Raw genomic sequence first — 55,428 nt, forward strand, 5'->3', positions numbered from 1 at the left:
TAAACACCCTTTTCATCTCGCCAATCCCCTCTTCGCCGAGCACGATGGCCCCACAGCCGACGGCCCGGTGCTGCCCATCGCGGATAATGAGCGCGATGACCGACGCCGCCGGTAACGCGCTCAGGTCGATAAGATGATTGCTTTCCGCCGGGTAGAGCGTCTGCTGGTATGCGTCCAGCTCGGCAATTAAGGCGGTCAGATCCGGGTGGTTTAGCGGGGTCGCGGCGATAGTGTACATAAAGAAGCTCCTTTTTTGAGCGTACTGTAGCGCGGGGCGTCCGCGGAGCCGCCATAGCATTAACTTATAGCTTCTGACCCGACTTGCGCTCCCCCGGTGAGAGGCAGTAATTTTGCGACATAACCTCTTTTATCAGGAAAATACGATGAATACCAAAGCGCGCAAGGTGATGATTATCGGGGCCGGAAACGTCGGCGCATCAGCGGCCTACGCCCTGTTAAACCAGAATATTTGCGAGGAGCTGATCCTTGTCGATCTCAATACCTCTCGCGCCGAAGCGCACGCTCAGGACCTGAGCGACGCGGCCGCCTACATGCCGGGCATGATGACCATTTCCACCCGGGAAGCCAGCGACTGCGCCGATGTCGATATCGCGGTCATCACCGTTTCCGGCGGCGCGCTCAAGCCGGGTCAAACCCGGCTGGACGAACTGACCAACACGGCAAAAATCGTCAAAAGCATCGTCCCGCAGATGATGCGCGGCGGCTTCAACGGCATCTTTTTGGTTGCCACCAACCCCTGCGACATCATCACCTGGCAGGTGTGGCAGCTTTCGGGCCTGCCGCGCGGCCAGGTGCTGGGTACCGGCGTCTGGCTGGACACGACGCGCTTACGCCGGGTACTGGCCCAGGCGCTGGATATCGGCGCGCAAAGCATCGACGCCTTTATTCTTGGCGAGCATGGCGATACCCAGTTTCCGGTGTGGTCACACTCGGCGGTTTACGGCTCCGCCATCGCCGATGTTTACCAAAAACATACCGGCCAGGCTCTCGACCGGGAGCTGATTGCCGAAAAGGTGCGCAAGCTGGGGTTTGAGATTTACGCCGGCAAAGGCTGCACGGAGTACGGCGTCGCCGGAACCATCGCCGAAATCTGCCGCAATATTTTCACCGGCAGCCATCGCGCGCTGGCGGTGTCGTGCATTCTTGACGGGGAATATGGCGTAACCGGCGCGGCGGCTGGCGTTCCCGCGGTGCTGACGCAAAGCGGCGTGCAGCAGATTATTGAGCTGCAGCTGGCCGATGATGAAGCGGAGAAATTCCGCCACTCTATCGAAGTGATTAAAGCCAATATCGCCCGTCTACCGTGATGGCCTATTTTTCCTGCAGGTTACGCAGGAATAGCGCGCAGGATAAGTTTGCCGGGTAACCCACTCGGATTCGGGATCGGCGGGTCTGTTGCCGATCCCGTTTTATGATGAAGGGCGAGCTAGCGTAGCGTGATGACGCCATTTAAATAGGTCACCGCCTGGCCGCTCATCAATACGCGTTTTCCTTTCAGTTCGCAGCGCATATCGCCGCCGCGCGCGGAAACCTGACGCGCCAGCAGCTGAGTTTTACCCCGCTTTGCGCTCCAGTAGGGGATCAGCATAGTATGCGCCGAACCGGTTACCGGATCTTCCCACACCGCTTCACCGGGTGAGAAAAAGCGGCTAACGAAGTCATATTCCCCGCTGCCCGCGGCGGTCACGGTCACTTTATGTTCGCCGGGCGTCATCGCAGCAATATTCGGCCGCAGGGCTTCGACCTGCTCACGGGAGGCCAGTTCGATAAGCCATGCGCGCCCCTTGCGGGCATGCAGGTAGCGCTCAATCCCCAGCGCGGAGAGCATCTCCGCGGGCGGCTCGCGCTCTTCCGTTTCTCCCGCCGGGAAGTCCAGGGTCAGCCAGTCGCCCTCGCGGCTCACGGTCAGCCGACCGGAAGCGGTCGCGAAGTGAATGACCGCGTCAGGATAATCCAGGTGATGAAATATCACGTGCGCGCTGGCAAGCGTGGCGTGGCCGCAGAGATTGACCTCATTGCGGGTGGTAAACCAGCGCAGCGCAAAACCATCGCTCTCAGGTACCACAAACGCGGTTTCCGACTGGTTGTGCTGCTGCGCCATTTTGAGCAGCAGCTCATCCGGCAGCCACTTTTTAAGCAGGCATACCGCAGCCGGGTTGCCGGCGAAAGGCTGGTCGCTGAACGCCGCCACCAGATAAAAAGGAATTTCCGTCACCGTCCCTCCTTAACGAAGCGTAATCGTGCCGATTAAGTAGGTGGTCGCCTGACCGCCGATCAGAACCCGGTCGCCCCGCCACTGGCAGCGCAGGTCGCCGCCGCGGGCCGACACCTGCCGCGCCTGCATGTCCGTTTTGCCGAGCTTCTCGCCCCAGTAGGGAATCAGCATACTGTGCGCCGAGCCGGTGACCGGGTCTTCCGCCACCGCCTCGCCCGGACAGAAGAAACGGCTGACAAAGTCATACTCTTCGTCCGGGGCGCTGATACAGATCATTTTGCCGAGGCGCTCAAGCAGCTGCATATCCGGACGCACCGCCTCCACCTGCTGGCGGTCGGCTAAAACCACCAGGTAATCACGCGCCACGCGGACTTCCACCGCGTCGCTCAGCCCCAGCCCGGCCAGCAGCTCCGCAGGCGGCTGCTCAACGGCGGTCGTCGCCCAGGCCGGGAAATCCAGGGTCAGCCAGTCGCCGCTGCGCGTGACGCGAAGCTCGCCGACAAAGCGGGTACTAAATACGATTGTCGATGAGGGGTGGTCAAAATATTCAAAAATGACGTGCGAGGCCGCCAGGGTCGCGTGGCCGCAGAGGTTGATCTCATCCAGCGTGGTAAACCAACGCAGCTCAAACCCCTCATCCGTACGCACAAAAAACGCGGTCTCCGACTGATTGTGCTGCTGCGCCATTTTCAACAGCGTTTCGTCCGGCAGCCATTCGGTCAGCGGGCAAACGGCCGCCGCGTTGCCGCCAAAGCTCCGATCGCTGAAGGCATCCACCAGATAAAAGCTAATTTCCTGCATTGTTCTGTCCCTCTATTTTTTTTACTTATCGATAACATGACATAAACGTGAGAAATCCACACGTTTAATAGAAAAATTAATCCGTTAGTGCCGAAAATCTGGCTGAAGCGAAAATGAGATGTAGATCACAAAATGATTGTATTTTCAGCAGCAATCGTTTTAAGATCGTCCCACTTCTTTCCTCTTTGTAACCAGCCCTGAACTTATGATGACAAATACGGTTTCACGCAAGGTCGCGTGGCTGCGCGTAGTCACGCTTGCGATTGCGGCATTTATCTTTAATACCACCGAATTTGCGCCCGTGGGCCTGCTGTCGGATATCGCCGACAGCTTTGGCATGGAAACGGCGCAGGTTGGGATTATGCTGACGATCTACGCCTGGGTTGTCGCCCTGATGTCGCTGCCCTTTATGCTGCTGACCAGCAAGATGGAGCGCCGTCGCCTGCTGGTTGGCCTGTTTATCCTGTTTATCGCCAGCCACGTGCTGTCGTTCCTGGCCTGGAACTTCAACGTGCTGGTGATCAGCCGTATCGGTATCGCCTTTGCCCACGCGGTGTTCTGGTCAATCACCTCGGCGCTGGCTATACGAATGGCGCCTGCGGGTAAACGCGCCCAGGCGCTGAGCCTGATTGCCACCGGTACCGCGCTGGCAATGGTCTTCGGTATCCCGATTGGCCGTATCGTCGGGCAATACTTTGGCTGGCGCACCACGTTCCTGGTCATCGGCCTCGGGGCGCTGGTTACCATGGTTTGCCTGATCAAGCTGCTGCCTAAGCTGCCGAGCGAGCACTCAGGGTCGCTGAAAAGCCTGCCGGTGCTGTTCCGTCGCCCTGCGCTGCTGAGCATCTATTTGCTGACGGTGATTGTGGTGACCGCGCACTATACCGCCTACAGCTACATTGAACCGTTTGTTCAGACGGTCGCCGGCCTGAGCGGCAACTTCGCTACCGTGCTGCTGTTGACCCTGGGCGGCGCGGGCATCGTCGGCAGCATCCTCTTTGGTAAGCTCGGCAACCTGCATGCGTCCGGGTTAATTAACGCGGCGATTGGCCTGCTGCTGGCGTGCCTGCTGCTGCTGCTGCCCGCCTCGCACAACGCCAACCACCTGATGCTGCTGAGCGTCTTCTGGGGCGTGGCGATCATGATTATCGGTCTCGGTATGCAGGTCAAAGTGCTGGCGCTGGCGCCGGACGCGACCGACGTGGCGATGTCGTTATTTTCGGGGATCTTTAATATCGGCATCGGCGCGGGCGCGCTGGTGGGCAGCCAGGTCAGTACCCATCTGTCAATGGCGTCCATTGGCTATGTCGGGGCGATCCCTGCGGTCGTCGCGTTAGTGTGGGCGGTGATGATTTTCCGCCGCTGGCCGGTGTCGCTGGAAGATCAGCAGCCGCATCACTCCTGATCGTGCTGCTAAAAAAACTGCCGGTCGTGAGATCGGCAGGTTTTTTTACGTCTGGTATCAGGACGGCGATGACCGTCAGGCGTGATAAGTGGAAATAATCTCCAGCACGCCGTTAATAATAAACTGCACGCCCATACAGACCAGCAGGAAGCCCATCAGGCGGGAAATCGCCTCAATGCCGCCCTTCCCGACCAGACGCATGATTGCCCCGGAGCTGCGGAGACAGCCCCACAGGATAATCCCGACCAGGGCAAAAATAATCGGCGGCGCGACCAGAACAACCCAGTCCGGGAAGCTCGCCCCGTGCTTTACCGTAGACGCTGAGCTGATAATCATCGCGATTGTCCCCGGCCCTGCGGTGCTTGGCATCGCCAGCGGAACGAAGGCGATATTCGCCGTCGGTTCATCCTCGAGCTCTTCCGATTTCAGCTTAGCTTCCATCGAGTCATGGGCTTTTTGCTGGGGAAAGAGCATGCGGAAGCCGATAAAGGCGACGATCAGGCCGCCGGCAATACGCAGACCGGGAATCGATATTCCGAAGGTGTTCATCACCACCTGGCCGGCATACCAGGCGACCATCAGGATGGCGAACACATAAACCGAGGCCATCAGCGACTGACGGTTACGCTCGGCGTTATTCATATTCCCGGCCAGGCCAAGGAACAGCGCCACGGTAGTCAGCGGGTTCGCCAGCGGTAGAATCACTACCAGTCCCAGGCCTATCGCTTTAAAAAGATCCATCATAGTGAATTAAGGTCCTGTCAATATTGGATTATCAAAAAAATGACGCGTGCTGAGTATATCGTCTGTTGCCAGATTGTACCCGTTCTCCTCAGGACGCATTCACCCTTCCTTCAAATCATAAGATAACAACGTGAAATAGAGTGACCTGCCTCACAACAATTCGTTTTAGCAAATCGTGGCATCGGGTAATTCATCAGGTTGACTTATATTTGCCTAGGCAATAATATCTCCCGCAACTAAGTCATTGCCTGGGCAACCATTGTGAAAAGTACAAGCGACCTGTTTAACGAAATGATCCCTCTTGGCCGCTTGATCCAGATGGTTAACCAGAAAAAAGATCGCCTGCTCAACGACTATCTCTCGCCGATGGATATTACTTCCACCCAGTTCCGGGTGCTCTGTTCCATTCGTTGCGAAGTGTGTATTACCCCCGTTGAGCTGAAAACCGTGCTTTCGGTCGACCCAGGCGCAATGACGCGCATGCTCGACCGCCTGGTCTGTAAAGGCTGGATTGAACGGTTACCCAACCCGACTGACAAGCGTGGCGTGCTGGTACAGTTAACGCCAGACGGCGCAGCCCTTTGTGAGCAATGTCATCAGGTTGTGGGTCAGAAATTGCACCAGGAACTAACAAAAAATCTGTCGACGGATGAAGTGGCCACTCTTGAGTGTTTACTCAAAAAAGTTCTGTCGTAATAAGAAGAGGTAAGATGATGTCCAGACGCAATAACGACGCCATCACTATCCATAGTATTTTGTCGTGGATCGAGGATAACCTGGAATCGCCCCTGTCGCTGGAGAAGGTTTCAGAGCGCTCAGGTTACTCCAAGTGGCACCTGCAAAGAATGTTCAAGAAAGAGACCGGTCACTCGCTGGGACAGTATATCCGCAGCCGTAAGCTGACCGAGATCGCGCAGAAGCTGAAGCAGAGCAACGAGCCTATCTTATACCTGGCCGAACGCTATGGTTTTGAATCGCAGCAAACGCTGACGCGAACTTTTAAGAACTATTTCGATGTTCCGCCGCACCAGTATCGTATTACCAACGTGCCGGGCGAGTCGCGCTACCTGCTCCCATTAAATAACTGTTGTTAACCGCCTGCAAAAAGACGTATTGAGGAAATCATGAAACTATTCGCTTCCGCCGCCATCGTGCTATTGGCGCTGGTCTCGAGCCAAAGTTATGCGGAGCAAACCAGCACCCCGGTTCGCCACAACAACCGGGATGCGATGATTATTCCTTCCGAACATAATGATTCGCCTTTTGATTTCAATCACATGGCCTCTGGCAGTGATAAATCAGATGAACTTGGCGTGCCCTATTACAACCAGCAAAGCCTGTAAAATCCCTTTAGCCCCGTGACCGGGGCTTTTTTTTACCCTCGCGCCATGCCCGGACGCACGATCCGCAGGCCAAATACGTTGATATACAGCCCGGCCATAATCAGTACCGCGCCCAGCAGCTGCAGGCTATTCAGCGTCTCGCCGAGCAATAAGGCCGCGCTGGCCATCCCGACCACCGGCACCAGCAGCGACAGCGGCGCCACGCGCCAGGTTTCATAGCGGCCGAGCAGCGCCCCCCAAATACCATAGCCGACGATGGTGGCAATAAACGCCAGATAGAGCAGCGACAGGATCGTCAGCAGGTCGATATGCAGCAGGCTTTCCGCCATGACCTGCGGGCCGTCGAGGATCCACGACGCCAGCATAAACGGCAGCACCGGGATCAGCGCGCTCCATACCACCAAAGACATAATCGGCGGCCGGCTCGCATGCGACATAATTTTCTTGTTGAAGATATTGCCGCAGGCCCAGCTCAGCGCCGCGGCCAGCGTCAGCATAAAGCCCACCAGCGGGACATGCTGGCCGCCGAGGCTGGCTTCGACCAGCACCAGTACGCCGAAAATCGCCAGCGCGATCCCCGCCAGCTGTTTCCCCTGTAAACGTTCGCCGAAAATAAACGCCCCGAGAATGATGGTGAAAAAGGCCTGCGCCTGCAGCACCAGCGATGCCAGTCCGGCAGGCATGCCGAGGCTAATCGCGCAGAACAAAAACGCAAACTGACCGAAGCTAATCGTCAGGCCGTAGCCCAGCAGCAGGCTCAGCGGAATTTTTGGCCGCGCGACGAAGAGCAGCGCCGGGAAAGCCACCAGCAAAAAGCGCAGTCCGGCGAGCATCAGCGGCGGCATATTATGCAGCCCCACCTTGATCACCACGAAATTCAGCCCCCATACCACCACCACCAGCAATGCCAGCAGCCCGTCTTTACGCGTCATACCCGCCTCGGTTGTTATTGGAATTTTTGCGAACAAAATCAAACTACCGAATAATTCGTCCGCCGCATAGATCATTATTTTCGGTAGGGCGCTGGCGTGCTTTTCATCACCCCCGGGAACTATACAAGCCCCGGTTAGCGTGCTATTTGTGATCGTGACAACAAAAATAACATCACATCAGGCAAGGAAAAAATGATACCGACTCTCAGGCGCTCAACCGCAGCGCTGCTGGCTTCGTCGTTGCTGTTAACCATTGGCCGCGGCGCAACGTTACCTTTTATGACGATCTACCTCACCCGCCAGTACCAGCTGGAGGTGGATAAAATCGGCTATGCGCTGTCGAGCGCGCTGATCGTCGGGGTGCTGTTCAGCATGGGTTTTGGCATTCTCGCCGATAAGTTCGAAAAAAAGCGCTATATGACGCTCGCCGTGCTGGCGTTTATTGGCGGCTTTATCGCTATTCCTCTGGTCAATAGCGTCGCGCTGGTGGTGTTTTTCTTCGCGCTGATTAACTGCGCCTACTCCGTCTTCTCAACCGTGCTGAAAGCGTGGTTTGCCGACGTGCTGTCGCCGGAAAAGAAGGCGCAGATTTTTTCCCTTAACTATACCTTTCTCAATATTGGCTGGACCGTTGGGCCGCCTATCGGCACTCTGCTGGTCATGCACAGTATTAACCTGCCGTTCTGGCTGGCAGCCGGCTGCGCCGCCCTTCCGCTGGTATTTATTCAGCTGTTCGTGCAGCGCACCAGCGCCGCGATTGCTCAGGATAACGCGGTCCAGTGGTCGCCGTCGGTGCTGCTGCGCGATCGCGCTCTGCTGTGGTTTACCCTTTCCGGCCTGCTGGCCTCCTTTGTCGGCGGCTCTTTCGCTTCCTGCATTTCCCAGTATGTGCTGGTGGTAGCGGACAGCGATTTTGCCGAAAAAGTGGTTGCGGTGGTACTGCCGGTTAACGCGGCCGTGGTGGTGGCGCTGCAGTATGCGGTTGGTCGTCGCCTTACCGCCCGCAATATTCGCCCGCTGATGACCTTTGGAACGGTCTGTTTTGTGCTCGGGCTGGGCGGTTTTGTTATTTCCGATAACAGCCTGCTGCTGTGGGGCGTCTCCGCCGCCATTTTTACGCTCGGAGAGGTTATCTACGCGCCGGGGGAATATATGCTGATCGATAACATTGCGCCGCCGGGCATGAAAGCCAGCTACTTTTCCGCCCAGTCGCTGGGCTGGCTGGGGGCGGCGTTTAACCCGATGCTGACCGGAACGATTCTGACCCATCTGCCGCACTGGTCGCTGTTTGTGATATTGATGCTGGCGATTATCGCCGCATGGCTGATGATTTTCCGCGGCATGAACGTTCGTCCGTGGAACGGTAGCGCGGTCGCCCGCGCCTGATGCCGGGCGCCGTGCGGCTGTCAGGTTGCTGTCGCGTCCCTGTCGGGTTTCGATCGTGGTGCCCGACAGCCCGCTCGATGATACTCCATCTCAGGTTTTCACCCGGAGATAGAAACAATGAACAGTAGTCATCAGGTTAAACAATTACGTTTGCAGCGCGCCTGGTCGCAGGAGCAGCTTGCCGAACTGGCCGGCGTCAGCGTGCGCACCATTCAGCGCATCGAGAACGGCGACCGTCCCGGCCTCGAGACGCTCAGCGCGCTTGCGGCGGTATTTGAAGTTAACGTCGCCGAGATTAGCGGCGAATCGCCGGCGGGCCACGAAGCGTCGCTGGATTTACGTATTGAGGAAGCCAAAGCGCGCGTCGAACGCGAGAGCCGTTTTTACCGTTCATTGACGGTGGCCGTCGTCGTTTGCGTTCTGCTGGCGCTGCTGAACTGGCTGAGCGGCGCAGAGAGCTACTGGTCCGCATGGGTGGCGATCGTCTGGGGAGCGCTGCTGGTGGTTAAAGGGTTGCGCCTGTTTGTTTTTGGCGAATGGATTAATCGCTGGCGTCAGGCGCGCCTGCAGCGGCTGCTGCGCAAATAGCCCTCTGCGCGCTTTTCCCGAGGGCGGCGCAAGCGCCTTGCCCGGGCTACGGGTTCATCGCCGTCTGCGAGCGGTAGCCCGGACAGATGCGCAGCATCGCCTCCGGGAAATCATATCCAATGCGCCCTGTGGCGAGCTCCCCGGGGGCGGCGCAAAGCGCCTTGCCCGGGCTACGGGTTCATCGCCGTCTGCGAGCGGTAGCCCGGACAGATGCGCAGCATCGCCTCCGGGAGCCATATCCAATGCGGCCTGTTGCGATCTCCCCGGGGGCGGCGCAAAGCGCCTTGCCCGGGCTACGGGTTCATCGCCGTCTGCGAGCGGTAGCCCGGACAGATGCGCAGCATCGCCTCCGGGAAATCATATCCAATGCGCCCTGTGGTGAGCTCCCCGGGGGCGGCGCAAAGCGCCTTGCCCGGGCTACGGGTCCATCGCCGTCTGCGAGCGGTAGCCCGGACAGACGCGCAGCATCGCCTCCGGGAAATCATATCCAATGCGCCCTGTGGCGAGCTCCCCGGGGGCGGCGCAAGCGCCTTGCCCGGGCTACGGGTCCATCGCCGTCTGCGAGCGGTAGCCCGGACAGATGCGCAGCATCGCCTCCGGGAAATCATATCCAATGCGCCCTGTGGCGAACTCCCCGGGGGCGGCGCAAAGCGCCTTGCCCGGGCTACGGGTTCATCGCCGTCTGCGAGCGGTAGCCCGGATAAGGCGTCAGCCGCCATCCGGGAGCCATATCCAATGCGGCCTGTGGTGAGCTCCCCGGGGCGGCGCAAGCGCCTTGCCCGGGCTACGGGCCAGCAGACTGCTGTATACCTGTAGCCCGGCTAAGCGCAGCGCGAGCCGGGGGGAGGCCGCCATCCGGGGCGAGTTAAATGGTGACCATCCCGCGGACGCCTTCGGCTTCCATATCGCCGCCGTTGCCCTGCTGGATAATCGCGCCGCGCGACATCACCAGATAGCGATCCGCCAGACCGGCGGCAAAATCATAGAACTGCTCGACCAGCAGAATCGCCATATCCCCGCGGTTCGCCAGCTGACGAATCACCTCGCCAATCTCCTTAATCACCGACGGCTGAATGCCCTCCGTCGGTTCATCAAGAATCAACAGCTGCGGACGGCTGGCCAACGCGCGGCCAATGGCCAACTGCTGCTGTTGCCCGCCGGAAAGATCGCCCCCGCGCCGCTGCTTCATGGTTTTCAGCACCGGAAACAGCTGATAAATCTCTTCCGGCACCGCGCGCGCGTCGCGGGCGGGAAAGCGGGACAGCCCCATCAGCAGATTCTCCTCCACCGTCAGGCGCGGAAAAATCTCCCGCCCCTGGGGCACGTAGGCGATCCCCGACTGCACCCGCTGGTGCGGTTTACGGTGGGTGATATTCTTCTCCTGCCACAGCACCTCGCCGCTGCGCGCCGGGATCAGCCCCATCAGGCACTTCAGCAAGGTGGTTTTTCCCACCCCGTTGCGCCCGAGCAGGCAGGTGATCTCGCCCTGGCGAGCGGCAAAATCCACTCCACGCAGGATATGGCTGCCGCCATAATATTGATGTAGTTGATTAACCTGTAACATCCGCGCTCCTTAGCGTCCGAGATAAACTTCAATCACCTGTTCGTTGGCCTGCACCTCGCGCAGCGACCCTTCCGCCAGCACCTGTCCCTGATGCAGCACCGTCACCCTGTCGGCGATGGTCTCGACAAAGCCCATATCATGCTCGACCACCATCAGCGAATGCTGCCCGGCAAGGGTGCGGAACAGCTCGGCGGTATATTCTGTCTCCGCATCGGTCATCCCGGCGGCGGGTTCGTCCAGCAGCAGCAGATGCGGCTCCTGTACCAGCAGCATGCCGATTTCCAGAAACTGCTTTTGCCCGTGCGACAGCAGCCCCGCCGGCCGATAGCGTTCGCCCTCCAGCCGCAGCAGGCGGAGGGTTTCGCTGATTCGGTCGGCCTGCTCGCTGTTCAGGCGCGCCCGCAGGCTGGCCCACACCGATTTATCACCTTTCATTGCCAGTTCGAGATTCTCTGCCACCGTCAGCGCCTCAAAGACCGTCGGTTTCTGAAACTTGCGCCCGATGCCCTGGCGGGCGATGGCGATGGGATCGAGGATTGTTAAGTCCACCGACTGATCGTAAAGCGCCCTGCCGCTCTGCGGCCGGGTTTTGCCGGTGATGACGTCCATCAGGGTGGTTTTACCGGCGCCGTTCGGCCCAATCACGCAGCGTAGCTCGCCCACGCCAATCTGCAGCGACAGGTTGGTCAACGCCTGAAAACCGTCAAAGTTGACGTTAATCTCTTCCAGCTGCAGTACCGGATCGGTCTGCTCGCGAAAGCGGTCCGTCGGCAGCTGGCGGGTAAATAGCTCTTCATCCAATGGCATCAGCGATCTCCTTTACGCAGCAGGCCGATAACGCCACGCGGTAAAAACAGCGTCACGATAATAAAAATCAGCCCCAGAAAGAGCTGCCAGTACTCCGGCATCGCCACGGTAAAGTAGCTTTTCGCGCCGTTGACCAGCCCCGCGCCGAGCACCGGGCCGATTAAGGTTCCGCGACCGCCGAGCGCCACCCAGATGGCCGCTTCGATAGAGTTGGTCGGCGACATTTCGCTGGGGTTGATGATCCCGACCTGCGGCACGTACAGCGCCCCCGCCAGGCCGCACAGTACGGCTGAAAGGGTCCATACCAGCAGCTTAAAGCCGCGCGGGTCGTAGCCGCAGAACATCAGGCGGTTTTCAGCATCGCGCACCGCCGTCAGCACGCGGCCAAATTTGCTTTGCGCCAGCAAATAGCCAATCCACAGGGTGAGCAACAGCAGCAGTACCGTGGCCATAAACAGCGCCGCCCGCGTGCTGATGGCGGTGACGGAGAAACCGAGCAGCGTGGTAAAGCCGGTAAAACCGTTGTTACCGCCAAAGCCGGTTTCGTTACGGAAAAACAGCAGCATCCCGGCGTAGGTGAGCGCCTGGGTCATAATCGAAAAATAGACGCCTTTGATTTTCGAGCGGAAGGCAAACCAGCCGAAAACCAGCGCCAGCAGGCCGGGCACCAGCACCACCAGTAGCATAGCCCAGGCGAAATGCTGGGTGCCCCACCAGAACCACGGCAGCTCGCTCCACGACAAAAACGACATAAAGGCCGGCAATCCGTCGCCCGCCGCCTGGCGCATCAGGTACATGCCCATGGCGTAGCCGCCGAGGGCAAAAAAGATCCCATGGCCAAGCGAGAGCATCCCGGCAGAGCCCCAGACCAAATCCAGCGCCACGGCGACAATGGCGTAGCAGAGGATCTTGCCGGTCAGCGTCAGCAGCCAGGTGGAGACCGCCAGCGGATGCGTGGCGGGCAGCAGCGCCAGAAACGGCATACTCAGCAGGCCCAGCAGTAGCAGCACGCCGAACCAGCGCAGCGGGCGCGGCGCTTTGCGCGCCAGCGTTAAGGTAATAGGTTGGCTCATCAGTCAATAACCCTCCCTTTGAGGGCGAACAGTCCCTGGGGACGTTTCTGGATAAACAGGATAATCAAGACCAGAATCAGGATCTTACCCAGCACGGCTCCCATCTGCGGTTCAAGGATTTTGTTAAAGATGCCAAGACCAAACGCCGCCGCCACGCTGCCCGCCAGCTGACCAACGCCGCCGAGCACCACCACGAGGAAGGAGTCGATAATGTAGCCCTGGCCCAGCTCGGGCCCGACGTTACCGAGCTGCGACAGCGCGACGCCGCCCAGCCCCGCGATCCCCGAACCGAGGCCAAACGCCAGCATATCGACCCGTCCGGTCGGCACGCCGCAGCAGGCCGCCATCGCGCGGTTTTGCGTTACCGCCCGCACGTTCATCCCTAGCCGGGTCTTGTTCAGCGTCAGCCAGGTAAACAGCAGCACCAGCAGCACGAAAACCAGTACCGCCAGACGGTTCCACGGCAGGATGAGATTCGGCAGAACCTGCACGCCGCCGGAGAGCCATGCCGGATTGGCGACCTCAACGTTCTGCGCGCCAAATAGCATCCGTACCAGCTGGATCAGCATCAGGCTGATCCCCCATGTGGCGAGCAGCGTCTCAAGCGGGCGCCCGTACAGATGACGGATCACGGTGCGTTCCAGCGCCATACCGATACCGCCGGTGATCAGGAACGCCACCGGCAGCGCAATCAGCGGATAGAAGGCCAGCCACTGCGGCGCCAGCTGCGCCAGCGCCTGCTGAACCAGCCAGCAGCTGTAGGCGCCAATCATCAGCATCTCGCCGTGGGCCATATTGATCACCCCGAGCAGACCGTAGGTGATGGCCAGACCGAGCGCGGCGAGCAGCAGGACAGAACCGAGGGAGAGGCCCATAAAAGCCTGGCCGAGAAGATCGCCCAGCAGCAGGCGGTGCTGGATTTTACTCAGGCTCTCCTGGGCCGCCGCGCGAATCGCCGGGTCCGGCTCATGCCGGGCATCGGTATACGGCGTCAGCAGCGCCTGAGTTTCCGGGTCACCGGAGTGGCCGAGCAGCTCGATGGCCGCCAGCCGCTGTGCGGGCTGAGGACTGACAAGCTGTAAACGGGCCAGCGCAATTTCCAGCTGCGACTTCACCGCGCCGTCGGTTTCCGCCGTCAGACGCTGCTGTAGCAGCCCCGCCATCTCAGGCGTCGCTTCGCGCTGCAGGGTTTTCGCCGCCGCGGCCCTTTCCGTGACGTTGTCACTAACCAGGAGATGCGTCGCCAGCGCGCCTGCCGCCAGGTTACGCAGGCGATTGGTCAGGCGCACCGGTTTTGTTGGGCCGACGGGCGCCGGAACCGCGCCCAGCGCCAGCAGGCTGTCGCCCTGTTTGCTGAACGCATGACCGCCGCTATCGGATTGCAATGTTTCACTTTTCAGCGCCCGCAGCAGCGGTAAACGCGGCGCTTCGGGCGCGGCGGCCCACTGTTCCAGCAGCTGAGCCTGCTGGCTGCGATTGGCCGCCACAAAATCGTCGGCGTCCGCTGCCTGCGCCCGCCACGGTATCAAGACCATCAGCAGCGCGAAGTAACACATGAGGCGTAATGCGTTCATGGTCGTTCTCCTTTTCGGGGAAATCCGGGCTTCGGGCCCGGAAGACTGAATCATTCACCCCGGCGCGGCGCCGGGGTCTAACGCTTAGTTGCTGACGGTTTTAACCGGGTGATCCGGCTTTTTATCATTCCCGGCAATCCACGGGCTCCACGGCTGGGCGCGTACCGGCTCTTCGGTCTGCCAGACCACGTTAAACTGGCCGTTGCTTTCGATTTCGCCAATCATTACCGGCTTGTGCAGGTGATGGTTGGTGGCATCCATGGTCAGGGTAAAGCCTGACGGCGCCTTGAAGGTTTGGCCGGCCATGGCATCACGCACCTTGTCGACATCGGTCGATCCTGCTTTCGTCACCGCCTGCGCCCACATGTGCAGGCCAACCCAGGTCGCTTCCATCGGGTCATTGGTTACCACGGTATCGGCGTTTGGCAGCTTGTGGGCTTTGGCGTAAGCGCGATAGTCGGCAACAAACTGTTTGTTGGTTGGGTTATCGACGGACTCGAAGTAGTTCCACGCCGCGAGGTTGCCCACCAGCGGTTTAGTATCAATCCCGCGCAGCTCCTCCTCGCCCACGGAAAAGGCTACCACCGGCACGTCCGTCGCCTTCAGCCCCTGATTAGCCAGCTCTTTATAGAACGGAACGTTGGAATCACCGTTGATGGTAGAGACCACCGCGGTTTTACCGCCGGCGGAGAACTTCTTGATATTGGCGACGATAGTCTGATAGTCGCTATAGCCGAACGGGGTATAGACCTCTTCGATGTCTTTATCCTGAATGCCTTTGGCGTGCAGGAAAGCGCGGAGAATTTTGTTGGTGGTGCGCGGGTAGACGTAGTCGGTACCGAGCAGGAAGAAGCGTTTCGCCCCGCCGCCGTCTTCGCTCAGCAGGTATTCCACCGCCGGAATCGCCTGCTGGTTTGGTGCCGCCCCGGTGTAGAAGACGTTCGGCGACATCTCTTCGCCTTCATACTGTACCGGGTAGAAGAGCAAACCGTTCAGCTCTTCAAATACCGGCAGAACCGATTTGCGCGATACGGAGGTCCAGCAGCCGAACACCGCCGCCACCTTATCCTGCGTCAGCAGTTGACGCGCTTTTTCGGCGAACAGCGGCCAGTTTGATGCCGGATCCACCACTACCGGTTCCAGTTTTTTACCCAGTACGCCGCCTTTGGCGTTGATGTCATCGATAGCCATCAGGGCGACATCTTTCAGCGGGGTTTCAGAAATCGCCATCGTCCCGGAAAGCGAGTGCATAATGCCGACTTTAATGGTGTCGGCGGCATAAACCTGTAAGGAGAAGCCCATGCTAATAACAGAGGCGGAGAGAGCAAAAGCTTTTAATAGTGTTCGACGCTGCATGTGTGTCACTCCTGAATAGCGCAAAAACAAAAAAATGAATTAACGACTCACCGGAAGTGATAAGGCAAAAACGATGCCAGGTTGTGAAAGCGTCTGAAAGCGCGGCAGAATACGGGGAAAATAAAGGTGGGTGCACAGCGTTGCCTTAAAATAGTGCAACGCTGCGCTATGGAGAGATTACCAGACCTGCGCGGCGATGCCGGTGACCAGGCGGACTTTATCCCACTGCTGGGCTTCGGTCAGAGAGTTACCCTCTTCGGTGGAAGCAAAACCGCACTGCGGGCTGAGGCAAATTTGCGCCAGCGGGACGTACTGCGCCGCCTCCTGCAGACGAGCCTTCACCCCTTCCGGGTTTTCCAGCTCCCCGTTTTTAGTGGTGATCAGGCCCAGTACCACCTGCTGATGGCCGGGGCGAATGTAGCGCAGCGGCGCGAAGTCGCCGGAACGGTCATTGTCATATTCGAGGAAGAACGCGTCGATGTTAACGCCGCCGAACAGCACTTCCGCAACCGGCTCGTAGCCGCCTTCGGAGATCCAGGTCGAGCGGAAGTTACCGCGACACACGTGCAGGCCAACGGTCAGATCCTCCGGCTTCCCTTCCAGGGCCTTATTCAGAACGCGGGCATAAATGCGCGCCAGCTCATCCGGGTCTTCGCCGCGCTCGCGCACCTGCTGTCGCTGCTCATCGGAGCAGAGGTAGGCCCAGACGGTGTCATCAAGCTGTAAATATCGGCAGCCCGCATCGTAGAAGGCGCGAATGGCATCGCGCCAGGTGGTTGCCAGGTCATCGAAATAGTCGGCGAGATCCGGATACACCGTCGCGTCGATATCTTTCCGGCCGCCGCGGAAGTGCAGCACGCTCGGGCTGGGAATGGTCATCTTCGGCTGAGCGCTGCCGCTGATGCTCTTCAGATAGCGAAAATCTTCCAGCATCGGGTGATCGCCAAAGGCCAGTTTACCGGTGACGCGAACGCCGTGCGCTTTGGTCTGTACCCCGTTGAACTGAATGCCCTTTTCTGAATCGTAGCGCTCAACGCCCTGTAGTCCGTCAAAGAAATCAAAGTGCCACCACGCGCGGCGGAACTCACCGTCGGTGACCACATGCAGCCCGCACTCGCACTGCTGCTGCACCAGAACGCGAATCGCCTCATTTTCTATCTGCCGCAGCTGCTGCGCGTCGATGGTGCCTGCGGCCAGCTGCTGACGGGCCTGTTTGATGGCGTCCGGACGTAAAAAGCTGCCGACAATATCTGCGCGGAACGGGGCCTGATGACGTTGCATGGTGTCTCCTTAGCGGCGGGCAAAGTTAATTACCCACCGTGATAGTTCATTATTTGAATTTATAGACTTCTGGATGGCTATATGTCCAGATACTGGCATGCAGAGGTTTCATCGGCAAACGACAATATTTCATGGCACATGAAATAAATTCACTTTGCGAAAGGCAACCCTTCATCTTCCCAGCCGGTCAGGCCGCCGAGCATCATTTTTACCGGGCGCCCCAGCAGAGCCAGCTTCATGGCGGCGACGTCCGCCCCGTTGCAGTGCGGCCCGGCGCAGTAGACCACAAACAGCGTGTCATCAGGCCACTGCGCCATTCTGGTTTCATCAATTTGTCGGTGCGGTAAATGCAGGGCGCCCGGGAGATGACGACGGGCAAAGGTTTCCTCACTGCCGACGACGTGCAGCAGAACAAAATCCACTTCTCCTTCGCGCATCGCGCTGTAGACATCGGCGCAGTCGGTCTCGAGGCTTAGCTTATGACGAAACCAGGCGGCGGCGTCGGTAGAACTGGCGGGGGCAATAGCGGTTACAACACTCATGGCATCTTCTCCTTGTCTGTGATACCACTACTTTAATTAACCGCCTGCGCGACATCTGCCGAGAACCATGACTGAAAACGCTGAAATCCTGACAATCCCATCCGTGACGTTGTCATGCCACCGGGTTGTTGCCCTCGCCTACGATGGCCTGTGTACCTTTGAATTTGGCGTCGCCGTAGAGATCTTCGGCCTGCCGCGCCCGGAGATGGGCGAACGATGGTATCGCTTTGCCGTAGCCGCCGTCGACGACGGTGAGCTGCGGGCAACCGGCGGAATTCGGCTCATGACCGACGGCGGTATGGCGCTGTTAGGCGAAGCGGACACCATCGTGGTGCCCGGCTGGCGCGGTATTAACTCCCCCGTGCCGCCAGCGCTGTGCGAGGCGCTGGTCGCCGCCCATGCGCGAGGCTGCCGGATAATTTCTATCTGCTCCGGGGTTTTCGTTCTGGCCGCGGCCGGGCTGCTGAACGGCCGCCAGGCGACCACCCACTGGCGCTATACCGACCAGCTGCGGGCGCGGTTTCCGCGCATTGAGGTGATCGATGACGTGCTGTACGTCGGCGCCGAAGGCGTCATGACCTCCGCAGGCAGCGCCGCGGGTATCGATTTATGTTTGCACCTGGTGCGCGAGGACTTTGGCGTCGAAGCGGCGAATCTTGTCGCCCGACGGTTAGTGGTTTCCCCCCATCGCGACGGCGGGCAGGCGCAGCAGATTGTTCGCCCGGTGGCCAAAGCGCGGGAGAGCCAGCGGCTGGGGCAATTATTTGATTTCCTGCACCAGAATCTCGCCGCTGGCCACACCGTGGCCTCGCTGGCGGAAAGAACCGGCATGGGGCAGCGCACGTTTTTACGCCGTTTCGAAGACGCTACCGGCAAAACCCCCGCCCGCTGGCTGCTTGACGAGCGCCTTCAGCGCGCCACGCAGCACTTAGCCCACAGCCGGCTGAGCGTTGAGCAGATTGCCGAGCTTTGCGGTTTCTCAAACGCCAGCACCCTGCGCCATCACTTCCGCCAGCAGTTTGCCCTTAGCCCGTTGCAGTACAGGAAAAGCGCGCTGGCGGGTAAAAAGGGGGAGTGATTCACATGGATAATAGTCACGCCGGGCAATTTGTTAAGCGTTTGTTTAGATTAGTCGGGTTAAGATGTATCCAACAACCGTAAACCCGTTCAATGAGGACAACATAGCGCATAGCAAAACTAATGGAGGTTAATCATGCTGGGAAATATGCATGTATTTATGGCAGTTCTGGGAACCATTCTGTTCTTTGGATTTCTTGCCGCATACCTGAGCCACAAATGGGATGACTGATGAACGACGATAATCCCCACCCGTAAACGCCCCCTGCTGCCAATGCACCAGGGGGCGTTCTGCTTTTGGCTTGCCGATCGATGAACCACCTTATACACGATAATTTATCGTATCAGTCACCAGGAGAAACTCCGTCCGAACATCCCTCAACAGCCCACTCGATGCCGATCGTTGATAGGCTATGTTATGCTTTGTCATCACGGGCAAGGAGGCAGAATATGCACATCAATACCAAAATGAGGATTGCGGCGCTTTTATACCTTATGGCGGCGTACGCGGTTGCTCTGCCGGGGCTTGCGCTGTTTACAGACCTGGTGATAAACGGTGGCATTATTGATATGTGGAAAGGCGCGTATTCATTTATGGACCTGCTTGCCCGACGTAAAATACTTTATCTGCAGTTTGCCGGGCTGGGCGCTACTCTGGGTTGTGTCTACTGGCTGTTTTTCTTCCGAAAATACCGCCACCACGATCCCCTCGATAAATATTTTAAGTAGCGCCCGGCACGACGTACTGATTATGCCCGGTCAGCGAATGATGAAATCAGAGCCAGAAGCATCGCGCATACCTTCATACCGTTCGCTGGACATCCGTCAGCTGCGGCGAGGCTTCCAGCCCTTTGCCAGGGTTCTATTTAGCCTGCAGCTCCCGGCGGATAATTTCCGCCCCGGCGCTTAGGGCATTGAGCTTGCCGCTCGCCACTGGACGCGATAGCGGCGCCATGCCGCAGTTGGTTGAAGGATAAAGCTTATCGGCATCCACAAACTGCAGCGCTTTACGTAAGGTCGCGGCGACTTCCTCCGGCGTTTCGATCGCATTGGTCGCCACGTCGATGGCTCCAACCATCACTTTTTTACCGCGAATCAGTTCAAGCAGATCCATGGGAACACGTGAGTTATGGCATTCCAGCGAGATGATATCGATGCTGGAGGTTTGCAGCTTAGGAAACGCTTCTTCATATTGTCGCCACTCTGTTCCCAGAGTCTTTTTCCAGTCGGTATTCGCTTTGATGCCGTATCCATAGCAGATATGTACCGCAGTTTCGCATCTTAGCCCTTCAACGGCTCTTTCTAAGGCCGCGATGCCCCAATCATTAACCTCATCAAAAAACACATTAAAGGCTGGCTCATCAAACTGAATAATGTCGACGCCGGCGGCCTCCAGCTCCCTGGCTTCCTGATTAAGTATCTTCGCAAATTCCCAGGCCAGTTTTTCGCGGCTCTTATAGTGATTGTCATAGAGCGTATCAATCATGGTCATGGGCCCCGGCAGCGCCCACTTAATCGGCTGGCTGGTGAGCTGACGTAAAAAACGCGCATCTTCGACAAAAACGGGTTTTTGACGCTCGACGGCGCCCACGACGGTCGGAACGCTCGCATCGTAGCGATTACGGATTTTAACGACTTCGCGTTTTTCAAAATCGACGCCGCTGAGGTGCTCAATAAACGTAGTAACAAAGTGCTGACGGGTTTGCTCGCCATCGCTGACGATGTCGATGCCGGCGCGCAGTTGGTCAAATAAGGACAGGCTCAGCGCGTCTTTTTTCCCGGCAATTAACTCTTCATTCTGCAGTTTCCATGGGGACCACAGTTTCTCAGGCTCTGCAAGCCAGGACGGTTTCGGTAAGCTGCCGGCTGTTGAAGTGGGTAATAATTTTGTCATTATCGATAGCCTTATATATGCGATGTCTTAAAGAGCGTAATGAGCAGACCATTGCTGCAGAATATTTTTATACGGTTTAATAAAGTGCTCTTCGGTAAACTTCCCCTGCTCTACCGCCAGCTGGCTGCGCTCTTCACGATCGTAAACAATTTTGGTTAATGAATGGTCCTGATGGTGCAGATCGGGCTGATAGCAGAGTCCTGCGGCAGAGTTGGCGTTGTAGATCTCCGGGCGGTATATCTTCTGGAACGTCTCCATCGTGCTGATGGTGCTAATCAGCTCAAGGCTCGTGTAATCGCTCAGCAAATCCCCTGAGAAATAAAAGGCCAAAGGCGCAACGCTGTTTTTCGGCATAAAGTAGCGAACCTTCAGGCCCATTTTGCCAAAATATTGCTCAGTCAACGATGAACCCTCTGGGCGGTATTCGAGCCCCAGGACAGGATGTTGATTTCCGGTCTGGTGATAGGTGTCTTTGCTGGAGACGCTAAGGCAAATAACCGGTGATTTTTTGAAATTGGCCTTGTACTCCGCTGAATTGACGAAATGTTTAAATATGTTGCCGTGCAAATCGCCGAATCCTTCCGGAAGGCTAAAACCTGCGCGTCCTTTATTATGGTCTAACAGCAATACGCTAAAGTCGTAGTCGCGAACGTACGAAGAGAAATTATTGCCAACGATACCCGCAATACGTTCATCGGTCTTTTTATCAATAATGCTGGTTTGCAATATTTCAATCACCGGAAAGGTATCGCCGGTGGCGCTGATATTCATTTCGGCTGAAATAATTTCCAGCACAACGGCATAGCGATCGCCTTTGGGGTTATCCCAGTGCGCCAGCGTATTGAAACGATTGTCAATCATGACTAAGGTATTGCGCAGATTCTCCTGGCGATTTTCCCCTCTTGCTAAATTAGCAAAGTTGGTTGTAATACGCGTATTTTCTGAGGGGTTATAGTTTTCATCAAAGAGAGTGCGTTTAATAGTAAAGGTAAATTGTTGATTCATTGCAGATGTGCATCCTAAGTTCTGAGATAAAAACTGCAGTCCTTTCTGATGGTTGCAGGCTGGCGCAGGCTTCCATAAGCAGTCTTCATCTTCATATTATCTATATCGAATACAGCATGTTATGCCAGAGCCATTAGATGAGTGAAAGCGAGTTAATTTCATTACAACATGAGCCATATTCATGGTCTGGCGTCAGCCCATGCTGTATCTCGTTGAACAGAGCCAGCCGCTCTTGCCAACGAGCTTGTCCTGCCGGTTAAACATCCGCACATTTTCCTGTTCGCCTGTATGAGTTGATGCTGAAGCAAGAAACATCAGAGGTCGGCCAGGGTAAACACGACCTCAAGCCTGGCGTCTTTCTTTTCAACAACCACACTCTTCATGCTCCTTTGCGCTCTGTCGGGCGCGATCGTTGGAGGAATATGGAAGTGGGACCGGCGCGTTTTCATGCTTTACTTTGGTGATGTCCAAAACCTGACTAACGCTACCGATATTTTTTCTGGCATATTTATGTTCTATGGTTAATTCGGATTATCAACAGCGAATATAGCCATCAACAACCCGCTCTAACTTATTGATTTGAGGGATACAATGAATAATGTCATTCTCAGCATAATTGCTAAAATTTCCGCCATGGATGCCGAAAGTAAGCAGCTTGCTGCCCAGGTCGAGGCGCAGTCTTTGCTCATTAGCGCGCTGATGCTCGCTATCGGCAAGGAAGGCGGCGTCGCGGAATTAGTTAGCAGCGTAACGAAAGCGATAAATTCGGTACTGGAATCATCTGAAGACGTTCTGAAGACGGACGCAGAACTGCTTCTGACCAAGTTTCAGGAACAAATAGCGCTCACGCAGTTGATAAGCACCCACGAAGATGAAATCAGTCATGACAGGCTTGATGATTAACAAGGGTCAGTCTGTTATAGATTGGGAATATGCAGGGCTTGCGGTTAGTCATGAGCTTACCGGCCATCAGCAACTATTGGCCGGTTCAGCTTCAAAAAATAGGGATACTCCAGGCGGAATACGCAATGTCTCCTCGCCTGCGCTGCTGTTGGAGGCAAACCGCTCGGTACATTAAGGCAAATCAGGCTTCACTTTTCCCCAGGCCAGCGTATGTCACCGACGCCGTTGACTTTCGGCATGGCAAATAAAAATCCCTGGAAGCGTTTAATACCCGCAGATTCGAGCCAGCACCACTCCTCTATCCGCTCTATGCCTTCAGCAACCACCGCAATCTCAAGTTCACGGCAGCAGTTGATAATCGATCTTACCACCGCTTGTTTAGGGCCGCTCTGATGGATATCGGTAATAATCTCGCGGTCGATTTTAACTTTATCAGGCTGAATTTTTGTCAACAACGAGAGTCCAGCATAACCGGCGCCAAAGTCATCAATTGCCAGCCCCATACCAGAGACGCGCAGTTTTTTTATCGCGCTGCTGAACTGGCTAAAACCGGAGATCATTTCATCTTCCGTCACCTCCACGATCACCTGTTCGGGTTCAAGACCCTGTTTTTTTATTTCCTGCAACAGGTATTCAATGGCATCAGGAATAACAACCAGAGACATCGGAAGGATATTAATGGATATTTTATGGTCGCCAATATTGATTTCTTTCGCCAGGGCAAAGGCAACTGATTTCGCTTTGAGATCAACTTTATAACGTTGCTCTGGCGGAATCGAGGCAAAGAAATTGGCGGGACTACCGCCGTCTTTATCACGAATAAGCGCTTCAAGCGAAGTGATATTCCCGGCCAACGGTTCGATAATGGGCTGGAAAGCAAACTGACAGCATTGACCGGCAAAAAACGATTCTTGCGGCGCATGAAATGCATGTTTACGCGAATGAAGCGACCATTTGTCAGGCCGTAAAAAGGGTGACGGCGCGGCAGCGCTTTTTTGACTGATAAAAGTATGGATAAATTTATAGACGCGCTCTTCGGTGGAAAGATAACCTTTCAGTTGGCTAAGCTGGCGAACCTTTGTCAGGACGTCGGCGGTTTGCAGTTTATTCAGGTCAAAAAACATCATCCCTACGTTTTCGAAGCGCCGGCGCGGCGCGTAATCACGCATCAGCTCGACAACCTGATGGTGGCGATCGTCTTGCTTGATCGTGCTGAATAGCTGCTCAAGCACGCACTCATCCCCCTCAAGTATCTGAAGGTAAACATTATCTTTTAAAAGAAGTATGCCCGTAATCCCGCGTGCTGCGTTCTCAGCATTCGCTTTTTCAACCAGCAGTATGAGATCGGTTTCTTGTGTTAAATGCATCTGACTTCTGTAAATCAGAGTTGTCAGCATAATCCCATCCAGATGTTTGCCAGGAGAATGGGACTGTGTAACACAGTTTACCCTTTTAACCCAGGCTATCTGTCATAATTAACTGGACCGGCTGTAGCCGACTAAGTTTATCCGATTATTTACGGCAGCAACCGGCAAGGGCCAGCGAAATAATCTTCAGCGGCGCGGGTAATGGCAGTGATTCATTCAGCAGCCATTTAAACCGTTTGGTAAATGCGTTTTTTTAAGCGGTATTTACTAGCCAACAAATCCCTGCTCGCGCATACGCGCTATCGCCTCTTCGCTGGCGCAGACCATGCCCGTGGTCAGCGTTTCAAAACCAAAGCGGCGATAAAAGCCGACTTTATCCACCACCGAGTAGATGAAGGTTTTGCCGAACGGCCGCAGCCGATCGCTAACCGATTGCATCAGCTGCTGCCCGTACCCCTTTCCCTGACAGCGCGGGTGCACCGCGACATCTGCCAGATAGCTGCACCAGGTCAGGTCGCTAATCGCCCGGGCAACGGCAATAAGCTGCCCGTTTTCATAGCCAAACCAGCAAAAGGTACTATGGCGAAACGCGCGCTCCACCAGCGCGACGTCCCGCTGATTGAGACCTGCGGCGGCGATAATCTCCGCCACCGTCCGCCAGTCAACCGAGTCCACGTGCTCTTTATCTTTTAATATCATCATGACGTTGCCTTTCACTCGCCTGCTTTGGCTTTCAGCATAGCCGAATGGCGCTAAAAAAAGCGCGCCCTGCCGCCCCCGGTCAACAGCATTTTATGCTGGATAAAAAAGTATAAGCCGGGGAAATTTTCTGACACCGCGGCGTGAAAACAGCGCATTTATGCTTAACAGCGGCGAGTAATCGACCAGGAGGCAGAATTAAATAAAATAACGCCATATTCTAACGACCGAAAACGGGCAAAAAAAAACCGCCATGTGACTGGCGGTGAATGAATGCTTGCATGGATAGATTGTGTTTTGCATTTTTACGTTCAGGGCATAACCCCCTGAGTACGCTTGTCCGATAAGCTATCACGCGCAACATCAATGAAAGCTAAACGGACCGTTGCTTACAGCTTTTCCACCAGCGCTTTGATCTGCGCGACAAGACCCTCTTGCTCCTCCTGCCTGGCGCCCGCGCAGGGCCAGGTGGATTGGCGGATAATCAGGCGCGTCGGCAGCAGCTCGCGGATCTTCATCTGCGGGGCAGCCATTAGCTGGATGAGCAGCTCAACCGCCCTTTTTCCCAGAACGTTAAAATCCTGGGCGACGGTGGTCAGCGGCGGCTGGAAGTAGAGGCTGTCAGCGGTATCGTCATAACCGGTGACCGAGATCGCCTGGCTGCCGGTGCGATTCAACTGCGCCAGCGCGCTCAGTACCCCGAGCGCCATCTGATCGTTAGCCACCACGATGGCGCTAATGCGCGGATGGTGATGAAGGAGCTCAAACGTTTTGTTCCAGCCGCTGGCGGCGCTCCAGTCGCCAAACACCGTCACCGCATTACTGACGCCCAGCCGATGCAGCGCCTCGCGCCAGCTGCTCAATCGCATGCGCGCGGAGACCGAGCTCTCCGGCCCGGCCAGCAGGCCGAACTCCCGGTGCCCGGCGTCCCAGAGATGCCGCACGCACGCGCCGCAGCCGTCGCGATGATCGAAACGCACGCAGCACACGTCGGTCTCCGGCGAAACATCAAGAAACATGCAGGCGATATCGGGGTTTTCCACCACCAGCCGCTCCGCGAGGCTGCTTTCGAGCGGCAGGCTGATAATCGCGCCGCGAATATGCTGGGCGCGAAACTCATTAAGCCGCGCCTGCAGCGACGGATAGTCGACCTGCACCGGCATCGCAATCGAGACCTCAAGCTGATGCAGACCGGCGTAGCTTTTCACCGCCGCGGCGATTTGTGAAGGCGCGTGCAGCGTCAGCGAAGCGGTTATCAGCCCAATCGACGGCGCGGATTTCCCCGCCAGCAGCTGAGCGGAACGGTTCGGTACGTAGCGCAGCGCCTGCATCGCGCGAATGACCTTATCGCGGGTTCGTTCAGACACCACGTCCGGATTATTCAGCACCCGGGAGACCGTCTGCTGAGACACGCCGGCCTCGCGGGCCACATCGTCAAGCGTTGCCAGGCGACGCTGCATAGTGCACTCCTTCTGAATTAAAACCTCAATGTCGTCCGCTAACATTTTATGTTTAAAAGACGACAAAAATCAGCTGTTTTTCCAGCTTTTCGTGATCGCCAGTGGGTTTCATTTTCGCCAATATTGCGGCTATAGCGAAAATAACTGATAACAAAATTATATTGTCTAGCGAATGACATTTTTATCACTTATCCGTCAGGAATACGTATGCAACAACACGACTCTCATTCCGCCGCAGCAGCAACGTTCCATCAGATTCTCGCCCGCGAAGACTGGCAGAACCAGACCATTACCCATCTCAACCGTTTACCGGCCCACCCGACTTTCGCCAGCTGGCGCGATACCGACGCGGCGCGGAAAAACCAGCCCTCGGCGTTCCGCCGCCGGCTTGATGGCCAGTGGCAGTTCTCCTGGGCCCGCAGCCCGTTTGACGTGGATGCCCGCTGGCTGGAAGACGATCTGCCGGACAGCCGCAGTACGCCGGTGCCGTCAAACTGGCAAATGGAAGGCTACGACGCTCCGATCTACACCAACGTCCGCTACCCGATCGACACTACGCCGCCGCGCGTACCTGAGGAGAATCCGACCGGCTGCTACTCGCTGACGTTCAGCGTCGATGAGAGCTGGCGAACCGACGGCCAGACGCAGATTATCTTCGACGGCGTTAATTCGGCTTTCCATCTGTGGTGCAACGGCGAATGGGTCGGTTATTCGCAGGACAGTCGCCTGCCCGCGGCTTTCGATCTCTCGCCCTACCTTCAGCCGGGCGATAACCGCATCTGCGTGATGGTGATGCGCTGGAGCGCGGGTACCTGGCTTGAAGACCAGGATATGTGGCGCATGAGCGGCATCTTCCGTTCGGTCTGGCTGCTGAACAAACCGACCCTCCACCTCTGCGACGTTCAGCTTACGCCGCAGCTTGATGCGCTCTACCGGGATGCCGAGCTGCTGGTGAATTTAAGCGTCGCCGCGCCGGTCGCGCTGCTGGAGGCGCTGACGGTGAAGATCGAACTGTGGGATGACGATCGTCTGGTCGCCAGCCACCAGCAGTTGCCGGGTTCGCCGATTATCGATGAGCGCGGAAGCTATGCCGAACGCGCGGCGATTCGTCTGCCGGTAGAGCGACCGGCGCTGTGGAGCGCGGAAACGCCAAACTGCTATCGGGCGGTGGTGTCCCTGTGCCGCGGCGATGAAACGATCGAGGCTGAAGCCTGGGATATCGGCTTTCGCCGGGTTGAAATCAAAAACGGCCTGCTGCTGTTAAACGGCAAACCGCTGCTGATCCGCGGCGTCAACCGTCACGAGCACCATCACCAGCGCGGCCAGGTGGTGACCGAAGAGGATATGGTGCAGGACATCCTGCTGATGAAGCAGAACAACTTTAACGCCGTGCGCTGCTCGCATTATCCAAACACCCCGCGCTGGTACGAGCTGTGCAATCGCTATGGCCTGTACGTCGTTGACGAAGCCAATATTGAAACCCACGGCATGGTGCCGATGAATCGTCTTTCCGACGATCCGGCCTGGCTGCCGGCCTTCAGCGCCCGCGTCAGCCGGATGTTGCAAAGCAATCGCAACCACCCGTCGATTATTATCTGGTCGCTGGGGAACGAATCCGGCGGCGGCGGCAACCATGAAGCGATGTATCACTGGCTGAAGCGCAACGATCCCTCCCGCCCGGTGCAGTACGAGGGCGGAGGCGCCGACAGCACCACCACCGATATTATCTGTCCGATGTACGCCCGCGTTGAGCGCGATCAGCGGATTCCGACGGTGCCGAAATGGGGGATCAAAAAGTGGATCAGTCTGCCGGGCGAGCAGCGCCCGCTGATCCTCTGCGAATACGCCCACGCGATGGGCAACAGCCTCGGCAACTTTGCTGATTACTGGCAGGCCTTCCGCGACTATCCGCGCCTGCAGGGCGGGTTTATCTGGGACTGGGCGGATCAGGCCATCAGCAAAACCTTCGACGACGGCAGCGTCGGCTGGGCCTACGGCGGTGATTTTGGCGATACGCCGAACGATCGCCAGTTCTGTATGAACGGCCTGGTCTTCCCCGACCGCCGCCCGCACCCTTCATTAATTGAAGCGAAACACGCGCAGCAGTACTTCCAGTTTACCCTGCTTGCGCAATCCCCGCTGCGTATCAGCATCAGCAGCGAATATCTGTTCCGCGCCACCGATAACGAAGCGCTGCGCTGGCAGGTCCAGGCCGCCGGAGAAACCTTTGCCGAGGGTCAAGTGAAGCTTGAGCTGAGCCCTGAAGGCCAGGGCGAGCTGACGCTGTGCGATGCGCTGACGCTGCCCGTGGGCGCCGAAGCGGTGTGGCTGACGCTGGAGGTTGTCCAGCCGCAGGCCACCGCCTGGTCCGACGCCGGGCATCGCGTCGCCTGGCAGCAGTTCCCGCTCGCCGCCCCGCTGGCGCTGCGCCGGCCTTCCCCCGTCGGCACGGCGCCAGCGCTGGAGAGCAGCGACGCGGCCTGGACCGTACGCAGCGGCTCGCAGCAATGGACTATCGACCGGGAGAGCGGCCTGCTGACCCACTGGCAGGTAGAGGGTGTGGAACAGCTGCTGACGCCGCTGCGCGACCAGTTTGTGCGCGCCCCGCTGGATAACGATATCGGCGTCAGCGAAGTGGAGCGCATCGACCCCAACGCCTGGGTTGAACGCTGGAAGAGCGCCGGGCTCTACGGCCTCAGCGCCCGCTGCGTACAGTGCGACGCCCAGCGCCTGGCCCATGAAGTGGTTATCGATAGCCGCTGGCACTATCTGCGCGGCGACGAAGTGGTGATTGTCAGCCACTGGCGGATGACGTTTGATGGCGAAGGCAAGCTGCATCTGGCGGTCAATGGCGAACGCGCCGGCACCCTGCCGCCTCTGCCGCGCATCGGGCTGAATTTCCAGGTTCCGGACCAGCATCAACCGGTTTCCTGGCTCGGCTACGGCCCGCATGAAAACTATCCGGACCGCCGCACCAGCGCCTGTTTCTCCCGCTGGCAGCTGCCGCTGGAAGAGATGACCACACCGTACATTTTCCCGACGGAAAACGGCCTGCGCTGCGATAACAAAGCGCTGGACTGGGGGCGCTGGCACGTCGCGGGCGATTTCCACTTCTCCGTACAGCCCTACAGCACCGAGCAGTTAATGGAGACCGATCACTGGCACAGGATGAAGCCGGAAAACGGCGTCTGGATCGCGCTCGATGCTCAACACATGGGCATCGGCGGCGATGACTCCTGGACACCCAGCGTACTACAGCAATGGCTGCTGCTTGAGACACAATGGCAATATCAGTTAACGATTCATTTCCAATAATAATCGGGGGCGCCAGCCCCCAACCTTACAGGCATAATAATATGGAATATTCACAATGAAACTCTCTGAACTCGCGCCACGAGAACGGCATAATTTTATATATTTCATGCTGTTCTTTTTCTTCTACTATTTCATTATGTCAGCCTACTTCCCCTTCTTCCCGGTGTGGCTGGCGGAAGTAAACCATTTAACCAAAACCGAAACGGGGATCGTCTTCTCCTCCATTTCGCTATTCGCGATAATTTTCCAGCCGGTGTTTGGCCTGATTTCCGATAAGCTCGGCCTGCGCAAACATCTGCTGTGGACGATTACGATTTTATTAATCCTGTTTGCCCCGTTCTTTATTTTTGTTTTCTCTCCGCTGCTGCAGATGAATATCATCGCGGGCGCGCTGGTGGGCGGGATCTATCTGGGGATCGTCTTCTCCAGCGGCTCCGGGGCGGTAGAAGCCTATATTGAACGCGTCAGCCGCGCCAACCGTTTTGAATACGGTAAAGTGCGCGTCTCCGGCTGCGTCGGCTGGGCGCTGTGCGCCTCGATCACCGGCATTCTGTTTAGTATCGACCCCAATATTACCTTCTGGATCGCCTCCGGCTTCGCGCTGATCCTCGGCGTGCTGCTGTGGGTCTCGAAGCCGGAAAGCAGCAATAGCGCCGAGGTTATCGACGCCCTGGGCGCCAACCGTCAGGCTTTCTCCATGCGCACCGCCGCCGAGCTCTTGCGGATGCCGCGCTTCTGGGGCTTTATTATTTATGTCGTTGGCGTCGCCAGCGTCTATGACGTTTTCGACCAGCAGTTCGCCAACTTTTTTAAAGGCTTCTTCGCCAGCCCGCAGCGCGGCACCGAAGTGTTTGGCTTCGTGACCACCGGTGGGGAATTACTCAATGCGCTGATCATGTTCTGCGCGCCGGCAATTATTAACCGAATTGGCGCCAAGAATGCCCTGTTAATAGCTGGGGTAATTATGTCAGTCCGAATTTTAGGCTCCTCTTTCGCGACCTCGGCGGTGGAAGTGATTATATTAAAAATGCTGCATATGTTTGAGATCCCTTTCCTGCTGGTTGGCACCTTTAAATATATCTCGTCGGCATTTAACCCAAAACTTTCGGCGACGCTGTTCCTGATCGGCTTTAATTTATCGAAACAGCTGTCGGGCGTTGTGCTCTCGGCGTGGGTAGGACGGATGTATGATACCGTCGGCTTCCATCAGGCTTATCTGATCCTGGGCTGTATTACCCTGAGCTTTACCGTCATTTCGCTGTTTACCCTGAAAGGCAGCAAAACCCTGCTCCCGGCCGCAGCATAACGCCAGGCCGCCGGAAACCCTCCGGCGGCGCGTCGGCAATACACCGTTAAGACGCCGGGTAAGGCTGTTGCCGCTAGCCGGCGATCCGCGTTTCCCCGTCGCTATTTTCCAGCCCGTAAAGGCGCGCTTCCGCCATCGATGAAATCAGCTCAGCCAGCTCGGTGGAGTGGCTGGTTAACCAGATTTGGCTATAGCGGGACGCTTCGACAATCAGCCGGGCCAGCGCCGGGAACATCTGGCGATGCAGGCTGTTTTCCGGCTCGTTAATGGCCAGAAATGCCGGAGGGCGCGGGCTTAATAGCGCCACCGCCAGGCACAGGAAGCGCAGCGTGCCGTCGGACATTTCCGCCGCCAGTAAAGGCCGCCAGACGCCGTTACGGCGCATCTTCATCGAGAAACGCGAGTTTTCGTTTTCACAATAAAAGGTACACGCCGGGAACGCTTCGCCGAGGATCTCATGCAGCAGCTCTTCGGCGCCGATTTCCACGATGGTCTGAAAGGCGGCGGCGAGGTTGTGCCCATCGCTGTCGAGCACCGGCGAGCGGTAGCCTACCGTCGGGTGTCGCAGCGGTGAGAGTCTGCCAATATTGAATTCGTGATAAAAGCGCCAGTGGCGCATGGTTTCCCTGACCCGCGAGACCTCCGGAAAACGGTGCGGCTCGCCCAGTTGGCCAAAAATCGATTCATTCTCGTAAATGGCGTCGGTAAAAGTACTCTTTTCGCCATTCACATCCACCAGGAACGCCGCCTGGTTTTTACGTTCCAGCACGCGCGATGAAGGACGTCGGGAAAATCCCGCCAGCCAGATCGACTCCTCTTTAACGATTGGATCCAGCTGAAACTGGGTAGGATAAGGCAGCTTTTCCGGAAAACCCACCTGCAGCTGGTAGTCAAACTCGTCGGTCAGACAGCCAATCTGCAGCCGCCGCGGAAAGCGGTCGGTCGGCGCGCCTGGCCCGGACCACATAATGTTTTCCAGCCCGCCCTCATCGCTGATATAGCCGGAAAACTTCCCGTCGGCGCAGGCGGTTAACAGGTGGATGGCTTTATAGATATTGGATTTACCGCAGCCGTTGGGGCCAAAGACGATATTCAGCGCACCGAGTTCCAGCTCAATATCCCTGACCGATCTGAAATTTTTTATCCGGATATGGTTAATCATAGATTCCCGAAACTGATAAAAGCGTTTGGCGCTACTGTATCGGATGCGAAAGGAAAACAAAACAGGCGCGGACCGGACGACTGCTTGCCGCCCGGCTCCGGCTTAGCTGAAGAGTTTTTTCATGCCGCGGGTCAGCGCGACTCTTTTGAGTTTGTCCGTATCCTCATGGCTCTCGTTGAAAACGCCGAAAAAATAGCGTTCATCGTCGATAGTCTGCGATACGATTCTGTAGCTCAGCGGCTGGCCGGATTTCGCGCCGTACTGCGCAGGCGTCACGGAAATCTCCGTCGCGTTATCGGCAACGCTAACCATCAGGCCGTCGCCCTTCCCTCCAACCAGCATCACCTTAATTAACGGGTGCACCATGTCCCTCCCGGGTTGAGGTCAATGATTAATTTTCGATGGCCGCAGGCTGACAGTTGGCCGTTGCGCCGCCGTGGCCGGACTTGTCTTTAGCGGAGGCCGGCTGAGCGCCCTCTTTACCAACAACGGGCGGTAACGGCACGCCTTCTTTGTCCACCGCAGGCGACGCCTTCTGGCAGGTCGCCGTTTTCGTGGCCTCTGCGCTCCAGACTGGGGTTTGCAGACTCAGGATCGCCACGGGAGCAAGCAGCAACGTGTTCTTCAGTACTTTCTTATAGTTCATACCGGCCTTGAGTAAAAAAATTTCTTTCTTATGCTGAGCTAAGCGCTGATTATTAGGAGTAAAAGCTGACAAATGATGAAGGAAAAAAGAGGAATTGTGAACATCAATAGTTCTTATTTATGAATTGCTGCCTTTCCTGCCCCCGCGCCCGACGGATCTTATATCTAAGAATTACCTTAATCAATTGAAATGACGGCAATCCCCCCATTCTGGTGACGTTTTTTTTTCGCCAGAGTGTAGCACTTTTGTGGCAGAAACTGCAGCCTGGTTTATATCCCGGACGTTGTGGAAAATTCCTGGAGTGAGGCTCGCCGACGGCTGAGCATTTGTACTTCGCTTGTTAGCCACTAGACTTAAATAAGTCAAACGAAAGGAGACTCCCATGTCATCACAAGAGTATGAAAACGACGCGCAGAATCTGGCGGACAAAGTGAGCAACAAAGTCAATGAATTCGCCGGGGAAGCCCAGCAGCAATTTGGTGATGCGGTTGATTCGCCTAAACATCAGCTAAAAGGCGCGGCCCGTAAGTACGCCGCTCAGGCGTCGGATGCCGTTTCAGAGGTCTCCGAGCGCGTAAGGGAAAATCCGCTGACCGGGCTGCTGGCGGCCGGCGCTATCGGGCTGGTGATTGGTTTACTGGCGGGACGGAAATAACCCATTCTAAGGCCCTTCGGGCCTTAATTTTTTGCCTCCGGCGCGCTTATGCTAACGCTGACTCAAATCGCCACGACTTCAGCTACGTCAAACTGAAAAACGTAAGGGTCGGACAACAGGTGGAATTGCTCATCATCCGCATAGGTCACTGCGACATGATACGCTTCACCGGCAAAGGCGATGACCGCATCCAGATTGTGCCAGTACGTTGCCAGGAAGAAGTGTTCCCACTCCCCCTGCGTTTCCCGTCTGACAAATGCCCCCGCGTTGCCGCTGATGCCCTGGGAATGCTGTACGCCTGTCGCCTGCAAATGAACCGCAAACGCATCGCCAAACTCAACGGGAACACAACCATGCCAGGTTCTGACAATCATCTCTACACCTCATAAAAAATCAATAAAGATGCATTTATAGCAAACAAATGGCGATAATAGTGATTTTTTATGCAATTGCTTTATGCGCATCATACCGCCTGGTACATCCCGGACATTTGCAGGTATAATCTCACTCATTATTCAGCGGATTCAGACACGAAGATGACAAAACTCACCTTACAAGAACAAATGCTTAAAGCCGGGTTAGTGACCAGCAAAAAAATGGCCAAAGTTCAGAGAACGGCGAAAAAGTCCCGCGTTCAGGCTCGCGAAGCCAGAGAAGCAGTGGAAGAGAATAAAAAAGCGCAGCTTGAGCGAGATAAGCAGCTTAGCGAGCAGCAAAAGCAGGCGGCGCTCTCGAAAGAGTATAAAGCGCAGGTTAAGCAGCTTATTGAAATGAATAAAATCGATATTTCAAAAGGCAATATTGATTTTAACTTCACGGATAACAACTTCATTAAAAAAATCGCCGTGGATAAACCCACCCAGGCACAGCTGATTAGCGGCCGTCTCGCCATTGCGCGTCTGGCCGGCGATAACGACGGCGAGAGCAAATACGCGATTATCCCGGCAAGCGTCGCCGATAAAATCGCCCAGCGCGACGCCAGCAGCATTGTCTTAAACAGCGCGCTAAGTGCGGAAGAGCAGGACGAAGACGATCCGTATGCTGATTTTAAAGTTCCCGATGATTTAATGTGGTAAGCAATGCGGGCCTGCGCAGACCGGCGATTCAGGCCTGGTCTGCGCAGGCGTTGTGCTTTACACTGCGCGCGGCAAAAATTGAGTAGATAAACGATTAACCAGGCGGTAACGGCGATGAACGGAACGATCACAACGTGGTTTAAAGATAAAGGTTTTGGATTTATCAAAGATGAAAACGGCGATAATCGCTATTTTCATGTGATTAAGGTTGCCAACCCTGAACTCATTAAAAAAGATGCAGCAGTCACTTTCGAACCCACCACCAATAACAAGGGTTTGTCAGCCTATGCGGTAAAAGTCCTGCCGGAAAGCAAATATATCTATATTGCAGGCGAGCGGATTAAGCTTACATCGATCAAATCTTTCCTGGTGTACAGCGAGGAAGAGCCCGCCGATGCCCGCATCGACAAAGAGAATGCGGTCCTTTCCGTAGGCCTGTTGATGGGAAACATCAGGCCAAAATCCACCGCTAAGCCTGGCGAAATGCGCTCGGTGAAAAAGCTGGCCATTACCACCTTCCAGGGAACCACCCTCATCTTTTCGGAAGATGAGATAGACATTGAGGCCACGGTAAAACTGCTTAAGGTGTGAAAGCGTATGGCTCAACAAACCGGGCTCTGCGCCCGGTTTGGGAGTGATGACAAACCTGTTTAAACATCTTCCCCGGATCTTCACCGGGTGGCGGCTGACGCCTTACCCGGCCTGCCAATACCAGAGTCACAACCTGCCGCGCAATTTCTTTGGACTCGTGCAAGCGAAGCACCGTTGGGTAATTCCAGCCGTTCTGTTCTTATCCGCAATGGGACGCCGGGATCTGCGTCCTTTATTAACCAGATAATTTTCCCTCCCTCAGCCAATATCCACCTGCCTCTCGGTTTATTCCAGTCGCGCTCGCGTTATGCCCGTAAAACATGACGCAAAATACGCTAATCCGCGTTAGCTGTTAAAAAGGTTATTATTACCCTAAATAATTCGAGTTGCAGGACAAGGTACTCGTGCCTTGAACAGCGCTTACGCTGGCCCCAAGGGGCGAAGCCGCAGGCCGAGTAACAAAGCCAACGCACAGGCAACTTGAAGTATAACGGGTATATACCGCACAAAGTGAACAGCATTTACATCATCGTCATTTATCCTGTTAGCCGTAAACAAAATGGGTGATATTAATGACTGTATTTAAAAGCTTGCTCTTCTTTCTTGGCGCGGCTTCTGCCTGCGCATTCGTGGTATTGTGCCTTTGGGTCGATATCCACTTTTGGGATTATAATATTTCTGAATTATCACTCACCGAAATTGTACAGGAGCTGGTTTTAACGGCCATCGTTTTTATTCATTTTCGGCTTGCGAAGCAGTATAACGCCATGCGCTACTGTCATATTCTTGTTGGCGGCTTTTTCCTTGCCATGCTCATTCGTGAGCTGGACGCCCTTTTTGATCTTATTTCTCACGGCAGTTGGCTGTGGTTTGCGCTGACTGCAGCCCTGTTAGCCTTAATTTATCCACTTATCCATTATCGTCAAACCCTGGCACAGCTGGCGCAATATACCCGTACACCCTGGTACGGCGTATTAATCAGCGGCCTGTTGGCTATTCTGGTCTTCTCTCGGCTCTTCGGCATGCAGGGCTTATGGCATGCAATTCTCAATGATGGATATGTCAGAGTGGTAAAAAATGTCGTCGAAGAAGGCTGCGAATCATTTGGCTATATGCTTTGTCTCACCGCCTCTTTTGGCCATTATCGTAATTTTCGCGGAACCTGGGGCAGACATCATATTGAGCCCCGTTGATACCCTGTTTTCATTTGCCTTGCGCACGGTGATGAGTGAGGTAAGTCCTAAAATGTTCCCGGCGGTAAACGCTTTGTTGGTTTTGCCCAAAGCGCGAGGCTAAAATTTTGCCGCTATGGTACTGCCTCCATAGCACATTGCTCACCTGCAGCTCTTGCATACGGTTTGCAGGTGAGCAGCCTTATCCGCAGTAAAATTTACTTATTCACATTTTATCCGCTGATTTCTTGATATATCGGCGATCCGTTCCATAATGAAGTCTACGCACATCGCGCCCTTCTTTAGGGGATACGCCAGTAGCAGCACTTTTGGACATGACCGCTTCTGCAGCTAGCCCCCATCCGGCTTGATCATCGACATCTCTCAGAACAGAGTTTTTGGATGTTATTCAATAGCTTTTTCCTGTGAAGTCAGAAACGCGTTTTCTCAAAAAAATCTTGAAATGAGGATTTAAGCCCATGAAATATGTATAGTTACCTTGATATAGAAAAAATCAAAGCCAATCTTGAGTGGATTGTTAATCAATCTTCAGCAAACTCTGAGATGCCCTCCGTTTCCGATCGCAAAACAATCTACAGCCTTCTGGAGCTCATACAGACCTATGACGGACTGCTGGAGTTAATTGCCCAATACGGAATTACCGTAGTCGATAAGGAAATCATCGAAGGCTTGTCCCTTACAGAAAGGTTTATCGCTAAGGTCAAATCGAATGCGAATGCATTTTAGCCATGCCCTGGCACCGCGGTTTTCCAGCATCAGTTCACTCTTAACAGCGCGCTCGCGCCACTGGCGATAAAGCGCAGTTAAATCAAAACCCGTGCCGCGAGACAAAATGGCCTCGCGGAAGCGCTGGCCCTGTTCGTGGGTTAAACCGCCCTGCTCAACGCGTCCCGGATAGCTACGCGGTGGAAGTATCAAATCAACGGCATGCATGCCGTTAAATGACGAATAGCGTCTCGCCCTATGATTCAATGGACGCCGCTAAAGATTAGCTTTGGATGCTATATTCATAATGATTTTCTGAATGATTGCCATTAATTAATAAAAACCGTGAATGCAAATTAATAGTGGCATAACAAATCTTGGCATTTAGTGCGATTAAAAATGCTGAAAAACAAACAAATCACCTACACAAAGTACTGATTTGGCTGCGAATTTTTATTAAAAAGTAAATCTGTTCTTTCTTAAAACCTATTGCCATTATATTAAATAAGAAATATCCTAATCTCATCAGGCGTTACTTAAATAAAACATCATACGGCGGTCGAAATTTTTTCCTCCGTCTTTTTAAAAATAAGAAAATCATGCTAAAAATCGCCATCATTACCAAAAACATTTATTTAGAAAAGGCCATAGAGGAACTTACCCAAGAAATTTCCAGCACCAAAGGCATAGGCGACCTTTGTTTCCAAAGAAACAACATACAAGATCACCTCACAAAACCAGACATAATTTTTACTGAGATGGAGGTTGGCGAGTATTTATTATGTCAGGAAATGAAAAAATACAAATCAGAGTGTCCAGCGGTGGTAATTTTCACCAAAAAAGAAATAACGTTTAATCCTTGCCTGCTGCCTTTATGCGTTCAAAATGCTGTCATTTTATTTCATAAAAACAGCCTTGAAACAATCAAAAAAAACCTGTCTATTCTCTTTGATGAATTTATCGCGGGCGATAAGAAACGTATAACGATAGAGAAGAATCGCTGTTTAAAATGCCCGCATCAGTCATTGAGTCGTTCGCAACTAAAAATCATTAATGCCATAAATCTTGGCCTTAACAATAATGAAACAGCAAAAAACCTGGGCATCGATCACAGAACCGTATACTCCCATAAATTGCGAATAATGAAGAAATTCCAGTTAGAAAACAACCAGGAGCTTATCAGATTCTCTTCCATCGTTATGAGAAGAACATCTCTCTATTTTAATTGAATTTCATACGCTTGCTTTTAAAACTCAACTTTTGCTTTTTTCTGTCTTTAAAATACGAAAATCCAGAAATCAGTGAAACCAGCAATAAAAAAACCGCGAATACCAGAAGCAATATATTAGCCATACTCAATCCGTTCAATAAAAGATATGCAAGAGATAAGACAGATGATAGAGTGAAAAACATTCACAGAGCAAGTTCGCTTATTAAATTTAAGAAATCCATGCAACAATGTAAGTAAACTCCTAATATTGCAAGGAAGCTATATTTAATATATTAATATTATTTTTCGCTAAAAAACACTTTATGCCGGGCTTCATGTTTTTATGCAAAAGTGGCCAGCGCGTCGATGCACGGGATTACCATAACAGGACAAACCATTCCGAGGGCGCTAAATTGGGCGGAGACGTTTTGCAGAGTTTGGGGAAGGAAAAATTGGATAAAAAACCGGGCGCTGCGCCCGGTCTTCTTCTACTCGTCAAAACGCGCGACTAGCTCAGCCCGCGGTTTTCCAGCATCGGTTCAATCTGCGGATCGTGTCCGCGCCACTGGCGATAAAGTTCAGCTAAATCAGTGCTATTGCCGCGAGACAAAATCGCTTCACGGAAGCGCTGGCCGTTTTCACGGGTTAAACCACCCTGCTCAACAAACCACTGGTAGCCGTCATCGGCCAGCATCTGCGTCCACAGATAGGCGTAATAGCCTGCCGCGTAGCCGCCGCCGAAGATATGCGAAAAGTAGCTGCTACGATAGCGCGGCGGCACGGCGGCCAGATCCATATTCTCCGCACGCAGGGACGCGGCTTCAAACGCATCAACATCGTCCGGGAGTTTATCCTCCCTCACGCTATGCCAGTGCATATCCAGCAGCGCCGCTGCGAGCAGTTCGCTCATGTCGTAGCCTTTATTAAACTTCGCCGCGCGGAACATGCTGTCGCGCAGCGCGGCCGGCATGATTTCCCCGGTTTGATGATGCCGCGCATAGTGGGCAAATACCTGCGGCTCGCTGGCCCAGTGTTCATAAATCTGTGAAGGAAACTCAACAAAATCGCGCGGCGTATTGGTTCCCGACAGGCTGGCATACTTCTGGCTGGCAAACAGGCCGTGCAGGGTATGCCCAAATTCGTGAAATAAGGTGATGACCTCATCCCAGGAAAGCAGCGCGCTATGTCCGGCTTTGGGTTTCTGGTAGTTACAGACGTTATAAATTACCGGATGCTGCGCACGCAGGGTGGATTGTTCAACAAATACGCCCATCCACGCCCCGCCGCTTTTGCTGTCCCGCGAGAAGTAGTCGCCGTAGAACAGCGCAATTCCCTCTCCGTTAGCGTCGATAATTTCCCATACCTGCACGTCCGGATGATAAACCGGAATATCGAATCGCTCGACAAAGCGAATACCGAACAGCTGTGTCGCCGTCCAGAACACGCCGTCGCGCAGGACGCGGTCGAGGGCAAAATAGGGCTTGAGCTGCGCTTCATCGATGGCAAATTTCGCCCTGCGCACCTGCTCGGCGTAATAGAGCCAGTCCCACGCCGCCGCGCGGAAATCACCGCCTTCATTATCAATAACTTGCTGAATATCCGCCAGCTCCTGCTCGGCCCGCGCCTTCGCCGCCGGAGCGATTCGCCGCATAAAGGCAAACGCCTCTGCCGGATCGCCCGCCATCTGATCGGCCATTGACCAGCTGGCGAAGTCATCAGCGCCCAGCAGCTGCGCTTTGCGCGCGCGGAGCTCCGCTAGCCGCAGTACCAGCTCGCGAGTGTCATTCGCATCGCCCTTCTGATTTCGCGTCCAGCCTGCTGCAAACAGATTCTCTCGCGTCTGCCGGTCCTGCAGCGAAACCAGCGCGGGCTGCTGGGTTGTATTGAGTAAAGGCAGCAGCCAGCGCCCACCTAATCCCTTCTCCTGCGCGGCTTCTGCCGCTGCGCTTATTTCATCGTCGCTAAGCCCCGCGAGCTGATGAGCGTAATCCACCACCAGACCGCCAGATTTTACCGCCGCCAGCAGGCGCTGCTGAAACTGGCTTTGCAGCGCTGCCGCTTCGGTATTCAGCGCGCGAAGCGCCGCTTTTTGATCGTCCGCAAGCGTGGCTCCCGCAAGGGTAAAGCGTTGCCAGGTCACCTCCAGCAGACGTCGGGATTCGGCGTCAAGGGAGAGCGACTCTCGCCGCTCCCACACCTGCTTCACGCGTTGAAAAAGGGCATCGTTGAGCCAGATATCATTCGCCAGTTCCGCCAGCTCAGAGGAAAACTGCTCATCAAGCGCCTGAATGGCCGGATTGGTCTCCGCGCCCGCCATAGCGAAGAAGACGTTGGTTACCCGAGCCAGCAGCTGGCCGCTCTGTTCCAGGGCTTCCAGCGTGTTGGCAAAATCAGCCGGCTGCGGGTTATTCGCGATAGCGGCAATCTCTGCGCGCTGGCGACGAACGCCCTCGTCGAAGGCCGGACGGTAATGACTCACGTCAATCAAATCGAAACGCGGCGCCTGATAAGGCAGCAGACTGACGCTAAAAAAAGGATTGTTCTCCGACATCTTCATCTCCTGAACACGATTATTCTGTAAGATTAGGCAACTCATTGATTGACCGCAATGATTACTCTGTTCACCGCCGCGTTCGGCGGAGAGGTCTGGTGATTTCCATTACCCGTCGCCGGGATCGCGTGCTATGGTATGAAGACACAAAAATCGTTGAGGAACAGTAAGATGATTATCCTGGTTACCGGAGCAACAGCGGGTTTTGGTGAAAGCATTACTCGCCGTTTTATCGCTAACGGTCACAAAGTGATTGCCACCGGGCGTCGCGAAGAACGCCTGAAAACGCTTAAAGATGAGCTGGGCGAGAACCTTTATACCGCCCAGCTGGACGTGCGCAACCGTGCAGCCATTGAAGAGCTGATTGCCGGACTGCCGGCAGACTGGCAGGCGATTGATGTTCTCGTCAATAATGCCGGGCTGGCGCTGGGACTGGAGCCCGCGCATAAAGCCAACATTGAAGACTGGGAAGACATGATTGACACCAATAACAAAGGGCTGGTGTATATGACCCGCGCCGTTCTGCCGGGTATGGTTGAGCGTAATCGCGGCCACGTAATCAATATCGGTTCGGTCGCCGGCGCCTGGCCTTATGCTGGCGGTAACGTCTACGGCGCGACCAAAGCGTTTGTGCGTCAGTTCAGCCTCAATCTTCGTACCGACCTTCACGGTACCGCCCTTCGCGTGACCGATATTGAGCCCGGCCTGGTCGGCGGCACCGAGTTCTCTAACGTGCGCTTTAAAGGTGATGATGCTAAAGCCGAGAAAGCTTACGAAAATACTCAGGCCCTGACTCCGGAAGACGTCACCGAAGCGGTCTGGTGGGTCGCAACCCTGCCAAAACACGTCAACATTAATACCCTGGAAATCATGCCGGTCAGCCAAAGTTTTGCCGGACTGAACGTGCACCGCCAGGGCTAAGCTCTGTAACCCGGCCCGCGGGCCGGGTCTGGGCTGGAAGGCAAAAAACGCGTAAAATAGCGCAAATACCTCATATAAAAGTAATCATCCATGGCCGCAGAAGCACACCTGAATCCGACACAGCCCGTTAATCAGCAAATTTATCGTATCCTGCGTCGGGATATCGTCCATTGTCTGATCCCGCCAGGCACCCCTCTTTCGGAAAAAGAAGTCTCCGTGCGCTTTGACGTTTCCCGGCAACCGGTACGCGAAGCTTTTATAAAACTGGCTGAAAATGGCTTAATTCAGATCCGTCCGCAGCGCGGCAGCTACGTGAATAAAATCTCGCTCTCGCAGGTGCGTAACGGCTGTTTTGTCCGCCAGGCCATCGAATGCGCCGTGGTGCGACGCGCCGCCGGAATGGTGAATGATGAACAGCTCTACCAGCTTGAGCAAAATCTCAATCAGCAGCGTACGGCGGTGGAGCGGCAGCAGTTAACGGATTTTTTCCAGCTGGATGACGAATTTCATCAGAAGCTCTCGCAAATCGCCGACTGCCAGCTCGCCTGGGATACCGTCGAGAATATTAAAGCCACCATTGACCGGGTGCGCTATATGAGCCTCGATCATGTGACCCCGCCCGATATGATGCTGCGTCAGCACTATGATATTTTCCAGCCGCTGGTCGCCCGCAATCCGGATGCGGTTGAAAAAGCCATGCGCCTGCATCTGCAAGAAATTAGCGAGTCCGTGCTGCTTGTTCGTCAGGAAAACAGCGACTGGTTCAGCGAGGAATAAAACGAGTTGCGGCAGAACAGGTTATCTGCCGCGAGAGATTGATGATGACTCTTACCTGACAACCAGAACCGGTATTTTAGCGTGACGTAAAATCGACTCAGCGTTTGAACCAAGAAGATGAGTGGATATACCCGGCTTGCGGGAACCAATAACGATAACGTCAAAATCCTCATTGCCGCTCACCGCCAGAATTTCATCGCGCACGTTGCCAAAGACCACTCGGGAATGAATCCGCCCGGCGGGAATGGAGAACAGACGGGATATTGTCTTCATCTTTTTCTCAGATTCCTCACGCATATAGGCCTCAAACTTACGTATATCGGCCGCAAAACCGCGTAAAATTGAGCTGCTGCTGTTCGGCAGAACGTTGAGCAGCGTAATCTCCCCTTCATCCGCTGATGCTAAAAACTCAGCATGGCGAACCGCTTTGTCACTTAAATCCATTTCAAAAACGTCTACGGGCAGCAAAATTTTTTTGTACATAGTCCGTTCTCCTTTTTTCTGAGGAAACTTAGTAAGTTAACTCATCATGCCATATTTACTTCACCAGGAGAATGAATAATCATCCAGATAAATATTTAATTCATTAAAATAAACATCAGTTATTTATACTTAACTGTTGTTAGATAAAGTTATGTATATTCAACGATCTGGATCAAAGATTGCGCCTGACGGGAAATATATTTCTGGCGGGAAAAGCGTTCAGGGATACAGCATGAGGGCAATGCCGCCGGGACCGGCGGCACGCGGGTGAAATAAATTAGTTTGCCTGAGCCCAGGCCGCTACGGTCGCTTTTGCGCCGTGCTGCTGCAGGGATAAATAAGCGCGAACCACCGCGTTCACGAAACGGCTCTCCTGGGGCAGACTGGCACCGAAAATAGCCTCAATACCCAGCAGTGCGCGCACGCGTTCTTCGCCGTCTGCGCTATTCTGTACGGTTTGCGCAATCACCGGCAGTAAAGGATCGGAGATTTCAATCGCCTGCCCCTGGTCATCCACCCCGCTGACATAGCGCATCCAGGCCGCGACGCCCATTGCCAACAGCGTAAAGTCGCCGCCATGCGCCAGGTGCCAGCGAATCGAATCCAGCATCCGCTGCGGCAGTTTCTGACTGCCGTCCATCGCTATCTGCCAGGTGCGGTGCTTCAGCGCCGGGTTGCTATAGCGCTCGATCAGCAGACCGGCATAGCGTGCCAGATCCACACCCTGCACGTTCAGCGTCGGCGCCTGCTCCTCCAGCATCAGCGCACGCGCGGCGCGACGGTAGTTTTCGTCCTGCATACAGTCATTAATATGCTGGTATCCCGCCAGATAGCCCAGCCAGGCAAGAAACGAGTGGCTGCCGTTCAGCATGCGCAGCTTCATCTCTTCAAAGGGCAGCACGTCCGACACCAGCTCAGCGCCGGCTTTTTCCCACTGCGGACGACCGGCGACAAAGTTGTCTTCAATGACCCACTGACGAAACGGTTCGCAGGCGACGCCAGCCGGGTCGCGAACGCCGGTGAGCTGTTCAATTTTCTCCAGCGTTTCGGCAGTCACCGCCGGTACGATGCGGTCAACCATAGTAGAAGGGAAAGTGACACTGCGCGCAATCCACTCGGCTAATTCGGCATCCACGGCGCGGGCATAGGCGCAGACGACATTACGCATGACGTGACCGTTTTCCGGCATATTGTCGCAGGACATCACGCTGAAGGCCGGCAGACCTGCCGCCTTACGGCGTGCCAGCGCTTCTACCACCACGCCCGGCGCGGATTTCGGTTGATGAGGGTTTTGCAAATCGGCAACAATCAACGGGTGATCTAACTGCAGTTCACCGCTGGCCGGCGAGTGGCAGTAGCCTTTTTCGGTAATGGTCAATGACACAATAGCGACCTGAGGCTCGCACATTTTTGCCAGCACGCTTTCCAGACCATCGACCTGGGCATGCATCGCCTCTTTGACCACGCCAACAATGCGGGCGGTCCAGGCATCCGCCGACATTTCGGCGACGGTGTAAAGTAAATCCTGCTGTTGCAGATCGGCGATTTGCTGCTCGCCACCGATCAGGTTCACTTCGGTATAGCCCCAGTCGCTGCCGTGTTCTGTCGCCAGAATATCGGCATATACCGCCTGGTGAGCGCGATGAAATGCGCCAAAGCCCAAATGAACGATGCGTGGAATAAGACGGTTGCGATCGTAAGCTGGCAGCGTGGCGTTCGCTGTTAATAGCATATGTTCCATGGTGGCTCTCATATTTATGATTTCTGGATCCCCACGGTAAGTGGGTACCGGCTGGTGAAATAAACCATCTCATGCAATTGGTATGATATCTTTGACTTTTATCAACTACCATACAAGAAGATGGGCGAGTTATACTTTCGGTATTTCTGAGAATAAAAGAGTGAAAATGCCGGGCTAATGGCCCGGCATAATGTTATTTACGGCGATCATCATTCGGTGCGGAGTTTGTGTTTTTTAAATATATTGCCCGTTACCCACCGCTTTATTCTGCGGCGCGCAGTCTGCGGCGTCATTCAGCAAGCTCAGATCGCGGTCACGCACTTCAGGCATCAGAATGGCGGAAATTAAGCCAATGATGGAGTAGCACACCAGCATCACAACAATGGGCATCCAGGAACCGGTCATATTGCAGAAAATACCGGCCAGCACCGGGCCAAAGCCTACGGCGACTAATCCCCCCGCCTCTTTTGAAATTGCCATGCGGGTAAAGCGGTTACGTGAGCCGAACATTTCCGCCATGGTGATATTTTCCAGCGCAAACAGACCCAATACCGCGATATTATGAATGACGATCAGTGACGCCATGATGGTGCTCGCGCTATAGCTCTTATCCACAATAATCGACAGCATGGGATACGCCAGAATAATGGCTGAAATATTAATGATAATATAGGGTAAGCGACGCCCTACTTTATCTGACAGCCACCCAAGGAATGGGATAGTAATAAAGCCGATAACAGAGCTAATCATTAACGCATCGGTAGGGATAGCTTTATCAAACAGTAATGTTTGAACCAGATAGCCCGCGAGGAAAGTTTGCAACAATCCTGAATTTCCCGCCTGTCCGAAGCGCAGACCCGTCGCCAGCCAGAAGGACTTACTTTTCAGCATGGCGCTAAAGGTTCCTTCCTGGGTCGCTATCTCTTTCTGCAGGACGCTGTCTTCGCTCACTTTCTCAAAAACCGGGCTCTCTTTCAGATTGAGACGCAGCCAGATGGCAAAGATCATCACCACTACGCTTGCCAGGAACGGCACACGCCATCCCCACGCGACGAGCTGTTCACGGTCCAGCACGAAGAACATCACCGCCCAGATAGCCGTGGCGCTTAACGTACCGCAGTTGGTGCCCATAGCCACCAGCGAAGAGATAATTCCACGCTTACCTTTCGGCGCATATTCCGCCAGCATGGTACCCGCACCTGATATTTCGGCCCCGGCACCCAACCCCTGAATAATACGTAAAGTCACAAGCAACACCGGCGCTAAAATACCGACCTGGGCATAGGTTGGCAGCACGCCAATAAGCGTGGTACAGATCCCCATCATGGTGATGGTAATAAACAGAACCTTCTTGCGCCCAATACTGTCGCCCATTTTACCAAAAATAAAGGCGCCGACGATCCGCGCAATATAGCCCGCGCCGTAGGTTCCCATTGCCAGAATCAGCGCCATGGCGGCGGATTGCTCCGGGAAAAAAATCTCATGGAAAACCAGCGCTGCGCCAAGGGAATAGAGTTGGAAATCCATAAACTCCAGTGCCGTGCCTAACCAACCAGATACGGCTGCACGAATGAGATCGGAAGTGGTTCTCTCATTTTTTACGGTAGTCATAATGATTATCTCTAATTGTAGAATACAGAGTCCGCACCTGTTGTTATTGGCTGAAGGTTAATAAAACCTTACAGCAACGTTTCCTGTCATTTTCAAAAAGCTCCAGTGCATCGATAACATGTTGATAAGCAAATTGATGAGTAATCAGCTCCTCCGGGTTAATTAAGCCTTGTTCCAGCCACTTTATGACCACCGGGAATTTATTGGCGTTAAGACGCGACGAGAAAATAGAGAGCTCCTTGCCGGTAATACCCTGCTGTGCAACCTGCGAAGGCTCCGTCGAGAATCCCATTAAAACAATTCTCGCCGCCGGAGAAGCCAGGGTGACCGCCTCTTGTAGAATCGAGGGATGACAGGCCGCATCGATAATCAGCGTCGGTAGTACCCCCTCCGCCTTCAGCGTATCCGTCAGAGGCACGACGCTGTTATTAATCACCCAATCCGCGCCGTTACGCTGGGCCATCTCCAGGCGTTCATCAATGCGATCGACCACGATGACCTGCTTAACGCGATACACCCGCTTCAGCACCTGAATGGTCGTCAGGCCCATTGGCCCGGCGCCGTAGACCAGCGCGATATCCTGGTCGGTTGGCGAAACGTGCCCGGTAACGTTGGCCGCGATAGTGAAGGGCTCAATCATCACCGCATGTCTGTCCGTCACGTTGTTCGGAACCTGCCAGGCATTTTTCGCCGGCACCACCGCGTACTCGCTAAAACCGCCATCCCGATGCACGCCGAGCACCACCAAAGAGGTGCAGACGTTTGGTTTGCCCACCGAGCAAGGATAGCAATGGCCGCAGCTGATGACCGGATCAACGCTGACCCGCTGGCCGATGGCTTTGTCGGTAACCCCTTCTCCGATGGCGTCGATAACGCCAAAAAATTCATGGCCAATAACGCGCGGGTATTTGGCAAACGGATTGTGGCCGCGATAAATATGGCTATCGGAACCGCATATCCCCGCCAGCTTAATTTTTACCCGCACTTCGCCCGCGGCAGGCTGCGGGATCGGACGCTCTTCAATCACCAGTTCGTTGGGCTGGCGAATCACGATACTTTTCATTTTGACTTCCTTCTTTACCAGTTCCACAACGTGCCGTCTTCCAGACGCGCTACAGGCAAATAGGCCGGTTCATAGGGGTATTTCGCGGCCAGTTTTTCATCGAACTCAATTCCCAGCCCCGGTTTTTCACCCGGATGCATATAGCCGTTATCAAACGTCCAGCTGTGCGGGAAGACTTCCAGCATCTGTTCGGAATAGCCCATATATTCCTGGACGCCAAAATTCGGCACCCACAGGTCGAAGTGCAGCGCGGCCGCCATGCAGACCGGAGAAAGATCGGACGGCCCGTGTGAACCGGTGCGTACCTGATAAAGCGAGGCAAAATCGGCGATCCGACGCATCCCCGTAATCCCGCCTGCGTGGGTAATGGTGGTGCGGATATAGTCAATCAGCTGCTCTTCGATCAGCTGTTTACAATCCCAGATGCTGTTGAAGACTTCTCCGACGGCAATCGGCGTGACGGTATGCTGACGAATTAAACGGAAACATGCCTGATTCTCCGCCGGGGTCGGATCCTCCATCCAGAACAGGCGGTAATCTTCAATACTCTTGCCAAAACGCGCCGCTTCAATCGGCGTCAGGCGATGATGCATGTCGTGCAGCAGATGCTCGTTAAAGCCAAATTTTTCGCGTACCGCGGCAAACAGCTGTGGCGTAAAATCGAGATACTTCTCGGTAGACCACAGCTGCTCTTCCGGCCACTGGCCTTTGGTTGCCGGCTCGTAGGCCTGCCCTTTACCTTTCGCCATCCCGTAGGTGGTTTTCATCCCCGGCACGCCGCACTGCACGCGAATCGCTTTAAACCCCATCTCTTTGTGGCGCGCGTAGTCATCCAGCACTTCATCGATGGAGTGACCCGTGGTGTGGCAGTAGACCATCACGCCTTCGCGCGAAGCCCCGCCCAGCAGCTGGTATAGCGGCATGCCTGCGGCTTTCGCCTTGATATCCCAGAGCGCCATATCGATAGCGGAAATCGCCGACATCGTGACCGGACCACGACGCCAGTAGGCGCCCTTGTAGAAAAACTGCCAGATATCTTCGATGCGATGCGCGTCGCGGCCAATCAGCTGCGGACAGAGATGATCCCGCAGATAGGACGCAACGGACAGCTCGCGACCGTTTAGCGTCGCGTCACCTAACCCGACGATCCCGTCATCAGTGGTGACTTTAAGGGTGACGAAGTTGCGCCCCGGACAGGTGACGAAAACTTCAGCGGCAACGATCTTCATTTCTCATTCCTTACTTCTGTGCGGTTAGTGGGTAAAAGTAAACCATCAGACCTACTACCATACAAGTATAACGATCGAAAAAGACGCGGCAGATCACAGTATCTCATCGGGGATAAAAGCGGCGTGAACAGAGAAAGCGAGCGAGAAGGCAGGAAGAGATGGGCCGGGACAGCATCACCTGGCCCGGCTCACTCAGTAAAAGAGGCTATGCGCGTCCCCAGCCGGCCACAATAATCAGCATGCCGCACAGCGCAACCAGCGCGCCGGCCCAATCATAGTGGCTGAGTCTGACGCCATCGATAAAGCGCAGCCACAGCAGCGCAGTACACACGTACACCCCACCGTAAGCGGCATAAACCCGTCCGCTTGCCTCGGGGTGCAGCGTCAGAAGCCAGACAAAAAGCGCCAGCGCCAGGGCCGTCGGCATCAGCAGCCAGGGCGTCGCCCCGCGTTTTAACCAGAGCCAGGGTAAATAGCAGCCAATGATTTCGCACAGGGCGGTAGCAAAGAAAAGCAGCGTGGTTTTTAACATGCAAAGCGTCGTAAGTTGAACAAGCGTTAACGCATTCTACGCAATAATGGCCGTCGTTTACTCTGTTTTGTCGGGTATGCCGTCGAAAGGAGATGTAGTAAACTCAATCCAAGGGAATCGCTTAAAGGAAATCGTGATGAACACAACACTGAACAAACGCTGGTGCCTGACTGCCCTGCTGGCGCTGAGCGCGGTGGTCTTTACCGCATCGTCATTCGCCAAAACGGACAAGCTGGTCATCGAATCCGGCGACAGCGCCCAGAGCCGCCAGCAGGCCGCCATGGAAAAAGAGCAGTGGAATGACACCCGCACTTTACGCCAGAAGGTCAACAAGCGCGCCGAAAAAGAGTGGGATAAAGCCGACGTGGCTTTTGACGCCCAGGACAACTGCCAGAAGAGCGCGAACGTCAACGCGTACTGGGAGCCCAACACCCTGCGCTGCCTTGACCGCCGCACCGGTCGCACCATTACCCCGTAATGAATGGCGCCCGCACGGGCGCCACAATCACCAAAACTTCGCTATAACACACAGGTACTCCCATGACTGACGCTTATCACGTCAAACTCCGCCCGCTTGAGCGCGAAGATCTTCGCTTTGTCCACCAGCTCGACAACAACGCCAGCGTTATGCGCTACTGGTTTGAAGAGCCCTATGAAGCCTTTGTTGAGCTTTCCGACCTGTACGACAAACACATTCACGATCAGAGCGAACGCCGCTTTGTCATTGAATGCGACGGCGAAAAGGCCGGACTGGTTGAGCTGGTTGAAATCAACCACGTGCACCGCCGCGCCGAGTTTCAGATCATTATCTCTCCCGATTATCAGGGAAAAGGTCTGGCCACCCGCGCCGCTAAGCTCGCGATGGACTACGGCTTTATGGTGCTCAACCTGTATAAGCTCTACCTCATCGTCGATAAAGAAAATGAAAAAGCGATCCACATCTACCGCAAGCTCGGATTTATGGTGGAAGGCGAGCTGATTCATGAATTCTTTATTAACGGCGAATACCGCAATACCATCCGCATGTGCCTGTTCCAGCACCAGTATCTGGCCGAGCATAAACCGCAGGGCCAGACGCTGCTGAAACCGACGGCTCAGTAATAGTCAATAGTGCTTTTGATGGTGTAGTGGCGGGTTAACGCAGGCTGCACGCTGTCGTCGACAACCTTAAGCTCGCAGCTTACCGGGTTGTCGTGACTGTCGTAATCGCAGGTCTGGCTTACGTTGCCCAGCGCGCGGTCATTGAAGGTGCTCACTGCGGTGTAGTCCATTTTTTTGCGCGGATCGGATGACGGCGTTGAGGCCACCGTAAATTGTTCACCTTTGGCTATGGTGGTTTTGCCCAGCGGATAGCCTTCTCTATCGTAGCGGTACGTCGCTGTACTCTCCTTGCCGCGAGCGGTGACGACAAACCCGTTATCATCGGTTTCCCAGGAGACCCCCGCCGAGGGCATTTCCGCCAGCTGACATTTGCCTTGTAAACGCAGGCGCTTTTCGTGGCTTTGCGCATCCAGGTAGTAGTTAGCGTCCAGCACCAACGCCGCGCCGGTTTTATTCTCCCGATCCTCAAATGCCAGCAGGTCAAAACACCCTTCGCTGGATAAACGCCCTTTAACCCACTTCACCACCTGATCGTGTTCGTCATACAGCGTCTGGCTAAACGCTTTCACCGGCCCGCGCAGCGGATCGAACTCAAATTCGTTAGAAAAGCTGGCCATTTCCGGGGTGAAGGCCTGCGGCGCGCCCTTTTCATCGCAGGCGCTAAGCGCCCCGACAGCCAGTAACAGCAACAACCGTTTTTTCACGCGCGATTCCTTTTGTGCATAGTTCAATCATATTAGCAAATACAATTGTTTACACCACTTCTGCTATGCTTAAGTCTGGATAACGTTAATAAGGAGTTTATGATGAAACTATCACCCTGGCTATGTGCGGCTCTGCTTCTGGGTTCGACCGCTGCTTTCGCGGCGCCGGATTCCTGCGAGCGGGTAAAAAGCGATATTCAGCAAAAAATCATCAACAACGGCGTCCCGGAATCGGGCTTCAGCCTGACGATAGTCCCGAACGACCAGCCCGATCAGCCCGGCGCACAGGTTGTCGGCCACTGCGCCAACGACACCTTTAAAATCATCTATACCCGCGACAGCGGTGCGCAGTAACCTCGCCGAATGTCTGGAGAAGTCTTATCCCTCGGTTGACCAGGGATAAGATCTCTCTACTCCATTTTAAGTATCATTCCTCACTCTCCACGCCGACCTTACGAAGGCGTTGGCATTACGCCATTATAACAAAATCATGGAGTGAGCAATGTCTAACCAGGAACATACCGACGGCCTTACCCGTCGAACGCTAATCAAATCAACCGCCCTTGGCTCGCTGGCTCTCGCCGCCGGCGGTTTATCGCTGCCTTTCAGCCTGAGTCACGCCGCTGCCGCGGTGCAAGACGCCGCTCGCGGCGAGGAGCGTATCGTCTGGGGCGCCTGTTCGGTCAACTGCGGCAGCCGCTGCGCCCTGCGTTCACACGTGCGTGACGATGAAGTCGTCTGGGTCGAAACCGACAATACCGGCGCGGATATTTATGGCGATCATCAGGTGCGCGCCTGCCTGCGCGGCCGATCCATCCGCCGCCGCATTAATCATCCCGACCGCCTTAACTATCCCATGAAGCGCGTCGGCAAACGCGGCGAAGGCAAGTTTGTCCGCATTAGCTGGGAGGAGGCGCTGGATACGATCGCCGACAATCTCAAACGCATCGTCAAAGAGTATGGCAACGAAGCGGTTTATATTAACTACTCCTCCGGGATTGTCGGCGGCAATATCACCCGCTCCTCCCCTTACGCCTCGCTGGTCGCGCGTCTGATGAACTGCTACGGCGGTTTTTTAAGCCACTACGGTACCTACAGTACCGCGCAGATTTCCTGCGCGATGCCGTATACCTACGGCAGCAACGACGGCAACAGCACCTCCGATATCGAAAACAGCAAGCTGGTGGTGATGTTCGGCAATAACCCGGCGGAAACCCGCATGAGCGGCGGCGGGATCACTTACTATTTAGAACAGGCGCGAGAGCGCTCTAACGCGCGAATGATCGTTATCGACCCGCGCTACACGGACACCGCCGCCGGGCGGGAGGATGAGTGGATCCCGATTCGCCCCGGCACTGACGCCGCGCTGGTGGCGGGCATCGCCTGGGTGCTGATTAATGAAAATCTGGTCGATCAGGCGTTCCTCGATACGTACTGCGTCGGCTACGATGAAAAAACGCTGCCGGCAGATGCCCCGAAGAACGGGCATTACAAAGCGTATATTCTTGGACAGGGCGATGACGGCGTGGCGAAAACGCCGCAATGGGCCTCGCGGATCACCGGCATTCCCGTCGACCGCATCATCAAGCTGGCCAGGGAAATCGGCAGCACCAGGCCGGCTTACATTTGCCAGGGATGGGGTCCGCAGCGCCAGGCTAACGGCGAACTGACCTCCCGGGCGATCGCCATGCTGCCTATTTTGACCGGCAACGTCGGCATCAACGGCGGCAACAGCGGCGCGCGCGAGTCAACTTACACTATCACCATCGAACGCATGCCGCTGCCGGAAAACCCGGTGAAAACCCAGATCTCCTGCTTTAGCTGGACCGACGCCATCGATCGCGGCGCGGAAATGACCGCCACCCGCGACGGCGTGCGTGGCAAAGAGAAGCTGGACGTACCGATTAAATTCATCTGGAACTACGCCGGCAATACCATCATTAACCAGCACTCCGATATCAATAAGACCCACGAGATCCTGCGGGACGAAAGCAAGTGCGAGACGATCGTGGTTATCGAAAACTTTATGACCTCCTCGGCCAAATACGCCGATATCCTGCTGCCGGATCTGATGACCGTCGAGCAGGAAGACATTATTCCCAACGACTACGCCGGCAATATGGGCTATCTCATCTTTATTCAGCCGGTCACCTCCGCTAAATTCGAGCGCAAACCTATCTACTGGATCCTCAGCGAAGTGGCAAAACGGCTTGGCGAGGATGTCCACCAGAAGTTTACCGAAGGCCGTACCCAGGAGCAGTGGCTGCAGCATTTGTACGCGAAAATGCTGGCGAAAGACCCGGCGCTCCCGAGCTACGATGAACTGAAAAAGATGGGGATTTACAAGCGTAAAGACCCCAACGGTCACTTTGTGGCCTACCGCGACTTCCGCAAAGACCCGGTCGCCAACCCGCTAAAAACCCCGTCGGGTAAAATCGAGATCTACTCCAGCCGTCTGGCGGATATCGCCGCCAAATGGCAGCTGGAAAAAGACGAAACCATCAGTCCATTACCGGTATATGCTTCTACTTTCGAAGGCTGGGACGATCCTCTGCGCGAGAAATTCCCGCTGCAAATGTTCGGCTTCCACTATAAAGCGCGTACCCACTCCAGCTACGGCAATGTGGATGTCCTGCAGGCGGCCTGTCGTCAGGAGGTGTGGCTAAATCCGCTGGACGCCGAAAAGCGCGGGATTAAGAACGGCGATATGGTGCGCGTATTCAACGCCCGCGGCGAGCTGCGCATTCCGGCTAAGGTGACCCCGCGCATCATGCCCGGCGTGTCGGCAATGGGCCAGGGCGCCTGGCATGACGCCAACATGAATGGCGATCGTATCGATCGCGGATCCTGTATTAATACGCTGACGACGCACCGCCCTTCGCCGCTGGCTAAAGGCAATCCGCAGCACACCAATCTGGTCGAAATCGAGAAGGTTTAAGGAGTAAACCATGAGCGCTCAGTATGGATTTTTTATCGATTCCGCCCGCTGCACCGGCTGTAAAACCTGCGAGCTGGCCTGCAAGGATTATAAAAACCTCACGCCTGACGTGAGCTTTCGCCGCATCTACGAATACGCGGGCGGCGACTGGCAGGAGGACAACGGCGTGTGGCAGCAAAACGTCTTCGCCTATTACCTGTCCATCGCCTGCAACCACTGCGAAGACCCGGCCTGCACAAAAGTGTGCCCCAGCGGCGCCATGCACAAGCGCGATGACGGCTTTGTGGTGGTGAATGAAGCGGTGTGCATCGGCTGTCGTTACTGCCACATGGCCTGCCCGTACGGCGCGCCGCAGTACAACGCGGCAAAGGGCCATATGACCAAATGCGACGGCTGCTATGACCGGGTCGCCGAGGGTAAAAAGCCGATTTGCGTCGAGTCCTGCCCGCTGCGGGCGCTCGACTTTGGCCCCATCGAAGAACTGCGTGAAAAGCACGGTCAGCTTGCCGCCGTCGCCCCGCTGCCTTCTGCGCACTTCACCAGGCCGAGTATCGCGATCAAACCGAACGCCAACGCGCGTCCGTGCGGCGATACCACCGGCTATCTGGCCAATCCGAAGGAGGTGTAAAATGGGAAATGGATGGCATGAATGGCCGCTGGTGCTGTTTACGGTGCTGGGGCAAAGCGTCGCAGGGGCGATTATCGTCAGCGGGCTCGGCTGGCTTTCGCTGAATAATAACTCCGAAGCCCGGCAGCGCCTGGTGCGCTGCATGTTTTTTATCTGGCTGGTCATGGGGATTGGCTTTCTGGCGTCGATTATCCACCTCGGCTCGCCGCTGCGGGCATTTAACTCTCTTACCCGGGTCGGCGCATCGGCGTTAAGTAATGAAATCGCCAGCGGCGCGCTGTTTTTCGCCGTCGGAGGAGTCTGGTGGCTGCTGACGTTTCTCGGCAAAATGCCGGCAATCCTGGCCAAGGCCTGGCTTCTGCTCACCATGCTGCTCGGCTGCCTGTTCGTCCTCGAGATGACCCTGGTCTATCAAATTAATACCGTGCCGACCTGGTATAATGCCTACACCACCGCCGCCTTCTTCCTGACGATGGTGCTGTGCGGGCCGCTTTTCGCCGCCCTGTTGCTGCGGGTAGCCAACGTGCCTTTTAACGGCACGGTCTTCGCGTCGATGAGCGTCCTCGCGCTGCTGGCAAGCCTGGCCGTGGTCATTTTGCAGAACAGCGAACTGGCGGAGATCCGCAGTTCCGTGCAGCAGGCCAGCGCCCTGCTGCCAAACTACGGCTGGCTACAAATCCTGCGTTTAGCATTTTTGACGCTGGGCCTTGGCTGCTGGATCTGCCCGCTGGCAAGAAAGAAAAACCCGCGCATCGCCAGCCTGCTGCTCGGACTGATACTGGTATTACTCGGCGAGTTTATCGGTCGCGGCCTGTTTTATGGCCTACATATGACCGTCGGTACGGCGATTGCCGGTTAATGAATGGGTGCCGCGGCACCCTCTGCAGTAAGGAATAGATATGATGCAATCGCAAGACCGCGATGCCGTCGTACTCAGCGCCCGTACGCTGGGGGCGTTGTTCTCTTATGCTCCGGGCAGCGAGCAGGCTGCTCCGCTGGTTGCCGCCCTGCGCGACGGCAGCTGGCAAAGTCAGTGGCCCTGGCCGGTCGCGAACGGCCTGGCGGCGCAGTTCGCTCTCGAAGACGATGAACCGCTGGCGGACGCCTGGCAGCGGCTGTTCATCGGCCCGTGGGCGCTGCCTGCGCCGCCGTGGGGCTCCGTCTGGCTGGATAAAGAAAGCGTGCTGTTTGGCGACTCTACGCTGGCGCTGCGCGAGTGGATGCGGGCTAACGGCATCGGTTTGTCTGAGCAA

Annotated in this window: 58 protein-coding genes (2 of these 58 cut by a window edge); 27 read left to right on the forward strand and 31 right to left on the reverse strand. The window is 55.4% G+C overall.

Annotation, left to right across the window (positions count from 1 at the left end):
- Positions 1-238, reverse strand: the 5' portion of a protein-coding gene (locus FQK12_RS06130) for a GNAT family N-acetyltransferase (RefSeq protein WP_014229488.1). Its footprint begins 245 nt before the window's first position; the window shows 238 of its 483 coding nt (coding positions 1-238); the start codon lies at positions 236-238; its stop codon lies beyond the left edge, outside the window.
- Between the two features lie 145 nt (positions 239-383).
- Between FQK12_RS06130 and FQK12_RS06135 the strand changes: the two genes are divergently transcribed.
- A complete protein-coding gene (locus FQK12_RS06135; RefSeq protein WP_014229489.1) occupies positions 384-1,328 on the forward strand; it encodes an L-lactate dehydrogenase in 945 nt (314 codons plus the stop codon).
- Positions 1,329-1,447: 119 nt separating this feature from the next.
- Here FQK12_RS06135 and FQK12_RS06140 read toward each other — a convergent pair whose 3' ends face one another.
- The gene (locus FQK12_RS06140) at positions 1,448-2,236 is read right to left on the reverse strand and encodes a PhzF family phenazine biosynthesis protein (RefSeq protein ID WP_014229490.1); all 789 of its coding nucleotides are present in this window, start codon (positions 2,234-2,236) and stop codon (positions 1,448-1,450) included.
- 9 nt (positions 2,237-2,245) lie between these two features.
- The gene (locus FQK12_RS06145) at positions 2,246-3,037 is read right to left on the reverse strand and encodes a PhzF family phenazine biosynthesis protein (protein WP_014229491.1); all 792 of its coding nucleotides are present in this window, start codon (positions 3,035-3,037) and stop codon (positions 2,246-2,248) included.
- Positions 3,038-3,242: 205 nt separating this feature from the next.
- Here FQK12_RS06145 and FQK12_RS06150 point away from each other — a divergent pair, with 205 nt between their 5' ends.
- Positions 3,243-4,442 carry a sugar transporter gene (locus FQK12_RS06150; RefSeq protein WP_025105754.1) on the forward strand — a complete coding sequence of 400 codons (1,200 nt, stop codon included), beginning with the start codon at positions 3,243-3,245 and terminating at the stop codon, positions 4,440-4,442.
- A gap of 75 nt (positions 4,443-4,517) precedes the next feature.
- Here FQK12_RS06150 and FQK12_RS06155 read toward each other — a convergent pair whose 3' ends face one another.
- On the reverse strand, positions 4,518-5,186 hold the full coding sequence (locus FQK12_RS06155; RefSeq protein ID WP_004119839.1) for a MarC family NAAT transporter: 669 nt from the start codon (positions 5,184-5,186) through the stop codon (positions 4,518-4,520).
- A gap of 261 nt (positions 5,187-5,447) precedes the next feature.
- Between FQK12_RS06155 and marR the strand changes: the two genes are divergently transcribed.
- The 3 genes from marR to marB are packed head-to-tail and all read left to right on the forward strand — an operon-like array spanning position 5,448 to position 6,529.
- Positions 5,448-5,882, forward strand: coding sequence for a multiple antibiotic resistance transcriptional regulator MarR (gene marR, locus FQK12_RS06160; protein WP_004102349.1), 435 nt, complete (start codon positions 5,448-5,450; stop codon positions 5,880-5,882).
- 17 nt (positions 5,883-5,899) lie between these two features.
- Positions 5,900-6,280 carry an MDR efflux pump AcrAB transcriptional activator MarA gene (gene marA, locus FQK12_RS06165; RefSeq protein WP_004102351.1) on the forward strand — a complete coding sequence of 127 codons (381 nt, stop codon included), beginning with the start codon at positions 5,900-5,902 and terminating at the stop codon, positions 6,278-6,280.
- Between the two features lie 30 nt (positions 6,281-6,310).
- The gene (gene marB, locus FQK12_RS06170) at positions 6,311-6,529 is read left to right on the forward strand and encodes a multiple antibiotic resistance protein MarB (RefSeq protein ID WP_004851184.1); all 219 of its coding nucleotides are present in this window, start codon (positions 6,311-6,313) and stop codon (positions 6,527-6,529) included.
- Positions 6,530-6,561: 32 nt separating this feature from the next.
- On the opposite strand, the gene eamA is transcribed toward marB, so the two are convergent.
- On the reverse strand, positions 6,562-7,461 hold the full coding sequence (gene eamA, locus FQK12_RS06175) for an O-acetylserine/cysteine exporter (protein WP_014229493.1): 900 nt from the start codon (positions 7,459-7,461) through the stop codon (positions 6,562-6,564).
- Between the two features lie 192 nt (positions 7,462-7,653).
- On the opposite strand from eamA, the gene ydeE reads away from it, so the two are divergent.
- Positions 7,654-8,847 carry an efflux MFS transporter YdeE gene (gene ydeE, locus FQK12_RS06180; RefSeq protein ID WP_014229494.1) on the forward strand — a complete coding sequence of 398 codons (1,194 nt, stop codon included), beginning with the start codon at positions 7,654-7,656 and terminating at the stop codon, positions 8,845-8,847.
- Positions 8,848-8,964: 117 nt separating this feature from the next.
- Positions 8,965-9,435, forward strand: coding sequence for a helix-turn-helix domain-containing protein (locus FQK12_RS06185; protein ID WP_009654748.1), 471 nt, complete (start codon positions 8,965-8,967; stop codon positions 9,433-9,435).
- 865 nt (positions 9,436-10,300) lie between these two features.
- On the opposite strand, the gene urtE is transcribed toward FQK12_RS06185, so the two are convergent.
- The 7 genes from urtE to FQK12_RS06225 all read right to left on the reverse strand — a co-directional run bounded on the left by urtE (position 10,301) and on the right by FQK12_RS06225 (position 17,632).
- On the reverse strand, positions 10,301-10,999 hold the full coding sequence (gene urtE / locus FQK12_RS06195) for an urea ABC transporter ATP-binding subunit UrtE (RefSeq protein WP_014229495.1): 699 nt from the start codon (positions 10,997-10,999) through the stop codon (positions 10,301-10,303).
- Between the two features lie 9 nt (positions 11,000-11,008).
- Complete coding sequence (gene urtD, locus FQK12_RS06200) at positions 11,009-11,806, reverse strand: urea ABC transporter ATP-binding protein UrtD (protein ID WP_014229496.1); 798 nt, start codon at positions 11,804-11,806, stop codon at positions 11,009-11,011.
- A complete protein-coding gene (urtC, locus tag FQK12_RS06205) occupies positions 11,806-12,879 on the reverse strand; it encodes an urea ABC transporter permease subunit UrtC (protein ID WP_146295673.1) in 1,074 nt (357 codons plus the stop codon). The genes urtD and urtC overlap by 1 nt, the downstream gene beginning before the upstream one ends.
- Positions 12,879-14,453 carry an urea ABC transporter permease subunit UrtB gene (gene urtB, locus FQK12_RS06210; RefSeq protein WP_014229498.1) on the reverse strand — a complete coding sequence of 525 codons (1,575 nt, stop codon included), beginning with the start codon at positions 14,451-14,453 and terminating at the stop codon, positions 12,879-12,881. Before urtB ends, urtC begins: the two co-directional genes overlap by 1 nt.
- An 84-nt stretch (positions 14,454-14,537) precedes the next feature.
- Positions 14,538-15,809, reverse strand: a complete 1,272-nt coding sequence (urtA, locus tag FQK12_RS06215) for an urea ABC transporter substrate-binding protein (protein WP_014229499.1) — start codon at positions 15,807-15,809, stop codon at positions 14,538-14,540.
- A gap of 177 nt (positions 15,810-15,986) precedes the next feature.
- On the reverse strand, positions 15,987-17,090 hold the full coding sequence (locus tag FQK12_RS06220; RefSeq protein WP_014229500.1) for a cobalamin-independent methionine synthase II family protein: 1,104 nt from the start codon (positions 17,088-17,090) through the stop codon (positions 15,987-15,989).
- Between the two features lie 149 nt (positions 17,091-17,239).
- Positions 17,240-17,632: a rhodanese-like domain-containing protein gene (locus FQK12_RS06225; protein ID WP_004851202.1), complete on the reverse strand. Its 393-nt coding sequence runs from the start codon at positions 17,630-17,632 to the stop codon at positions 17,240-17,242.
- A 67-nt stretch (positions 17,633-17,699) separates the two neighbouring features.
- On the opposite strand from FQK12_RS06225, the gene ftrA reads away from it, so the two are divergent.
- The 3 genes from ftrA (at position 17,700) to FQK12_RS06240 (ending at position 19,438) form a co-directional block, all read left to right on the forward strand.
- Complete coding sequence (ftrA, locus tag FQK12_RS06230) at positions 17,700-18,710, forward strand: transcriptional regulator FtrA (RefSeq protein WP_014229501.1); 1,011 nt, start codon at positions 17,700-17,702, stop codon at positions 18,708-18,710.
- Between the two features lie 135 nt (positions 18,711-18,845).
- Complete coding sequence (gene mgtS, locus FQK12_RS06235; RefSeq protein WP_004102377.1) at positions 18,846-18,941, forward strand: protein MgtS; 96 nt, start codon at positions 18,846-18,848, stop codon at positions 18,939-18,941.
- A gap of 218 nt (positions 18,942-19,159) precedes the next feature.
- On the forward strand, positions 19,160-19,438 hold the full coding sequence (locus FQK12_RS06240; protein WP_014229502.1) for a hypothetical protein: 279 nt from the start codon (positions 19,160-19,162) through the stop codon (positions 19,436-19,438).
- Positions 19,439-19,571: 133 nt separating this feature from the next.
- Here FQK12_RS06240 and FQK12_RS06245 read toward each other — a convergent pair whose 3' ends face one another.
- Positions 19,572-20,603, reverse strand: coding sequence for a methionine synthase (locus FQK12_RS06245; RefSeq protein ID WP_014229503.1), 1,032 nt, complete (start codon positions 20,601-20,603; stop codon positions 19,572-19,574).
- A gap of 27 nt (positions 20,604-20,630) precedes the next feature.
- Complete coding sequence (locus tag FQK12_RS06250) at positions 20,631-21,608, reverse strand: DUF1852 domain-containing protein (RefSeq protein ID WP_014229504.1); 978 nt, start codon at positions 21,606-21,608, stop codon at positions 20,631-20,633.
- Positions 21,609-22,199: 591 nt separating this feature from the next.
- Here FQK12_RS06250 and iraP point away from each other — a divergent pair.
- Complete coding sequence (gene iraP, locus FQK12_RS06255) at positions 22,200-22,511, forward strand: anti-adapter protein IraP (protein ID WP_004851215.1); 312 nt, start codon at positions 22,200-22,202, stop codon at positions 22,509-22,511.
- Positions 22,512-22,699: 188 nt separating this feature from the next.
- Here the strand turns inward: iraP and FQK12_RS06260 are convergent, their stop codons facing one another.
- The 3 genes from FQK12_RS06260 to FQK12_RS06270 form a co-directional block, all read right to left on the reverse strand.
- Complete coding sequence (locus FQK12_RS06260) at positions 22,700-23,908, reverse strand: diguanylate phosphodiesterase (RefSeq protein WP_014229505.1); 1,209 nt, start codon at positions 23,906-23,908, stop codon at positions 22,700-22,702.
- A 237-nt stretch (positions 23,909-24,145) separates the two neighbouring features.
- On the reverse strand, positions 24,146-24,580 hold the full coding sequence (locus tag FQK12_RS06265) for a GNAT family N-acetyltransferase (RefSeq protein WP_014229506.1): 435 nt from the start codon (positions 24,578-24,580) through the stop codon (positions 24,146-24,148).
- Positions 24,581-24,966: 386 nt separating this feature from the next.
- On the reverse strand, positions 24,967-26,037 hold the full coding sequence (locus FQK12_RS06270; RefSeq protein WP_038423158.1) for a LacI family DNA-binding transcriptional regulator: 1,071 nt from the start codon (positions 26,035-26,037) through the stop codon (positions 24,967-24,969).
- Between the two features lie 207 nt (positions 26,038-26,244).
- Here FQK12_RS06270 and FQK12_RS06275 point away from each other — a divergent pair, with 207 nt between their 5' ends.
- Both FQK12_RS06275 and FQK12_RS06280 read left to right on the forward strand, forming a co-directional pair.
- A complete protein-coding gene (locus FQK12_RS06275) occupies positions 26,245-29,352 on the forward strand; it encodes a beta-galactosidase (RefSeq protein WP_014229510.1) in 3,108 nt (1,035 codons plus the stop codon).
- A 55-nt stretch (positions 29,353-29,407) separates the two neighbouring features.
- The gene (locus FQK12_RS06280; RefSeq protein ID WP_014229511.1) at positions 29,408-30,658 is read left to right on the forward strand and encodes an MFS transporter; all 1,251 of its coding nucleotides are present in this window, start codon (positions 29,408-29,410) and stop codon (positions 30,656-30,658) included.
- Between the two features lie 73 nt (positions 30,659-30,731).
- On the opposite strand, the gene FQK12_RS06285 is transcribed toward FQK12_RS06280, so the two are convergent.
- The 3 genes from FQK12_RS06285 to FQK12_RS06295 all read right to left on the reverse strand — a co-directional run bounded on the left by FQK12_RS06285 (position 30,732) and on the right by FQK12_RS06295 (position 32,466).
- On the reverse strand, positions 30,732-31,820 hold the full coding sequence (locus FQK12_RS06285) for an AAA family ATPase (protein WP_014229512.1): 1,089 nt from the start codon (positions 31,818-31,820) through the stop codon (positions 30,732-30,734).
- A 102-nt stretch (positions 31,821-31,922) separates the two neighbouring features.
- On the reverse strand, positions 31,923-32,183 hold the full coding sequence (locus FQK12_RS06290; protein ID WP_014229513.1) for a hypothetical protein: 261 nt from the start codon (positions 32,181-32,183) through the stop codon (positions 31,923-31,925).
- 28 nt (positions 32,184-32,211) lie between these two features.
- A complete protein-coding gene (locus tag FQK12_RS06295; protein ID WP_014229514.1) occupies positions 32,212-32,466 on the reverse strand; it encodes a hypothetical protein in 255 nt (84 codons plus the stop codon).
- A 382-nt stretch (positions 32,467-32,848) separates the two neighbouring features.
- Between FQK12_RS06295 and FQK12_RS06300 the strand changes: the two genes are divergently transcribed.
- Complete coding sequence (locus FQK12_RS06300; RefSeq protein WP_004851233.1) at positions 32,849-33,121, forward strand: YqjD family protein; 273 nt, start codon at positions 32,849-32,851, stop codon at positions 33,119-33,121.
- Positions 33,122-33,183: 62 nt separating this feature from the next.
- Here the strand turns inward: FQK12_RS06300 and FQK12_RS06305 are convergent, their stop codons facing one another.
- Positions 33,184-33,495, reverse strand: coding sequence for a hypothetical protein (locus FQK12_RS06305; RefSeq protein WP_014229515.1), 312 nt, complete (start codon positions 33,493-33,495; stop codon positions 33,184-33,186).
- A 162-nt stretch (positions 33,496-33,657) separates the two neighbouring features.
- On the opposite strand from FQK12_RS06305, the gene FQK12_RS06310 reads away from it, so the two are divergent.
- The 3 genes from FQK12_RS06310 to FQK12_RS06320 all read left to right on the forward strand — a co-directional run bounded on the left by FQK12_RS06310 (position 33,658) and on the right by FQK12_RS06320 (position 35,981).
- Positions 33,658-34,197, forward strand: a complete 540-nt coding sequence (locus tag FQK12_RS06310; protein ID WP_014229516.1) for a DUF2058 domain-containing protein — start codon at positions 33,658-33,660, stop codon at positions 34,195-34,197.
- A gap of 114 nt (positions 34,198-34,311) precedes the next feature.
- A complete protein-coding gene (locus tag FQK12_RS06315) occupies positions 34,312-34,788 on the forward strand; it encodes a cold-shock protein (protein WP_004851238.1) in 477 nt (158 codons plus the stop codon).
- Positions 34,789-35,360: 572 nt separating this feature from the next.
- A complete protein-coding gene (locus FQK12_RS06320) occupies positions 35,361-35,981 on the forward strand; it encodes a hypothetical protein (RefSeq protein WP_014229517.1) in 621 nt (206 codons plus the stop codon).
- A gap of 618 nt (positions 35,982-36,599) precedes the next feature.
- Here FQK12_RS06320 and FQK12_RS06330 read toward each other — a convergent pair.
- Complete coding sequence (locus tag FQK12_RS06330) at positions 36,600-36,899, reverse strand: hypothetical protein (RefSeq protein WP_125932922.1); 300 nt, start codon at positions 36,897-36,899, stop codon at positions 36,600-36,602.
- A 386-nt stretch (positions 36,900-37,285) separates the two neighbouring features.
- Here FQK12_RS06330 and FQK12_RS06335 point away from each other — a divergent pair, with 386 nt between their 5' ends.
- Positions 37,286-37,915 (forward strand): helix-turn-helix transcriptional regulator, encoded by a 630-nt coding sequence (locus tag FQK12_RS06335; RefSeq protein ID WP_014229519.1) that lies wholly within the window; start codon positions 37,286-37,288, stop codon positions 37,913-37,915.
- On the opposite strand, the gene FQK12_RS27970 is transcribed toward FQK12_RS06335, so the two are convergent.
- Positions 37,908-38,099: a small membrane protein gene (locus tag FQK12_RS27970; RefSeq protein WP_368856263.1), complete on the reverse strand. Its 192-nt coding sequence runs from the start codon at positions 38,097-38,099 to the stop codon at positions 37,908-37,910. The genes FQK12_RS06335 and FQK12_RS27970 overlap by 8 nt on opposite strands.
- A gap of 305 nt (positions 38,100-38,404) precedes the next feature.
- Positions 38,405-40,447 (reverse strand): peptidyl-dipeptidase Dcp, encoded by a 2,043-nt coding sequence (dcp, locus tag FQK12_RS06345; protein ID WP_014229522.1) that lies wholly within the window; start codon positions 40,445-40,447, stop codon positions 38,405-38,407.
- A 171-nt stretch (positions 40,448-40,618) separates the two neighbouring features.
- On the opposite strand from dcp, the gene ydfG reads away from it, so the two are divergent.
- Both ydfG and FQK12_RS06355 read left to right on the forward strand, forming a co-directional pair.
- The gene (ydfG, locus tag FQK12_RS06350) at positions 40,619-41,368 is read left to right on the forward strand and encodes a bifunctional NADP-dependent 3-hydroxy acid dehydrogenase/3-hydroxypropionate dehydrogenase YdfG (protein ID WP_004851244.1); all 750 of its coding nucleotides are present in this window, start codon (positions 40,619-40,621) and stop codon (positions 41,366-41,368) included.
- A 90-nt stretch (positions 41,369-41,458) separates the two neighbouring features.
- The gene (locus FQK12_RS06355; protein ID WP_014229523.1) at positions 41,459-42,145 is read left to right on the forward strand and encodes a GntR family transcriptional regulator; all 687 of its coding nucleotides are present in this window, start codon (positions 41,459-41,461) and stop codon (positions 42,143-42,145) included.
- A 51-nt stretch (positions 42,146-42,196) separates the two neighbouring features.
- On the opposite strand, the gene FQK12_RS06360 is transcribed toward FQK12_RS06355, so the two are convergent.
- The 6 genes from FQK12_RS06360 to FQK12_RS06385 all read right to left on the reverse strand — a co-directional run bounded on the left by FQK12_RS06360 (position 42,197) and on the right by FQK12_RS06385 (position 48,804).
- A complete protein-coding gene (locus FQK12_RS06360) occupies positions 42,197-42,628 on the reverse strand; it encodes a universal stress protein (protein ID WP_004851249.1) in 432 nt (143 codons plus the stop codon).
- 277 nt (positions 42,629-42,905) lie between these two features.
- Positions 42,906-44,369, reverse strand: a complete 1,464-nt coding sequence (locus FQK12_RS06365) for a mannitol dehydrogenase family protein (RefSeq protein WP_004851251.1) — start codon at positions 44,367-44,369, stop codon at positions 42,906-42,908.
- A gap of 234 nt (positions 44,370-44,603) precedes the next feature.
- Positions 44,604-45,980 (reverse strand): MFS transporter, encoded by a 1,377-nt coding sequence (locus FQK12_RS06370; RefSeq protein WP_029946863.1) that lies wholly within the window; start codon positions 45,978-45,980, stop codon positions 44,604-44,606.
- Between the two features lie 43 nt (positions 45,981-46,023).
- Positions 46,024-47,043 (reverse strand): Zn-dependent oxidoreductase, encoded by a 1,020-nt coding sequence (locus FQK12_RS06375; RefSeq protein WP_014229525.1) that lies wholly within the window; start codon positions 47,041-47,043, stop codon positions 46,024-46,026.
- A 14-nt stretch (positions 47,044-47,057) separates the two neighbouring features.
- The gene (gene rspA / locus FQK12_RS06380; protein WP_004851257.1) at positions 47,058-48,272 is read right to left on the reverse strand and encodes a starvation-sensing protein RspA; all 1,215 of its coding nucleotides are present in this window, start codon (positions 48,270-48,272) and stop codon (positions 47,058-47,060) included.
- A 205-nt stretch (positions 48,273-48,477) separates the two neighbouring features.
- Positions 48,478-48,804 carry a YnfA family protein gene (locus FQK12_RS06385; RefSeq protein WP_014229526.1) on the reverse strand — a complete coding sequence of 109 codons (327 nt, stop codon included), beginning with the start codon at positions 48,802-48,804 and terminating at the stop codon, positions 48,478-48,480.
- Positions 48,805-48,940: 136 nt separating this feature from the next.
- Between FQK12_RS06385 and FQK12_RS06390 the strand changes: the two genes are divergently transcribed.
- Together FQK12_RS06390 and speG are read left to right on the forward strand one after the other, a co-directional pair.
- The gene (locus FQK12_RS06390; protein WP_004851259.1) at positions 48,941-49,282 is read left to right on the forward strand and encodes a DUF1283 family protein; all 342 of its coding nucleotides are present in this window, start codon (positions 48,941-48,943) and stop codon (positions 49,280-49,282) included.
- A gap of 62 nt (positions 49,283-49,344) precedes the next feature.
- Positions 49,345-49,905: a spermidine N1-acetyltransferase gene (gene speG / locus FQK12_RS06395; protein ID WP_004102449.1), complete on the forward strand. Its 561-nt coding sequence runs from the start codon at positions 49,345-49,347 to the stop codon at positions 49,903-49,905.
- On the opposite strand, the gene FQK12_RS06400 is transcribed toward speG, so the two are convergent.
- The gene (locus tag FQK12_RS06400; RefSeq protein WP_014229527.1) at positions 49,899-50,609 is read right to left on the reverse strand and encodes a YnfC family lipoprotein; all 711 of its coding nucleotides are present in this window, start codon (positions 50,607-50,609) and stop codon (positions 49,899-49,901) included. The two genes, speG and FQK12_RS06400, sit on opposite strands and share 7 nt — an antisense overlap.
- 102 nt (positions 50,610-50,711) lie before the next feature.
- Between FQK12_RS06400 and FQK12_RS06405 the strand changes: the two genes are divergently transcribed.
- The 5 genes from FQK12_RS06405 to dmsD form a co-directional block, all read left to right on the forward strand.
- On the forward strand, positions 50,712-50,963 hold the full coding sequence (locus tag FQK12_RS06405) for a DUF1161 domain-containing protein (RefSeq protein ID WP_004119709.1): 252 nt from the start codon (positions 50,712-50,714) through the stop codon (positions 50,961-50,963).
- Between the two features lie 148 nt (positions 50,964-51,111).
- Entirely contained in the window at positions 51,112-53,547 is a 2,436-nt protein-coding gene (ynfE, locus tag FQK12_RS06410; protein WP_014229528.1) for a selenate/tellurate reductase subunit YnfE, read from the forward strand.
- A gap of 10 nt (positions 53,548-53,557) precedes the next feature.
- The gene (locus FQK12_RS06415) at positions 53,558-54,175 is read left to right on the forward strand and encodes a DMSO/selenate family reductase complex B subunit (RefSeq protein WP_014229529.1); all 618 of its coding nucleotides are present in this window, start codon (positions 53,558-53,560) and stop codon (positions 54,173-54,175) included.
- Between the two features lies 1 nt (position 54,176).
- The gene (locus FQK12_RS06420) at positions 54,177-55,034 is read left to right on the forward strand and encodes a DmsC/YnfH family molybdoenzyme membrane anchor subunit (RefSeq protein WP_014229530.1); all 858 of its coding nucleotides are present in this window, start codon (positions 54,177-54,179) and stop codon (positions 55,032-55,034) included.
- Between the two features lie 40 nt (positions 55,035-55,074).
- Positions 55,075-55,428, forward strand: partial view of a Tat proofreading chaperone DmsD gene (dmsD, locus tag FQK12_RS06425; RefSeq protein WP_014229531.1) — the 5' portion only. 255 nt of this gene lie beyond the right edge of the window; only the first 354 of its 609 coding nucleotides appear in the window; it begins with the start codon at positions 55,075-55,077; its stop codon lies off the right edge, out of view.

This window comes from Klebsiella sp. ME-303, from assembly GCF_007910085.1.
Classification (GTDB): domain Bacteria; phylum Pseudomonadota; class Gammaproteobacteria; order Enterobacterales; family Enterobacteriaceae; genus Klebsiella; species Klebsiella michiganensis.

Excerpts from the sequence above, each read along its gene's own strand:
- FQK12_RS06135 (WP_014229489.1), top strand. The coding sequence starts at position 384 with ATGAATACCAAAGCGCGCAAGGTGATGATTATCGGGGCCGGAAACGTC.
- FQK12_RS06145 (WP_014229491.1), bottom strand. The coding sequence starts at position 3,037 with ATGCAGGAAATTAGCTTTTATCTGGTGGATGCCTTCAGCGATCGGAGC.
- FQK12_RS06150 (WP_025105754.1), top strand. The coding sequence starts at position 3,243 with ATGATGACAAATACGGTTTCACGCAAGGTCGCGTGGCTGCGCGTAGTC.
- FQK12_RS06155 (WP_004119839.1), bottom strand. The coding sequence starts at position 5,186 with ATGATGGATCTTTTTAAAGCGATAGGCCTGGGACTGGTAGTGATTCTA.
- marA (WP_004102351.1), top strand. The coding sequence starts at position 5,900 with ATGTCCAGACGCAATAACGACGCCATCACTATCCATAGTATTTTGTCG.
- marB (WP_004851184.1), top strand. The coding sequence starts at position 6,311 with ATGAAACTATTCGCTTCCGCCGCCATCGTGCTATTGGCGCTGGTCTCG.
- eamA (WP_014229493.1), bottom strand. The coding sequence starts at position 7,461 with ATGACGCGTAAAGACGGGCTGCTGGCATTGCTGGTGGTGGTGGTATGG.
- ydeE (WP_014229494.1), top strand. The coding sequence starts at position 7,654 with ATGATACCGACTCTCAGGCGCTCAACCGCAGCGCTGCTGGCTTCGTCG.
- FQK12_RS06185 (WP_009654748.1), top strand. The coding sequence starts at position 8,965 with ATGAACAGTAGTCATCAGGTTAAACAATTACGTTTGCAGCGCGCCTGG.
- urtE (WP_014229495.1), bottom strand. The coding sequence starts at position 10,999 with ATGTTACAGGTTAATCAACTACATCAATATTATGGCGGCAGCCATATC.
- urtD (WP_014229496.1), bottom strand. The coding sequence starts at position 11,806 with ATGCCATTGGATGAAGAGCTATTTACCCGCCAGCTGCCGACGGACCGC.
- urtC (WP_146295673.1), bottom strand. The coding sequence starts at position 12,879 with ATGAGCCAACCTATTACCTTAACGCTGGCGCGCAAAGCGCCGCGCCCG.
- urtB (WP_014229498.1), bottom strand. The coding sequence starts at position 14,453 with ATGAACGCATTACGCCTCATGTGTTACTTCGCGCTGCTGATGGTCTTG.
- urtA (WP_014229499.1), bottom strand. The coding sequence starts at position 15,809 with ATGCAGCGTCGAACACTATTAAAAGCTTTTGCTCTCTCCGCCTCTGTT.
- FQK12_RS06220 (WP_014229500.1), bottom strand. The coding sequence starts at position 17,090 with ATGCAACGTCATCAGGCCCCGTTCCGCGCAGATATTGTCGGCAGCTTT.
- FQK12_RS06225 (WP_004851202.1), bottom strand. The coding sequence starts at position 17,632 with ATGAGTGTTGTAACCGCTATTGCCCCCGCCAGTTCTACCGACGCCGCC.
- ftrA (WP_014229501.1), top strand. The coding sequence starts at position 17,700 with ATGACTGAAAACGCTGAAATCCTGACAATCCCATCCGTGACGTTGTCA.
- mgtS (WP_004102377.1), top strand. The coding sequence starts at position 18,846 with ATGCTGGGAAATATGCATGTATTTATGGCAGTTCTGGGAACCATTCTG.
- FQK12_RS06240 (WP_014229502.1), top strand. The coding sequence starts at position 19,160 with ATGCACATCAATACCAAAATGAGGATTGCGGCGCTTTTATACCTTATG.
- FQK12_RS06245 (WP_014229503.1), bottom strand. The coding sequence starts at position 20,603 with ATGACAAAATTATTACCCACTTCAACAGCCGGCAGCTTACCGAAACCG.
- FQK12_RS06250 (WP_014229504.1), bottom strand. The coding sequence starts at position 21,608 with ATGAATCAACAATTTACCTTTACTATTAAACGCACTCTCTTTGATGAA.
- iraP (WP_004851215.1), top strand. The coding sequence starts at position 22,200 with ATGAATAATGTCATTCTCAGCATAATTGCTAAAATTTCCGCCATGGAT.
- FQK12_RS06260 (WP_014229505.1), bottom strand. The coding sequence starts at position 23,908 with ATGCTGACAACTCTGATTTACAGAAGTCAGATGCATTTAACACAAGAA.
- FQK12_RS06265 (WP_014229506.1), bottom strand. The coding sequence starts at position 24,580 with ATGATGATATTAAAAGATAAAGAGCACGTGGACTCGGTTGACTGGCGG.
- FQK12_RS06270 (WP_038423158.1), bottom strand. The coding sequence starts at position 26,037 with ATGCAGCGTCGCCTGGCAACGCTTGACGATGTGGCCCGCGAGGCCGGC.
- FQK12_RS06275 (WP_014229510.1), top strand. The coding sequence starts at position 26,245 with ATGCAACAACACGACTCTCATTCCGCCGCAGCAGCAACGTTCCATCAG.
- FQK12_RS06280 (WP_014229511.1), top strand. The coding sequence starts at position 29,408 with ATGAAACTCTCTGAACTCGCGCCACGAGAACGGCATAATTTTATATAT.
- FQK12_RS06285 (WP_014229512.1), bottom strand. The coding sequence starts at position 31,820 with ATGATTAACCATATCCGGATAAAAAATTTCAGATCGGTCAGGGATATT.
- FQK12_RS06295 (WP_014229514.1), bottom strand. The coding sequence starts at position 32,466 with ATGAACTATAAGAAAGTACTGAAGAACACGTTGCTGCTTGCTCCCGTG.
- FQK12_RS06300 (WP_004851233.1), top strand. The coding sequence starts at position 32,849 with ATGTCATCACAAGAGTATGAAAACGACGCGCAGAATCTGGCGGACAAA.
- FQK12_RS06305 (WP_014229515.1), bottom strand. The coding sequence starts at position 33,495 with ATGATTGTCAGAACCTGGCATGGTTGTGTTCCCGTTGAGTTTGGCGAT.
- FQK12_RS06310 (WP_014229516.1), top strand. The coding sequence starts at position 33,658 with ATGACAAAACTCACCTTACAAGAACAAATGCTTAAAGCCGGGTTAGTG.
- FQK12_RS06315 (WP_004851238.1), top strand. The coding sequence starts at position 34,312 with ATGAACGGAACGATCACAACGTGGTTTAAAGATAAAGGTTTTGGATTT.
- FQK12_RS06320 (WP_014229517.1), top strand. The coding sequence starts at position 35,361 with ATGACTGTATTTAAAAGCTTGCTCTTCTTTCTTGGCGCGGCTTCTGCC.
- FQK12_RS06335 (WP_014229519.1), top strand. The coding sequence starts at position 37,286 with ATGCTAAAAATCGCCATCATTACCAAAAACATTTATTTAGAAAAGGCC.
- FQK12_RS27970 (WP_368856263.1), bottom strand. The coding sequence starts at position 38,099 with ATGTTTTTCACTCTATCATCTGTCTTATCTCTTGCATATCTTTTATTG.
- dcp (WP_014229522.1), bottom strand. The coding sequence starts at position 40,447 with ATGTCGGAGAACAATCCTTTTTTTAGCGTCAGTCTGCTGCCTTATCAG.
- ydfG (WP_004851244.1), top strand. The coding sequence starts at position 40,619 with ATGATTATCCTGGTTACCGGAGCAACAGCGGGTTTTGGTGAAAGCATT.
- FQK12_RS06355 (WP_014229523.1), top strand. The coding sequence starts at position 41,459 with ATGGCCGCAGAAGCACACCTGAATCCGACACAGCCCGTTAATCAGCAA.
- FQK12_RS06360 (WP_004851249.1), bottom strand. The coding sequence starts at position 42,628 with ATGTACAAAAAAATTTTGCTGCCCGTAGACGTTTTTGAAATGGATTTA.
- FQK12_RS06365 (WP_004851251.1), bottom strand. The coding sequence starts at position 44,369 with ATGGAACATATGCTATTAACAGCGAACGCCACGCTGCCAGCTTACGAT.
- FQK12_RS06370 (WP_029946863.1), bottom strand. The coding sequence starts at position 45,980 with ATGACTACCGTAAAAAATGAGAGAACCACTTCCGATCTCATTCGTGCA.
- FQK12_RS06375 (WP_014229525.1), bottom strand. The coding sequence starts at position 47,043 with ATGAAAAGTATCGTGATTCGCCAGCCCAACGAACTGGTGATTGAAGAG.
- rspA (WP_004851257.1), bottom strand. The coding sequence starts at position 48,272 with ATGAAGATCGTTGCCGCTGAAGTTTTCGTCACCTGTCCGGGGCGCAAC.
- FQK12_RS06385 (WP_014229526.1), bottom strand. The coding sequence starts at position 48,804 with ATGTTAAAAACCACGCTGCTTTTCTTTGCTACCGCCCTGTGCGAAATC.
- FQK12_RS06390 (WP_004851259.1), top strand. The coding sequence starts at position 48,941 with ATGAACACAACACTGAACAAACGCTGGTGCCTGACTGCCCTGCTGGCG.
- speG (WP_004102449.1), top strand. The coding sequence starts at position 49,345 with ATGACTGACGCTTATCACGTCAAACTCCGCCCGCTTGAGCGCGAAGAT.
- FQK12_RS06405 (WP_004119709.1), top strand. The coding sequence starts at position 50,712 with ATGAAACTATCACCCTGGCTATGTGCGGCTCTGCTTCTGGGTTCGACC.
- ynfE (WP_014229528.1), top strand. The coding sequence starts at position 51,112 with ATGTCTAACCAGGAACATACCGACGGCCTTACCCGTCGAACGCTAATC.
- FQK12_RS06415 (WP_014229529.1), top strand. The coding sequence starts at position 53,558 with ATGAGCGCTCAGTATGGATTTTTTATCGATTCCGCCCGCTGCACCGGC.
- FQK12_RS06420 (WP_014229530.1), top strand. The coding sequence starts at position 54,177 with ATGGGAAATGGATGGCATGAATGGCCGCTGGTGCTGTTTACGGTGCTG.